At 69.8% G+C, this 55,059-nt stretch carries 55 protein-coding genes, 2 tRNA genes and 1 pseudogene (1 of these 58 only partly in view); 36 read left to right on the top strand and 22 right to left on the bottom strand.

The features are described from left to right. The 6 genes from yacG to VGL30_RS15380 form a co-directional block, all read left to right on the top strand. Positions 1-30 carry the end of a DNA gyrase inhibitor YacG gene (yacG, locus tag VGL30_RS15405; protein WP_331540894.1) on the top strand. It extends 150 nt beyond the left edge of the window, so only the last 30 of its 180 coding nucleotides appear in the window; its start codon lies beyond the left edge, outside the window; the stop codon is at positions 28-30. A gap of 86 nt (positions 31-116) precedes the next feature. Then, positions 117-192: transfer RNA gene (locus VGL30_RS15400), tRNA-Phe, on the top strand. 583 nt (positions 193-775) lie between these two features. Next, positions 776-1,660 carry a MotA/TolQ/ExbB proton channel family protein gene (locus VGL30_RS15395; protein WP_331540893.1) on the top strand — a complete coding sequence of 295 codons (885 nt, stop codon included), beginning with the start codon at positions 776-778 and terminating at the stop codon, positions 1,658-1,660. 5 nt (positions 1,661-1,665) lie between these two features. Beyond that, positions 1,666-2,121 (top strand): biopolymer transporter ExbD, encoded by a 456-nt coding sequence (locus tag VGL30_RS15390; protein WP_331540892.1) that lies wholly within the window; start codon positions 1,666-1,668, stop codon positions 2,119-2,121. Continuing rightward, entirely contained in the window at positions 2,114-2,812 is a 699-nt protein-coding gene (locus VGL30_RS15385; protein WP_414695019.1) for an energy transducer TonB, read from the top strand. The genes VGL30_RS15390 and VGL30_RS15385 overlap by 8 nt, the downstream gene beginning before the upstream one ends. Positions 2,813-2,946: 134 nt before the next feature. Continuing rightward, positions 2,947-3,023, top strand: a tRNA-His gene (locus VGL30_RS15380). Here VGL30_RS15380 and VGL30_RS15375 read toward each other — a convergent pair. Beyond that, positions 2,987-3,778, bottom strand: coding sequence for a TetR/AcrR family transcriptional regulator (locus tag VGL30_RS15375; protein ID WP_331540891.1), 792 nt, complete (start codon positions 3,776-3,778; stop codon positions 2,987-2,989). The genes VGL30_RS15380 and VGL30_RS15375 overlap by 37 nt on opposite strands. A 153-nt stretch (positions 3,779-3,931) precedes the next feature. Beyond that, positions 3,932-4,657 carry an SDR family oxidoreductase gene (locus tag VGL30_RS15370; RefSeq protein ID WP_331540890.1) on the bottom strand — a complete coding sequence of 242 codons (726 nt, stop codon included), beginning with the start codon at positions 4,655-4,657 and terminating at the stop codon, positions 3,932-3,934. Between the two features lie 337 nt (positions 4,658-4,994). Between VGL30_RS15370 and VGL30_RS15365 the strand changes: the two genes are divergently transcribed. Together VGL30_RS15365 and VGL30_RS15360 are read left to right on the top strand one after the other, a co-directional pair. Then, complete coding sequence (locus VGL30_RS15365; protein WP_331540889.1) at positions 4,995-5,765, top strand: carboxymuconolactone decarboxylase family protein; 771 nt, start codon at positions 4,995-4,997, stop codon at positions 5,763-5,765. Positions 5,766-5,839: 74 nt separating this feature from the next. Continuing rightward, on the top strand, positions 5,840-6,622 hold the full coding sequence (locus tag VGL30_RS15360; protein WP_331540888.1) for an SDR family oxidoreductase: 783 nt from the start codon (positions 5,840-5,842) through the stop codon (positions 6,620-6,622). 71 nt (positions 6,623-6,693) lie between these two features. Here VGL30_RS15360 and purU read toward each other — a convergent pair whose 3' ends face one another. Together purU and VGL30_RS15350 are read right to left on the bottom strand one after the other, a co-directional pair. Continuing rightward, on the bottom strand, positions 6,694-7,584 hold the full coding sequence (purU, locus tag VGL30_RS15355) for a formyltetrahydrofolate deformylase (protein ID WP_331540887.1): 891 nt from the start codon (positions 7,582-7,584) through the stop codon (positions 6,694-6,696). 110 nt (positions 7,585-7,694) lie between these two features. Then, on the bottom strand, positions 7,695-8,915 hold the full coding sequence (locus VGL30_RS15350; RefSeq protein WP_331540886.1) for a CoA transferase: 1,221 nt from the start codon (positions 8,913-8,915) through the stop codon (positions 7,695-7,697). A 249-nt stretch (positions 8,916-9,164) separates the two neighbouring features. Here VGL30_RS15350 and VGL30_RS15345 point away from each other — a divergent pair, with 249 nt between their 5' ends. From VGL30_RS15345 to atzF, 5 genes are all read left to right on the top strand, one after another. Further along, positions 9,165-9,623 (top strand): CopG family ribbon-helix-helix protein, encoded by a 459-nt coding sequence (locus tag VGL30_RS15345; RefSeq protein ID WP_331540885.1) that lies wholly within the window; start codon positions 9,165-9,167, stop codon positions 9,621-9,623. Then, positions 9,620-10,444, top strand: coding sequence for an urea amidolyase associated protein UAAP1 (locus VGL30_RS15340; protein WP_331540884.1), 825 nt, complete (start codon positions 9,620-9,622; stop codon positions 10,442-10,444). Before VGL30_RS15345 ends, VGL30_RS15340 begins: the two co-directional genes overlap by 4 nt. Before the next feature lie 6 nt (positions 10,445-10,450). Next, positions 10,451-11,083: an urea amidolyase associated protein UAAP2 gene (locus VGL30_RS15335; RefSeq protein ID WP_331540883.1), complete on the top strand. Its 633-nt coding sequence runs from the start codon at positions 10,451-10,453 to the stop codon at positions 11,081-11,083. 444 nt (positions 11,084-11,527) lie between these two features. Beyond that, the gene (gene uca, locus VGL30_RS15330; RefSeq protein ID WP_331540882.1) at positions 11,528-15,208 is read left to right on the top strand and encodes an urea carboxylase; all 3,681 of its coding nucleotides are present in this window, start codon (positions 11,528-11,530) and stop codon (positions 15,206-15,208) included. Continuing rightward, the gene (gene atzF, locus VGL30_RS15325; protein ID WP_331540881.1) at positions 15,208-16,977 is read left to right on the top strand and encodes an allophanate hydrolase; all 1,770 of its coding nucleotides are present in this window, start codon (positions 15,208-15,210) and stop codon (positions 16,975-16,977) included. The genes uca and atzF overlap by 1 nt, the downstream gene beginning before the upstream one ends. A 1-nt stretch (position 16,978) precedes the next feature. On the opposite strand, the gene VGL30_RS15320 is transcribed toward atzF, so the two are convergent. From VGL30_RS15320 to VGL30_RS15310, 3 genes are read right to left on the bottom strand one after another with little or no spacing between them, the layout of a single operon-like run. Continuing rightward, entirely contained in the window at positions 16,979-17,728 is a 750-nt protein-coding gene (locus VGL30_RS15320; RefSeq protein WP_331540880.1) for an ATP-binding cassette domain-containing protein, read from the bottom strand. Continuing rightward, entirely contained in the window at positions 17,728-18,549 is an 822-nt protein-coding gene (locus tag VGL30_RS15315) for an ABC transporter permease (protein WP_331540879.1), read from the bottom strand. The genes VGL30_RS15320 and VGL30_RS15315 overlap by 1 nt, the downstream gene beginning before the upstream one ends. A 36-nt stretch (positions 18,550-18,585) precedes the next feature. Next, a complete protein-coding gene (locus VGL30_RS15310; RefSeq protein ID WP_331540878.1) occupies positions 18,586-19,692 on the bottom strand; it encodes a putative urea ABC transporter substrate-binding protein in 1,107 nt (368 codons plus the stop codon). Positions 19,693-19,842: 150 nt separating this feature from the next. On the opposite strand from VGL30_RS15310, the gene VGL30_RS15305 reads away from it, so the two are divergent. Both VGL30_RS15305 and VGL30_RS15300 read left to right on the top strand, forming a co-directional pair. After that, positions 19,843-20,955 carry an isopenicillin N synthase family dioxygenase gene (locus tag VGL30_RS15305; protein WP_331540924.1) on the top strand — a complete coding sequence of 371 codons (1,113 nt, stop codon included), beginning with the start codon at positions 19,843-19,845 and terminating at the stop codon, positions 20,953-20,955. Then, positions 20,952-21,854, top strand: a complete 903-nt coding sequence (locus VGL30_RS15300) for a hypothetical protein (protein WP_331540877.1) — start codon at positions 20,952-20,954, stop codon at positions 21,852-21,854. Before VGL30_RS15305 ends, VGL30_RS15300 begins: the two co-directional genes overlap by 4 nt. 246 nt (positions 21,855-22,100) lie before the next feature. On the opposite strand, the gene VGL30_RS15295 is transcribed toward VGL30_RS15300, so the two are convergent. The 5 genes from VGL30_RS15295 to VGL30_RS15275 all read right to left on the bottom strand — a co-directional run bounded on the left by VGL30_RS15295 (position 22,101) and on the right by VGL30_RS15275 (position 27,904). Next, positions 22,101-22,532: a YidB family protein gene (locus VGL30_RS15295; protein ID WP_414695023.1), complete on the bottom strand. Its 432-nt coding sequence runs from the start codon at positions 22,530-22,532 to the stop codon at positions 22,101-22,103. 22 nt (positions 22,533-22,554) lie between these two features. Continuing rightward, positions 22,555-23,622 carry a type VI secretion system-associated FHA domain protein TagH gene (tagH, locus tag VGL30_RS15290; RefSeq protein WP_331540875.1) on the bottom strand — a complete coding sequence of 356 codons (1,068 nt, stop codon included), beginning with the start codon at positions 23,620-23,622 and terminating at the stop codon, positions 22,555-22,557. 12 nt (positions 23,623-23,634) lie between these two features. Continuing rightward, positions 23,635-25,407: a protein kinase domain-containing protein gene (locus tag VGL30_RS15285; RefSeq protein ID WP_331540874.1), complete on the bottom strand. Its 1,773-nt coding sequence runs from the start codon at positions 25,405-25,407 to the stop codon at positions 23,635-23,637. 113 nt (positions 25,408-25,520) lie between these two features. Then, positions 25,521-26,219 carry a LysM domain-containing protein gene (locus VGL30_RS15280; protein WP_331540873.1) on the bottom strand — a complete coding sequence of 233 codons (699 nt, stop codon included), beginning with the start codon at positions 26,217-26,219 and terminating at the stop codon, positions 25,521-25,523. After that, a complete protein-coding gene (locus tag VGL30_RS15275) occupies positions 26,216-27,904 on the bottom strand; it encodes a bifunctional diguanylate cyclase/phosphodiesterase (RefSeq protein ID WP_331540872.1) in 1,689 nt (562 codons plus the stop codon). The genes VGL30_RS15280 and VGL30_RS15275 overlap by 4 nt, the downstream gene beginning before the upstream one ends. 170 nt (positions 27,905-28,074) lie before the next feature. Here VGL30_RS15275 and ppc point away from each other — a divergent pair, with 170 nt between their 5' ends. The 4 genes from ppc (at position 28,075) to VGL30_RS15255 (ending at position 33,152) form a co-directional block, all read left to right on the top strand. Then, positions 28,075-30,771 (top strand): phosphoenolpyruvate carboxylase, encoded by a 2,697-nt coding sequence (gene ppc, locus VGL30_RS15270; RefSeq protein ID WP_331540871.1) that lies wholly within the window; start codon positions 28,075-28,077, stop codon positions 30,769-30,771. Positions 30,772-30,847: 76 nt separating this feature from the next. After that, positions 30,848-31,402, top strand: a complete 555-nt coding sequence (locus tag VGL30_RS15265) for an NAD(P)H-dependent oxidoreductase (protein WP_331540870.1) — start codon at positions 30,848-30,850, stop codon at positions 31,400-31,402. A gap of 123 nt (positions 31,403-31,525) precedes the next feature. Next, entirely contained in the window at positions 31,526-31,816 is a 291-nt protein-coding gene (locus tag VGL30_RS15260) for a helix-turn-helix transcriptional regulator (RefSeq protein ID WP_331540869.1), read from the top strand. Between the two features lie 127 nt (positions 31,817-31,943). Then, positions 31,944-33,152 (top strand): acyl-CoA dehydrogenase family protein, encoded by a 1,209-nt coding sequence (locus VGL30_RS15255; RefSeq protein ID WP_331540868.1) that lies wholly within the window; start codon positions 31,944-31,946, stop codon positions 33,150-33,152. Between the two features lie 24 nt (positions 33,153-33,176). Here the strand turns inward: VGL30_RS15255 and VGL30_RS15250 are convergent, their stop codons facing one another. From VGL30_RS15250 to VGL30_RS15235, 4 genes and pseudogenes are all read right to left on the bottom strand, one after another. Then, a complete protein-coding gene (locus tag VGL30_RS15250) occupies positions 33,177-33,443 on the bottom strand; it encodes a DUF72 domain-containing protein (RefSeq protein WP_331540867.1) in 267 nt (88 codons plus the stop codon). A gap of 143 nt (positions 33,444-33,586) precedes the next feature. Next, positions 33,587-33,691: pseudogene (locus tag VGL30_RS15245) on the bottom strand (DUF72 domain-containing protein); the annotation flags it as partial. A gap of 78 nt (positions 33,692-33,769) precedes the next feature. Continuing rightward, the gene (locus VGL30_RS15240; RefSeq protein WP_331540866.1) at positions 33,770-34,099 is read right to left on the bottom strand and encodes a DUF6481 family protein; all 330 of its coding nucleotides are present in this window, start codon (positions 34,097-34,099) and stop codon (positions 33,770-33,772) included. Positions 34,100-34,241: 142 nt separating this feature from the next. Continuing rightward, positions 34,242-35,882, bottom strand: coding sequence for a sensor domain-containing phosphodiesterase (locus tag VGL30_RS15235; protein ID WP_331540865.1), 1,641 nt, complete (start codon positions 35,880-35,882; stop codon positions 34,242-34,244). A gap of 90 nt (positions 35,883-35,972) precedes the next feature. Between VGL30_RS15235 and VGL30_RS15230 the strand changes: the two genes are divergently transcribed. The 4 genes from VGL30_RS15230 (at position 35,973) to VGL30_RS15215 (ending at position 38,796) form a co-directional block, all read left to right on the top strand. Continuing rightward, positions 35,973-36,296: an NUDIX domain-containing protein gene (locus VGL30_RS15230; RefSeq protein WP_331540864.1), complete on the top strand. Its 324-nt coding sequence runs from the start codon at positions 35,973-35,975 to the stop codon at positions 36,294-36,296. Positions 36,297-36,317: 21 nt separating this feature from the next. Beyond that, positions 36,318-36,497 (top strand): hypothetical protein, encoded by a 180-nt coding sequence (locus VGL30_RS15225; protein ID WP_331540863.1) that lies wholly within the window; start codon positions 36,318-36,320, stop codon positions 36,495-36,497. 480 nt (positions 36,498-36,977) lie between these two features. Continuing rightward, positions 36,978-37,529 carry a sigma-70 family RNA polymerase sigma factor gene (locus tag VGL30_RS15220; protein ID WP_331540862.1) on the top strand — a complete coding sequence of 184 codons (552 nt, stop codon included), beginning with the start codon at positions 36,978-36,980 and terminating at the stop codon, positions 37,527-37,529. 103 nt (positions 37,530-37,632) lie between these two features. Beyond that, entirely contained in the window at positions 37,633-38,796 is a 1,164-nt protein-coding gene (locus VGL30_RS15215) for an acyl-CoA dehydrogenase family protein (RefSeq protein WP_331540861.1), read from the top strand. Positions 38,797-38,807: 11 nt separating this feature from the next. On the opposite strand, the gene VGL30_RS15210 is transcribed toward VGL30_RS15215, so the two are convergent. Then, positions 38,808-38,999, bottom strand: a complete 192-nt coding sequence (locus VGL30_RS15210; RefSeq protein WP_331540860.1) for a ferredoxin — start codon at positions 38,997-38,999, stop codon at positions 38,808-38,810. Between the two features lie 113 nt (positions 39,000-39,112). Further along, the gene (locus tag VGL30_RS15205) at positions 39,113-40,600 is read right to left on the bottom strand and encodes a fatty acid--CoA ligase family protein (RefSeq protein WP_331540859.1); all 1,488 of its coding nucleotides are present in this window, start codon (positions 40,598-40,600) and stop codon (positions 39,113-39,115) included. Between the two features lie 155 nt (positions 40,601-40,755). On the opposite strand from VGL30_RS15205, the gene VGL30_RS15200 reads away from it, so the two are divergent. The 6 genes from VGL30_RS15200 (at position 40,756) to VGL30_RS15175 (ending at position 46,671) form a co-directional block, all read left to right on the top strand. Further along, the gene (locus VGL30_RS15200; RefSeq protein WP_331540858.1) at positions 40,756-41,538 is read left to right on the top strand and encodes an enoyl-CoA hydratase/isomerase family protein; all 783 of its coding nucleotides are present in this window, start codon (positions 40,756-40,758) and stop codon (positions 41,536-41,538) included. Positions 41,539-41,773: 235 nt separating this feature from the next. Next, complete coding sequence (locus VGL30_RS15195; protein ID WP_331540857.1) at positions 41,774-42,946, top strand: LLM class flavin-dependent oxidoreductase; 1,173 nt, start codon at positions 41,774-41,776, stop codon at positions 42,944-42,946. A 38-nt stretch (positions 42,947-42,984) separates the two neighbouring features. Then, entirely contained in the window at positions 42,985-43,557 is a 573-nt protein-coding gene (locus tag VGL30_RS15190) for an acyl-CoA dehydrogenase family protein (protein ID WP_331540922.1), read from the top strand. A gap of 81 nt (positions 43,558-43,638) precedes the next feature. Continuing rightward, a complete protein-coding gene (locus tag VGL30_RS15185) occupies positions 43,639-45,594 on the top strand; it encodes a hybrid sensor histidine kinase/response regulator (RefSeq protein WP_331540856.1) in 1,956 nt (651 codons plus the stop codon). A 150-nt stretch (positions 45,595-45,744) separates the two neighbouring features. Next, the gene (locus VGL30_RS15180; RefSeq protein WP_331540855.1) at positions 45,745-46,140 is read left to right on the top strand and encodes a PPOX class F420-dependent oxidoreductase; all 396 of its coding nucleotides are present in this window, start codon (positions 45,745-45,747) and stop codon (positions 46,138-46,140) included. A 168-nt stretch (positions 46,141-46,308) separates the two neighbouring features. Further along, complete coding sequence (locus VGL30_RS15175) at positions 46,309-46,671, top strand: hypothetical protein (RefSeq protein ID WP_331540854.1); 363 nt, start codon at positions 46,309-46,311, stop codon at positions 46,669-46,671. 127 nt (positions 46,672-46,798) lie between these two features. Here VGL30_RS15175 and VGL30_RS15170 read toward each other — a convergent pair whose 3' ends face one another. After that, positions 46,799-47,656 carry an iron-containing redox enzyme family protein gene (locus VGL30_RS15170; protein ID WP_331540853.1) on the bottom strand — a complete coding sequence of 286 codons (858 nt, stop codon included), beginning with the start codon at positions 47,654-47,656 and terminating at the stop codon, positions 46,799-46,801. A gap of 337 nt (positions 47,657-47,993) precedes the next feature. Here VGL30_RS15170 and VGL30_RS15165 point away from each other — a divergent pair, with 337 nt between their 5' ends. The 5 genes from VGL30_RS15165 (at position 47,994) to VGL30_RS15145 (ending at position 51,445) form a co-directional block, all read left to right on the top strand. Then, positions 47,994-49,301, top strand: a complete 1,308-nt coding sequence (locus VGL30_RS15165; protein WP_331540852.1) for a hypothetical protein — start codon at positions 47,994-47,996, stop codon at positions 49,299-49,301. A gap of 13 nt (positions 49,302-49,314) precedes the next feature. Further along, a complete protein-coding gene (locus VGL30_RS15160; protein WP_331540851.1) occupies positions 49,315-49,701 on the top strand; it encodes an SET domain-containing protein in 387 nt (128 codons plus the stop codon). Beyond that, positions 49,701-50,666, top strand: coding sequence for a methyltransferase (locus VGL30_RS15155; RefSeq protein ID WP_331540850.1), 966 nt, complete (start codon positions 49,701-49,703; stop codon positions 50,664-50,666). The genes VGL30_RS15160 and VGL30_RS15155 overlap by 1 nt, the downstream gene beginning before the upstream one ends. Beyond that, a complete protein-coding gene (locus tag VGL30_RS15150) occupies positions 50,663-50,896 on the top strand; it encodes an NAD(P)-binding protein (protein WP_331540849.1) in 234 nt (77 codons plus the stop codon). Before VGL30_RS15155 ends, VGL30_RS15150 begins: the two co-directional genes overlap by 4 nt. 366 nt (positions 50,897-51,262) lie before the next feature. Next, positions 51,263-51,445 (top strand): dodecin, encoded by a 183-nt coding sequence (locus tag VGL30_RS15145; RefSeq protein ID WP_349257089.1) that lies wholly within the window; start codon positions 51,263-51,265, stop codon positions 51,443-51,445. 100 nt (positions 51,446-51,545) lie between these two features. On the opposite strand, the gene VGL30_RS15140 is transcribed toward VGL30_RS15145, so the two are convergent. After that, positions 51,546-51,869, bottom strand: a complete 324-nt coding sequence (locus VGL30_RS15140; RefSeq protein WP_331540847.1) for a hypothetical protein — start codon at positions 51,867-51,869, stop codon at positions 51,546-51,548. Positions 51,870-52,250: 381 nt separating this feature from the next. Between VGL30_RS15140 and VGL30_RS15135 the strand changes: the two genes are divergently transcribed. Beyond that, entirely contained in the window at positions 52,251-52,406 is a 156-nt protein-coding gene (locus VGL30_RS15135; RefSeq protein ID WP_331540846.1) for a hypothetical protein, read from the top strand. A gap of 17 nt (positions 52,407-52,423) precedes the next feature. On the opposite strand, the gene VGL30_RS15130 is transcribed toward VGL30_RS15135, so the two are convergent. Together VGL30_RS15130 and VGL30_RS15125 are read right to left on the bottom strand one after the other, a co-directional pair. Then, positions 52,424-52,630: a hypothetical protein gene (locus VGL30_RS15130; protein ID WP_331540845.1), complete on the bottom strand. Its 207-nt coding sequence runs from the start codon at positions 52,628-52,630 to the stop codon at positions 52,424-52,426. 199 nt (positions 52,631-52,829) lie between these two features. After that, positions 52,830-53,492 carry an AAA family ATPase gene (locus VGL30_RS15125; RefSeq protein WP_331540844.1) on the bottom strand — a complete coding sequence of 221 codons (663 nt, stop codon included), beginning with the start codon at positions 53,490-53,492 and terminating at the stop codon, positions 52,830-52,832. A 423-nt stretch (positions 53,493-53,915) separates the two neighbouring features. On the opposite strand from VGL30_RS15125, the gene recA reads away from it, so the two are divergent. Continuing rightward, positions 53,916-54,983 carry a recombinase RecA gene (recA, locus tag VGL30_RS15120; protein WP_331540843.1) on the top strand — a complete coding sequence of 356 codons (1,068 nt, stop codon included), beginning with the start codon at positions 53,916-53,918 and terminating at the stop codon, positions 54,981-54,983. Positions 54,984-55,059 lie beyond the last annotated feature (76 nt).

Here is a 55,059-nt window from a genome sequence, read left to right as displayed (position 1 = left end):
TTCGGCGCGGAATCCGACGACGACGCCTGAGGCGCCGCACCGCGCATTCCGCTTCCCCCTTGCTGGACTTCGGCCGGACGCTTCTCTATAGACCGGCTCCCGCGCATGCGGCCGGCGCCTGGGTAGCTCAGTTGGTAGAGCAGCGGATTGAAAATCCGCGTGTCGGTGGTTCGAATCCGCCCCCAGGCACCACCCCTCTTTCTCCATCTTTCCCAGGCTGACCGTCTGTTCGAGACGCTTGGTCATGTCCAGTGGCTGCGCTTAATCATACATCCTTGGCGTGTAGGTCATCTCTCAACGAAACTACGCCGTGCGTCGGAGGGGTTCTCGGAGGGGCTTGTCTCAATTGTCATGATTGACGAGCCCATGTTGCAGCGCAGCAGAAAACAAAGCGCGGCATGCGGCGCGCAGAGAGGGGCGCGACGCATTCCTATTGTGCGATGCAGTGAAACGACGCGCAGCTACGCCTGACGGCTTCCGTCACGTCCGGATCACCCCTTGACGCCTTAACGAGGGGTTGCCAAACGTCGGGCGCCGCACGCGTCAATCCGCGGCAGGACCCCGCCTCCGGAGGGAACGCGGGGTCGCTTAGCGCCTACGAACGCTGGTCCCCAGATCGGGAGACAGGTGGGCGGGTCGGGCGCAGCGACAGCGGCTCTGGCGGCCCGAGTCGGGAGACCGACCGGGTCGACGGGCGTGTTTAACTAGGGTGGAGACGCTCTCGCGCGACGACCCTTCGGTCCAAACGTGCTAGACCAACAGGAACTGGCGACAGATGCTCGACAAGAAACGGACGACCCCTTTCCTCGCTCTCATCGGCGCGATCGCGTTGATGACGGGCGCTCCGGCGTTTGCACAGGCTCCAGCCGCGCCCGCCGATGCGGCGGCCGCCCCGGCCGCCGCCGCCCCGCCCGCCGCCGACGCCGCCGCGCCGGCCGGGCCGGAAGCCGCCCCGCCGCAGATGGCTCACGCCGGCAAGATGGGCATCTCGACGATGTTCCTCGACGCCAAGCCGGTCGTGAAGGTGGTGATGATCGGCCTGGTGCTGGCCTCGATCTTCTCCTGGACCCTGCTGATCACCAAGCTGCTCGAGTTCGGCGCGCTGAACCGCGCGTCCGACGCCTTCATCGAGGCCTTCCGCGGCGCCAAGTCGATTAGCGACATGGGCCGGATCGCCACGTCCGAGGAGTTCGAGGGCAACCCGCTGGCCGACATGGCCGCCGCCGCCGCCCAGGAGGTCGAGATCTCCCGCCAGGCGGGCCTCGACATCGGCGGCGAGCACCGCGACTCCACCATCCACCGGGCCCAGGCGGCCGTGAACGCGGTGCAGGCCTCGCTCGCCAAGCGCCTGTCCAACGGCATGCAGTTCCTGGCCTCCGTCGGTTCCAACGGCCCGTTCATCGGTCTGTTCGGCACCGTCTACGGGATCATGGACTCCTTCATCGGCATCGCGAACACCAACACCACCAACCTGGCCGTCGTGGCGCCCGGCATCGCCGAGGCTCTGCTGGCCACCGGTCTGGGCCTGTTCGCCGCCATCCCGTCGGTTATCTTCTACAACTACTTCCAGACCCGCATCTCGGCCTACGGCTCGCGGACGGAAGGCTTTGTGGCTGAGTTGACGAACGCCATCTCCCGGCAGCTCGACAAAGGGGCCTAACCCACATGGCCGCCAAGCTCTCAGGCTCTGGGGGTGGCAAGTACGCGGTGGAGGCGAACAGCGAGATCAATGTGACGCCCTTCGTGGACGTCATGCTGGTCCTCCTGATCATCTTCATGGTCGCGGCGCCGCTGGCCAGCGTGACCGTCAAGGTCCAGCTGCCCGCCGCCGTCGCCAAACCGGGCACCAACCCGCCGAAGCCGGTCTACATTTCGATCCAGCCCAACGGCAGCCTGTTCATCGGGGACTTCCCGACGGACCTGTCCTCCCTCGGCGACGATCTTCGCAAGAACCTCGGCGGGAAGCGCAATCCCACCAAGGAGCGCATCTTCATCCGCGCCGACACCGAGGTCCTCTACGGGGACTTCATGGGCGTGATGAACATGCTGCAGGACAACGGGTTCTACAGCGTGGCGCTGGTCGGCGAAGACAAGAAGGGCGGGGGTGGCAAGCGTGGCTGAAGACGTAACCCACCCCGCGCATAACCCCTTCGACATGCCGGTCAAACGGCGGAACAAGGGCATCACGATCGCGATCATCGTCTCGATCATCGTGCACGCGGCCCTGGCGCTCTACCTGTGGAAGGCCAAGTTCGAGGCCAACTACAAGGAGTATTCGGACGACGTCACGAACGTGGCCATGATCAAGCCGGTTCCGCCGCCTCCGCCTCCGCCTCCGCCGCCGCCGCCGCCGAACACTCCGCCGCCGCCGCCGCCCAAGCTGCAGCCGCGGCCGCCGGCCGCGGTGATCGACACGCCGACGATTCCGCCCCTGCCGGTCCCGCCGGTGGAAAAGCGGATCGAGGAGCCGAGGCCGCCGGCGCCGCCGCCGCCCGAACCGCCGCGTCCGTCGGTGATCACCAACCCCGACTGGCTGCGCAAGCCCAGCGGCGAGGACATCGAGCGTTATTATCCGGAGCGCGCGCAACGGATGGAGGTGGAAGGCCGGGCGACGATCAACTGCACGGTCAACGCCAAGGGCGGTCTCGACAACTGCTCGGTGATGTCGGAGGACCCTGCGGATCAGGACTTCGGAACCGCCGCGCTGCGCATGAGCAAGCTCTTCAAGATGAAGCCCATGACCCGGGACGGCGCGCCGGTCTCCGGGGGCACGGTGCGGATTCCGATCCGCTTCCAGCTGCCGAAGGGCTGACGCCCGCGGTCCTCCGCGAAATCGAGCCCCGGCGGCCCAGGCCTCCGGGGCTTTTTTTTCGAGCCCGCGCGGCTACGCCCGCGCCGCCCTTGATCGCCGGGCGGCGGGCGACTAGAACCACGGCCTCGCGATAGGCCGCCTTAGCTCAGTTGGTTAGAGCGCTAGATTGTGGATCTAGAGGTCCTCGGTTCGAGCCCGAGAGGTGGTACCATCGCGCAAGAGGCTGGTCGCCGGCGTTTCCGCCGCGGGGCTTGCGCCTTCGCGGCGTCCGGGAGACGTCCCGCGCGCCGGCAAGCTTCGGAGGTCGCCGAGCAGGCTGGGCCTGACCGCGCCCTCCGGTGCGCCGTTGGTCTTCGATTTGTTGACGTACGCCGTCAACTCCGCCTGGCCCAGTTCAGTCACCAGGGGGCTGAGCACCGCCTCCAATATGGCGGCGGCTCCGCCCGTGGCGTCGGGACCGAACAGCAGGCCGTACACCACGGGCTCGTAACCGCCGCCGGCCAGGATGAGGTAGGCGAACGCCTGAGGATCGCCGCGGCGCAACAGGCCCGCGTCCATGCACCGCTGCACTTCGTCGACGATCGCCCCCAGGTGCTTCGTTTGTTGGGTCGGATTCCACATGATGGTCCGACTATCGATCATGTCGACGCCGACAGAGCGCCAGAAGTTATGCATCGTCGGCGTGGAAAGCCCCGAGATTCTCTCCGACAAAAAGTCCATCAGGTGAAAGAGGGTCGGCGGTCCCGAGTTCTGTGCAAGGTTCGGCCACGCCCGCCGCGAATACTGCAGCATCGCCGCCCGGTGCAGGCCCTTCTTCGTCTCGAAGGCCTCATAGATCGTTGCGGAGGAACAGCGCGAGCGGGCCGCGATCTCTGCGATCTGCACCTTCTCGAACGCCTTTTCGGAAAACATCTGCGCGGCGACCTGCACCGCCCGCGCAATCGATTCGATCTTCTTGTTGGACATCGGGCCGATCCGAACCCTTCCAAGGCTGTCGCGGCGCAAACGCCTCGCCCGCGGTTCGGACCTACCGTAGGAGCGGCGTCTTTTCCCAGCAAGGAGACGGAAAGGAATCCGGGGCGTTCGGCGAACCGGCGACGGCCCCCGGGTCGGTCAAAATCAGCCGGCGCTGATCCCGGCGTCCATGTGCACGCAGCCGCCATGGAAAGCCCCGCTTTGCTCGGACGCCAGCAAGGCGATCATCTCGGCGACGTCATCGACGGATACGCGGCCGCGCAGCCCCGAATATCTCTGGATGAGGCCGACATCGAGGTCGCCCTTGAAGCCGCCGATTTCGGCCCCCATTCCGGTCTCCATTCCGCCCGGCGCGACCGCCGAGACGCGAAGCGACGTCTTGGCGTATTCCATGGCCAGGGACTTGGTCAGGCTGACCAGCGCCGCCTTGCTGGCGGCGTAGGCGGCCAGATAGGCCTCGCCGATGAAGGCTGCGGCCGACGCCACATTGACGATGGCGCCGTTCGTCGCCAGCAGATGCGGGATCGCCGCCTGGGAGAGAAAGAAGGGCGCCGAGAAGTTGACCGCCAAGGTCGTGTGAAGCTGCGCGGCCGTCACCTGCGTGAACGGGCTGAAGCTGAGGACGCCGGCGATGTTGCACAGGGCGTCGAGGCGTCCGAACCGGGCGATCGCGCGGTCCACCGCCAGGATGCAATTTTCCGGGCGCGCGAGATCCGTCGCCACCGGTTCCACGGCGCACCCCAACGATCTGGCGTCGTTCGCCGTAGCGTCGAGGGCGGCCGCGTTGAGGTCGACGATACAGAGATCCGCGCCCAGCGCCGCAAGCTTCAGCGCAACGGCCCGCGCCAGGCCGGAGGCGGCCCCGGTCACCAGAACCGCCTTTCCAGCGAACTCCAACCGGCTCAGCATTTTCCCCCTTTCACGACCGTCGAAGGGCCGCGCCTGACGGTCTGGCCGATCCGGCCAAGACAATCGAAATGTACCGTGAATCAGTTGGCGGGCATCCCGAAAAAAAACCGCCGTTTCATTTTTGCTGTCGGTCCGCAGCGGCTTGCCGACCTACGATCGATCCGCGCAGGCATGGGCGGCTTATGGCAGTCTGTGCGGGCCCGCGGGGCTTCACGAGTTCTGGCGATTGAAAAACCTCGGGATGAACCTGCGATTATAACAGCCAGCAACGCGTCCACTGAAATATTGGGAAGTTGATATGGGTTATCGCGAAGACCGAAGCGCACTGGGCGATAAGACCCTGGAGCAGATGTTCGGCGCCGGGCCGACGGCACGGTCGACGCCGTTGCTCAACTCCAAGCGCGACTTCGTCGGCGCCGAGGTCTGGACGCGTCCGGGGCTGACGCTGCAGGAACGCTGGCTGATCACCCTGACTTGCGTGGCCCAGGCGTCCAACGCCGCCGAAAACGACAGGTATGTCCACGGCGCCTTGCGCTCCAAGGCCCTGACCCTGCAGGAAATGCGCGAGTTCGTGCTGCACTTCGCGGTCTACTGCGGCTGGTCGAAGGCCGAACTGCTCGACGAGGCGGTGTCCCGCGCCGCCGACGCCCTGGGGCTCGAGGAGCCGGCCGAGCCGCCGGCGTTGTCCCTGGAACCGGCCGAGCGCCAGGCGCGGGGGGTGGCCTGCTGGCTGTCGGTGATGACCTTCCCGCCGTCGCCGCCCAATGAGCCCTACACCTCGGCCGGCATCCTGAACTTCGTCTTCGGCGAGATGTGGGACCGCCCGGGGCTCGGCCGGAAGGCGCGGCGCTTCGTGACCATGGCCGCGGTCGGACTGAACGACGCCAACTCTCCGATCATGGCGCATGTCTATGCGTCGTTGAAGTCGGGCGACGTGAGCCTTGCGGAGATGGAGGAATTCATCCTGCAATTCGCCCTCTATGCGGGATGGCCGAAGGCGTCCGAGATGCAGGGCTGCACGCGGCAGGTGGCCAAGCGCATGGCCGAGGGCGCCTCGCTTTTTGGCTGATGTGACGATCCAGGCCGCGCGCGACCGAGGCGGCGAAGGCGGTCCAGCCGATTCGTGCAAAATAGGAGAGCAGCATGTTTTCACTCGACGCGTTCAGGTTGGACGGCAAGGTGGCGATCGTCACCGGCGCCGGCGCGCGAAACAACAGTATCGGCGAGGCCTACGCCAAGGGCCTCGCGGCGGCCGGGGCTTCGGTGGTGGTGGCCGACCTCGACGCCGGCGGCGCCGAACGGATCGCCCAGGAAATCATCAGCGCGGGCGGCCAGGCGAAAGGCGTCCGTGCGGACATCACCGATCCGGCTTCGGTCGGGGCGATGGCCGCCCTGGCGCGCACGGCCTTCGGCGGCGTCGACATTCTGGTGAACAACGCCGCGCTGATGGTCGACGTGAAGTGGGCGCCCCCAACCAGGACGCCCATCGAGCAGTGGAACCACATCATGGCCGTGAACGTCACCGGGGCGCTTATCTGCGCCCAGGCCGTCGCGCCGATGATGCGCGAACGCGGCGGTGGCAAGATCATCAACCAGGTGTCCGCCGGCGCCTTTCCGGCCAACAGCGTCTACGGGGTCAGCAAGCTCGCGCTCGTCGGCCTGACCACGGCGCTAGCGGCGGAACTCGGACGCGACAACGTCAATGTGAACGCTATCGCGCCGGGCATGACGGCCAGTGACGCGGGGTCGTCCATGACGCCGGATGAATCGCCGTTGGCCAAGTTCTTGAGCGGGGTCTGCGCCCTGCGTGCGCGCGGCCAGCCGGATGAGCTGGTGGGAGCGCTCCTGCTGCTATGCTCGCCGGCCGGCGCCTGGATCACCGGACAGGTGCTGCACATAGACGGGGGCTGGGTCGTCCGGCCGTAGCCGACGCCGCCGAGACGCGGTTCACCCTGCGGATACCGGCGAGCCAAACGCCGGGCGAAGGGGGCGGGGCATTAGTGGAAGATCACCGTCCTTGAGCCGTTGAGCAGCACGCGGTGCTCGCCGTGCCACTTGACCGCCCGGGCGAGGACCAGCGCCTCCAGGTCGCGGCCGACGGCGATATAGTCGTCGACGGACAGCGCATGGGTCACGCGGTCGACCGCCTGTTCGATGATCGGGCCCTCGTCCAGGTCCTGGGTCACGTAGTGGGCGGTGGCGCCGATCAGCTTCACGCCGCGCTTATGTGCGGCGTGGTAGGGCCTGGCGCCCACGAAGCTCGGCAGGAAGGAGTGGTGGATGTTGATGATGCCGCCCGGCCGGCGGGCGCAGAACTCCACCGACAGAATCTGCATGTAGCGGGCCAGCACGATCAGCTCGACCCCCAGGCCGGTGGCCAGTGCCTCGATCTGGGCCTCCTGCGCCTGTTTGGTCTCCGGCGTCACCGGCAGGTGGTGAAAGGCCAGGCCATGGCCCTCGACCAGGGTGCGGAAATCCTCGTGGTTGGAGACCACCGCCTTCACGTCGATGGGCAGGGCGCCGGAGCGCCAGCGGAACAGGAGGTCGTTCAGGCAGTGGCCGAACCTGGAGACCATCAGGATCGCCGGGGTCTTGCGGCGGGTGTCGTGGAACCTGGCGTCCATGCCGAAGACCTCGGCCACCTCGCCGAAGGCTTGCGCCAGCTCGGCCAGGGTGCGGCCCTGCGTGGAGTGGAAGCCGGTGCGCAGGAAGAAACGGCCGTTGGCCGGGTCGCCGTACTGGGCGCTTTCGACGATGTTGCAACCGTGGGCCATCAGGAAGCGCGAGACCTCGGCCACGATGCCGATGCGGTCCGGGCAGGAGAGGCTGAGGATCAGCGGCGCGGAGGTGGCGTCGGCGGGGGACTGCGGGGAGATGTCGACCGGCATGGATTTGCAGCTTCATAAAGTCGTACAACCCGCGCGGAATCGCACGGGAATCGTCGAGGAACCGTGAAACCCGCGGCGAATTCACCGCGCGGCGGGCCGGCGCCGCAGGATCAGGCGCCGGGACCGGCCACCACGCCGGCGTCGTGCAGCCTGCCCACCTCGCCCGAGGACAGCCCCAGCACCTCCAACAGCACCTCGTCGGTGTGCTGGCCGATCCGCGGGGCCGGGCGGGGGCTCAGGCGGGCGTCCTGCGGGATCGTGCCGGCGGCGCCGGGGACGAGGTAGCGGCGGCCGCTGGGCTGCACGATCTCCTCGAACACCGGGTTGCCGCGGTAGAGGCGCGGATCCTCGACGGCGGCGCTGAGCGGCTGGTAGATCCCCCAGCAGACCCCCTGCGCGTCGAAGGTCGGGATCATCTCGGCGAGGTCGCGTGCGGCGAAGGCCGTATCGAACAGGGGGAACAGCCGGTCGCGATGCTCGAACCTGAGGCCTTCGTCGTCGGCGAAGGACGCGCCGACCTCGGCCTCCACCGCCGCCACCGCGTCGCCGATGCCCAGGGTCTGCAACAGGCCGCGCCACTGCCGGGCGGTGATCGCCACCAGCATGATCCGCTTGCCGTCGCGGGTGACGAAGTCGCGGCCGAAGGCGCCGTAGAGGGCGTTGCCCATCCGCGGCCGGTCGGGCGCGCCGCCCATCACGTCGCCCACCATGCCCAGGTTGGCCAGGCTGGCGGCGGCGATGTCGGAGAGGGGCAAACGCACCTCGCGCCCGCGGCCGTCCATCCGCCGGGCGATCAGGGCGGAGGTCAGCGCGAAGGCCCCGTAGGCCCCGGTGAGCAGGTCCCAGGCCGGCAGCATGTGGTTGACCGGGCGCGGGTCGTCGGGATGGCCGGTCATCTCCGGCACCCCCACGGCGCAGTTGACGGTGTAGTCGAGCGCGGGCTTGCCGTCGGCCCAGCCCATGACCCGCACGCAGATCACGTCCTCACGGATCTTGCGGAGCGCCTCGTAGGAGAGGAAGCCCTCGGCCGGGAAGTTGGTGACGAACAGCCCGCCGTTCTCGCCCGGCGCGGCCGCCAGCCGCACCGCCAGCGCCCGGCCCTCGGGGCTGGACAAGTTGATGGCCACGGACTTCTTCGACTTGTTCAGCCCCTCCCAGTAGAGGCTGTCGCCGCTCTCCGTCAGCGGCCAGCGGTTGAAGTCCGGGCCGCCGCCGATGTTGTCGAAGCGGATCACCTCCGCGCCCATCTGCGCGAGGTAGAGCCCGCAACTCGGCCCCGCCACGAAGGCGGCGCCTTCCACCACCCTCAGGCCCTTCAACAGGTCGTACATCCGACGCCTCCACGTTCGCGCGGGTCTTATGGCTGAAGGGGCGGCGGCGGGCCAGAGGGGCGCTTTCGCGTAGAGACGACGATGCGCCTTTCCCCCCTGTCCCGAAGAGGACAGGGGGGAAAGGGTTGATGCGAACGCCATAGGCGCCGGATCGGCCGGGCGCCTATCGGGACGGCGCCCTTGAGATTGGCGGCGGGCTTCACGTATTACGAATTGCAGAATTCGTAATACTGACCAAGGGTCGCCCGCATGTCGATCGACACACTTCCGCAACTGGCCCGCCTGAGCGTCAGTCTGCCGGCCGAGCTGCTGGCGCAGCTCGACGCCATGGTGGCCGAGCGCAGCCTGCCCAGCCGTTCGCAGATGATCGCCGAGCTGATCCGCCACGAGCTGGCGGAGCACCATGAGGGGCGGGAAGGCGCGGTGCTGGCCGGGGCCATCACCCTGATCTACCGCGCCGATTCAGGGCGTGTGCGCCAGGCGCTGGCCCAGGCGCAGCAGGCGTACCTCAAGGAGGTGATCTCCTCGCAGCACGTGTTCCTGGAGGACGACCAGTCGCTGGAGGTGATGCTGGTGCAGGGGCCGTCGGAGCGGCTGCAGGCGCTGTGCGACGAGCTGCGGCGCATCCGCGGGGTGCAGCAGATCAAGCTGGTCACCACCACGGCGCTGCTGCCGCCGCTGCACGCGCACGGCGAGGAGGCCCGATGAGCGCCACCGCCGATCCCAGGAGCGCCCAGGCCCATGCGCGGGCGATGGGCGGCGCCCGCGTCGAGACCATGCCGATCCTGCCGCCGGCCGAGGCGCCGTATTGGCCGGACGGGGTGGCGGCCGAGGCCATGCTGTGGGCCGAGACCATCGCGCCGGGCGGCTATGCCGCCAAACGGCTGGGCCGCGGGGCGCGCATCCAGCTGACCGACGTGGCCGGCGACGCCTGCGTCTCCATGCTGGCGTTCAACGCCGAGCAGCCGACGGAGCGGCTGAACATCGCCGACACCCTGAAGGTGCAGTGGAACGCCTACCTGGGCGCGGGCAAGCTGCTGCTCTCCGACATGGGCCGGGTGATGTTCTCGATCATCGAGGACGGGGCGGGGACGCACGACGCCTTCTGCGGCGCGTCGAACGCCGCGTCGAACGCGCGGCGCTACGGCGACGGCGACAACTGGGGGGCGCATCCCAACGCCCGCGACCGCTTCATGCTGGCGCTGGCCAAGTTCGGCCTTGGGCGCAAGGACATCCACCCTTGCGTCAACTGGTTCAAGGGGATCCGGGTGGATGATGCCGGCGGGCTGGCGCTGCAGGCCGGCCCCTTCGCGCCCGGGCGGACGCTGGTGCTTCGGGCGGAGATGGACCTGCTGCTCGCCTTCGCCGACTGCCCGCACGTGCTGGATCCACGGGCGGCCTACACGGTGACCCCGGTGCGGATCGCCGCCTGGCGGGGGCCGGTGACGCACGAGAACGATCCGGTCCGCAATGCGACGCCGGAGGGCCTGCGCGCCTTCCTGAACGTCGAAGACCTCTACCGGCGCTGAGGGGCCATGACCGATCAAGTCCTGGCCGATCTGGCCGGCGAAATCCTGCATGACGAGGTGGTGGCCGCCCGCGCCCCCTGGGACCACGTGCTACGCCGCGGCCAGACGCTGCGCATCGTCGACCTGCAGGGCAACCAGGCGGTGGACTTCCTGCTCTACGCCCTGGCCGACGACGCCGAGCGCTATTCGGCGCAGGACACCATCGCCGCACAGGGGAACATCTTCCTGCGGACCGGCGCGGTGCTGCTCTCCAACGAGGGCCGGCCGATGGCGACGGTGACCGCCACCAACGTCGCCTACCATGACACCATCGGCGGGGCCTGCTCCTGCGAGAGCAACACCCTGCGCTACGGCCACCACACCAAGTCGCAGCACGCCTGCGTCGAGAACTTCCTGCAGGCCAACGCCCGGCATGGCCGCGGCAAGCGGGACATGGTCTCCAACATCAACTGGTTCATGAACGTGCCGGTGGAGGCGGACGGGACGCTGGGCATCGTCGACGGCATCTCCTCGCCGGGCCTCTACGTCGACCTGCGGGCCGAGATGGACGTGGTGGCGGTGGTCTCCAACTGCCCGCAGATCAACAACCCCTGCAACGGCTTCGACCCGACGCCGGTGCGGATGATCGTGGCGGGGTAGGGGGATGTACAACGTTCCCGATCCTTCTCCCCTTGCGGGAGAAGGTGGCCTCCGAAAGAGGTCGGATGAGGGGTCCCTCAGACCTCACCGGTTCGCGACCGTGTTCGACGCGGAGAGGGCGTTCGACCCCCCATCCGTCGGCTTCGCCGCCGCCTTCTCCCGCAAGGGGAGAAGGCGCGCTCAATTGTTCTTGTTATGTTCTTGTTGCATGGCGCCGCTTGGGCTACGCTTGGCAGGCGGGCAGCCGCCCCCGACGGAGCCCTGTGAACTGCTTGCGGCGCAACACCCGTTAAGCACTTCGAGGATCGACCAAGATCTTGATTCAAAACCCATTTCATCGAACCTCGAAGTGCTGTTTAAGACCCCGGGAAAGCGCTTGTCACGTACAGGGCATTTAGCGGATCAACCGCCCCGATCCGCTCTGCGCAAAGCGGGCTCCTGGTGATGTTCTCCAAGGTTCTGATCGCCAACCGGGGCGCCATCGCCTGCCGGATCATCCGCACGCTCCGGCGGATGGGCGTGGGGTCGGTGGCGGTGTTTTCCGACGCCGACGCCGGCTCGCTGCACGTGAGCCAGGCCGACGAGGCCGTGCGGATCGGCCCGGCGCCGGCCGCTGAAAGCTACCTGGACGTCGATGCGATCCTGGCCGCCGCCAAGGCGACGGGAGCCCAGGCCATCCATCCGGGCTACGGTTTCCTCAGCGAGAACGCCGGCTTCGCCGAGCGCTGCGCCGCAGCGGGGATCGCCTTCATCGGGCCGACGCCGGAGAACATGCGCGCCTTCGGGCTGAAGCACACCGCCCGCGACCTGGCCAAATCGTACGGCGTCCCCTTGGCGCCCGGCACCGACCTGCTGGCCGACGCGCAGGCCGCCCTGGCGGCGGCGGAGGATATCGGGTTTCCAGTGATCCTGAAGGCCTCGGCCGGCGGCGGCGGCATCGGCATGCGGATCTGCGAGGACGCGTCGGCGGTGGCCGAGGCGTTCGCGGCGGTGACGCGGCTGGCCGGCGCCAATTTCGCGGATACGGGCGTGTTCCTCGAGCGCTACCTGCGGCGCGCGCGGCACATCGAGGTGCAGCTGTTCGGCGACGGGGCGGGCCGGGTGCTCGCGCTGGGCGAGCGGGACTGTTCGCTGCAGCGGCGCAACCAGAAGGTCATCGAGGAGACGCCGGCGCCGCACCTGCCGGCCGCCACCCGCGAGGCGATGATCGCCGCGGCCGTGCGGCTGGGGGAGGGCGCGCGCTACCGCTCGGCCGGGACGGTGGAGTTCCTCTACGACGCCGAGCGGGGCGACTTCTTCTTCCTGGAGGTCAACACCCGCCTGCAGGTGGAGCATGGGGTGACCGAGCAGGTCACCGGCGTCGACCTGGTGGAATGGATGGTCCGCGGGGCGGCCGGCGACTACGGCTTTCTGGATGAGCCGCGGGCGCCGCCCAAGGGCGCTTCGATCCAGGCGCGGCTCTACGCCGAGGACCCGGACCAGGACTACCGGCCGAGCTCGGGGGTGTTGACGCAGGTGCGGTTCCCGGAGGACGCGCGGGCCGACGCCTGGGTGGCGGACGGCTCGGAGGTCAGCGCCTTCTATGACCCGCTGCTGGCCAAGCTGATCGTCACCGCGCCGGACCGGGCGACGGCGGTCCGCGCGCTGCAGGTCGCGCTGGACGCGACGCGGCTAGCGGGCCTGGAGACCAACCTGGGCTGGCTGCGGCAGGTGGCGCGCAGCGAGGCGTTCGTCTCGGGGCAGGTCTCCACCGGCGCGCTCGCCGGGATCGCCTACACGCCCCGGACGGTGCGGGTGCTGTCGGGCGGGCCGGCGACCACGGTGCAGGCCTATCCCGGGCGGCTGGGCTACTGGAACGTGGGCGTGCCGCCGTCGGGCCCGATGGACGCCCTGGCCTTTCGGCTGGCGGCGCGGCTCCTGGGCGACGCGGAGGACGTGGCGGGGCTGGAGATCACCGCCCTCGGTCCCAGCCTGCTGTTCAACGCTGCGGCGACCGCCTGCCTGGCGGGAGCGGCGGTGGAGGCCGCGCTGGACGGCGTTCCGGTCGAACCCTATGCGCCCTTCGCGGTGGCGGCGGGCCAGACGCTGAAGATCGGGCGGGTGAAGGGGGCGGGCCTGCGGGCCTACCTGCTGGTGCAGGGCGGATTCGAGATCCCCGACTTCATGGGCTCCAGGGCGAGCTTCACCCTGGGCGGCTTCGGCGGCCATGCCGGGCGGACGCTGGCGGCGGGCGACGTGCTGCACCTGGCGGGAACGGCGGGCGCCCCGGCCCCGGCGCTGGCGGAGAATCTGCGGCCGGCGCTGGCCAAGGCCTGGACGGTGCGGGTGCTCACCGGTCCGCACGGAGCGCCGGACTTCTTCACGGCCGACGACATGGCCATGGTGGCGGGATCCGACTGGCAGGTGCACTACAACTCCAACCGCACCGGCGTGCGGCTGATCGGGCCGAAGCCGCAGTGGGCGCGACGCGACGGGGGCGAGGCGGGGCTGCACCCGTCCAACATCCACGACAACGCCTATGCGGTGGGGGCGGTGGACTTCACCGGCGACATGCCGATCATCCTGGGGCCGGACGGTCCGTCGCTCGGCGGTTTCGTCTGCCCGTTCGTGGTGGTCCAGGCCGACCTCTGGAAGCTGGGCCAGCTCGCGCCCGGCGACACCCTGCGGTTTTCGGTGGTCACCGACGCCCAGGCGGTGGCGGCCGAGCGGGCGCAGGACGCGTTTATCGCAGGCGTCGCCGCTGCAGATCCTGCCCCTGAGGGGGAGGGCGACCCGGGGGTTTCGACCCCCTCAGTCGGCTTCGCCGCCGGCTCCCCCTGGGGGGGAGCGTCTACGCCCGACGCGTCCAGCGCCTTCAGCCCGATCCTCGGGACCATCGAACCCCAGGGCCACCGCCCCCGCGTCGTCTACCGCCGCCAAGGCGACCGGCATCTGCTCGTCGAATACGGCCCCATCGTGCTGGACCTGGAACTCCGGCTCAGGGTCCACGCCCTGATGCTGGAGCTGCAGGATTTGGCGCTCCCGGGGGTGATCGACATCACGCCGGGGATCCGGTCGTTGCAGGTGCACTTCGACAGCCGGGTGCTGCCGCAAGGCCGCCTTCTGCACGCGCTGGCCGAGGCCGAGGACCGGCTGGGCGGGCTGGACGACTTCGAGATCCCGTCGCGGGTCGTCCACCTGCCGCTCTCCTGGCGCGACCCGGCGATCTACGAGACCATCGGCAAGTACATGGCCTCGGTGCGGGACGACGCGCCCTGGTGTCCGGACAACATCGAGTTCATCCGCCGGATCAACGGCCTGGCGTCGGCCGACGAGGTGCAGAGGATCGTCTTCGACGCCCGCTACCTGGTGATGGGGTTGGGCGACGTCTACCTGGGCGCGCCGGTGGCCACGCCCATCGATCCGCGCCACCGGCTGGTGACCACCAAGTACAACCCGGCCCGCACCTGGACGCCGCCCAACGTGGTGGGGATCGGCGGGGCCTATATGTGCATCTACGGAATGGAGGGGCCGGGCGGCTACCAGCTGTTCGGCCGGACCATCCAGGTGTGGAATTCCTGGCGGCGGACGCGGGCGTTCCGGGACGGCAAGCCGTGGCTGCTGCGCTTCTTCGACCAGATCCGGTTCTTCCCGGTCAGCCATGAGGAGCTGACGGCGTGGCGTCTCGACTTCCCGCTGGGCCGCCGCGAGATCGCCATCGAGGAAGGGACGTTCCGCCTGTCCGACCACCGGGCTTTCCTGGCCGCCGCCGCCCCGGGGATCGCCGCCTTCGAGGCGACGCGCGGGGCGGCCTTCGCGGCCGAGCGGGCGGACTGGGAGGCCAGGGGCGAGTTCGCCCGGGCCGAGGCCCTGGCCGACAGCGTCGAGGTGGGCGCCGGTTCGGCCGTGGTCGAGGCGCCGGAAGGCTGCGACCTCGTGGAAGCGCCGCTGGGGGGCAGCGTCTGGAAGATGCTGGTGCAGCCGGGAGACCGGGTTGAAAAAGGAGCGGTGATCGCCGTGATCGAAGCCATGAAGACCGAATGCGACGTGCCGAGCCCGGCGGCGGGGGTCGTCCGCCAGGTCTACGCCGCCGAGAAGCAGGCCATCGCGCCCGGCGCCCCGATGATCGCCCTGGAGCCTGCCTGATGGGCGCGGCGTCGAAGACCGCCGCCGCCGTGGGCTCGGCCTCGCGCACGGCCGAGGCCGCCGCCGCCGAGGCGTTGGCGAACATCGCCGCCTACGACGCCGTGCAGCCGCAAGCCTGGATCTGCCGGCCGGACCCGGCGGCGGTGTTGGCGCAGGCTCGGGCGGTGGACGCCCGGGTCGCGGCGGGCGAGCGCCTGCCGCTGGCCGGCGCGACCTTCGCGGTGAAGGACAACATCGACGTGGCGGGGCAGCCGACCACCGCGGCCTGCCCGGCCTTCGCCTATACGCCGCCGGTTTCGGCCGAGGTGGTGGCGCGGCTGCAGGCGGCCGGCGCGGTGTTCATGGGCAAAACCAACCTCGACCAGTTCGCCACCGGGCTCGTCGGCACGCGCAGCCCCTATGGCGCGCCGGGCTGCGTGTTCAACCGCACCTACATCAGCGGCGGCTCGAGCTCCGGCTCGGCTGTGGCGGTAGGGGCGGGACTGGTGGACTTCGCCCTGGGCACCGATACGGCCGGCTCGGGGCGGGTGCCGGCGGCGTTTAACGGACTGACCGGCTTCAAGCCGACCAAGGGGCGCTGGAGCACGCGCGGGCTGACGCCGGCCTGCCGCTCGCTGGACTGCATCACTGTGCTGGCGACGGACGCCGCCGACGCGGCCCTGGTGGATGCGGTGGCGGCCGGCTTCGATCCTCAGGACAGCTATTCGCGGCGCCTGGGCCCGGCGGCGGACTATGGCGTGGCGTTCCGCTTTGGCGTGCCGCGGGCCTATCAGCTACAGTTCTTCGGCGACCTGGAGGCCGAGGCGCTGTTCGCCGCAGCCGTTCAGCGCGTCGTGGCCATGGGCGGGACGCCGGTCGAGGTCGACGTCGCGCCCCTGCTGGACGCGGCCAAGCTGCTCTACAGCGGACCCTGGGTGGCCGAGCGGACCGCGGCGGCCGAGGCGCTGCTGCACGCCGATCCGAATGCGATCCACCCGGTGGTCCGCGCCATCCTGCAGGGCGGGGTCGGGGTGACCGGGGTGGAGGCCTTCCGCGGGCTCTATGCGCTGGCCGGCTACGCCCGGGCGGCGGAGGCGCTGTGGGCGGCCGCGGACGTGCTGCTGCTGCCCACCGCGCCCACCATCTACCGGATCCGCGAGCTGATGGCCGAGCCGTTCGCCCTGAACGCCAACCTCGGCCTCTACACCAATTTCGTGAACCTGCTGGACATGAGCGCGGTGGCCGTGCCCGCCGGCTTCCGCGCCAACGCCACCGGCTTCGGCGTCACCCTGATGGGGCCGGCCTGGGCCGACGAGGCCCTGCTGGACCTCGCCCGCCGCTATGAGGAGATCCGCCCGATGCCCGAGACCCCGCCGCTCGACCTGGCCGGCAAGCCGCAGACCGTGAAGCTGGCGGTGGTGGGCGCGCACCTGGCGGGGATGCCGCTGCACTGGCAGCTGACCTCGCGGGACGCGCAGCTGGCGGCGTCCACGCGCACGGCGGCGGCCTACCGGCTCTACGCCATGGCCGACGCCACGCCGCCGAAGCCCGCCCTGATCCATGTGGGCGAGGGCGGCGGGGCCATCGAGCTGGAGGTCTACGAACTCACCGTCGAGGCGTTCGGCAGCCTGGTGGCCGAGGTGCCGCCGCCGCTGGCCATCGGTACGGTGACCCTGGAGGACGGTAGCCAGGTCAAGGGCTTCGTCGCCGAACCTCGCGCAATCGACGGCGCCGAGGATGTCACCAAACACGGAGGATGGCGGGCCTATATCGCTTCGCGGGGGACGTAATCTATGCGCTGACCGCCATCGCGGCCCGCTGCTTGTCGTCCAGGGGAAAGTCGTAGACCGCCGTCGAGCCGTAGCGGTGCGGCGCCTGGGGGTCGCGGCGGCGCTTGTCGAAGGCCAGCACGCGGGTGCCGAGCTTGAAGGCCTCCTTGATGTCGTGGGTGACCATGAGGATGGTCAGGCCGTGCTCGCGCCACAGCTCGCTGATCAGCACATGCATGTCGAGGCGTACGCCCGGGTCGAGGGCGCCGAACGGCTCGTCGAGCAGCAGGATGCGGGGGCGGCGGATCAGCGCCTGGGCGATGGCCAGGCGCTGCTGCATGCCGCCGGACAGTTCGCGGGGGTAGACGCAGAGCGCGTCGCCCAGGCCGACGTGGGCCAGCAGGGCGGCGGCCTCTTCCCGCGCGGCGCGGCGGGCGGCGCCGAACAGGCGGCCGATGACCGGGGCGCGGGCGCACTCCAGGCCGAAGACCACGTTCTGTAGGGCGCTCATGTGCGGGAAGACCGAATAGCGCTGGAAGACCACGCCGCGGTCGGGGCCCGGCTCGGCCCGCAGCGGCTCGCCGTCCAGGCGGATCGACCCGCGGCTGGGCGCTTCCTGGCCCAGCGCCAGCCGCAGGAAGGTGCTCTTGCCGGCGCCCGAAGGGCCGACGATGGAGACGAAGGCGCCCTCCTCGATCCCGAGGTCGACCTTCTCGAGCACGATTTTGTCGCCGTATTCCACCCAGACGCCCTGGAACTCGAGGACGGCCATCAGCTCTTGCCTCCCGGATGCGCCCAGGGGAACGCCGCACGGCTGAGGGCGACCAGCGCGAAGTCCATGGCCACGGCCAGCAGCGAGATCCAGACGACGTAGGGCAGGATCACGTCCATGGCCAGGTAGCGGCGGACCAGGAAGATCCGGTAGCCCAGGCCCACGTCGGAGGCGATGGCCTCGGCGGAGATCAGGTAGACCCAGGCGGGACAGAGGGAGAGGCGCAGGCTCTCGATCAGCCGCGGCAGGGCCTGGGGCAGGGCGACCCGCAGCGTGACCAGCCAGGTGGAGGCGCCCAGCGTCTGGGCCTTGACGATCTGCTCCTCGGGGATGGCGGCGACATAGGCGGCCAGGTCGCGGACCATCACCGGCGTCACGCCCACGAAGATCAATACGATCTTCGCGGTCTCGCCCAGGCCGAAGGTGATGAACAGGATCGGCAGCAGCGCGATCGGCGGCGCCACCGAGATCGCCGCCACCAGCGGCCCCAGCCCCGCCCGCGCCAGGGGCAGGAGGCCGATGCCCAGGCCCAGCAACAGGGTGGCGCCGGTGGCGAGCGCCATGCCGACGCCCAGGCGCCGCAGGCTGGCCTTGGTGTCGGCGGCGAGCGGGATCTCGCCGGTGCGCGGATCCTTCTCGAACGCCATGGTGTGCACGGCCGCAGCCATGGCCGCGGGCGTCGGCAGGATGCGGTCGCCGGGGTTCTCCGCATGCCGCGCCGCCGAGGCCGTCAGATAGACCAGCAGCACCGCGGCCAGCGGCAGGAAGCCCAGGAGCAGGCGTCCGCCCCCGCGAGGCCTGACGTTCAGCAGACGGGGCATGGGCGGACGACCTGACGGGTTACGCGATCGGCGAGACTAGAGCGTTCCTGCGGCGGCGGCGTCCACGAACGTAGGGTCGAACCTCAGCTTCACATTGGTGGTGGAGCCCAGCGACTTGCCGCCCGGGAATTGGATGCCGATGTCGTCCACCGACTTGGCCCCCTGGCCGAACAGGCCGGCGGCGAAGGAGAACTTGCGCACCTTGTCGTTGCCGGCGATCAGCTCGGGACTGGCGGTGAAGGCCGCGGCGTCCTTGGGCGTATAGTAGAGGTGGGTGGTCTTCAGCTGCGCCTCGTAGCCGGCCAGGTCGGTGCCGGAAAGCTTGGCCATCGCCTCGCGCGCCGCCTTGCCCTGGGCGTCGTTCTTCTGCATCACCGCCAGGGTCTCGTACCAGGCGCCGGTCAGCGCCTTGGCGACGTTGGGGTTCGACTTGGCCAGGTCGGTCGAGATGACCAGCATGTCGAGGATCTCGCCCGGGATCTTGGTGGAGTTGAAGACCTCCGTCGCGCCGGGCTGCTTCTTGATTTCGGAAAGCTGCGGGTTCCAGGCGACGACGGCGTTGGTCGCCGGCGCCCCGAAGGCGGCGACGATGTCGGCGTCGGAGGTGTTGACCACCTTCACGTCGCTCATCTTCAGGCCGGCGCTCTCCAGGCCGCGGGCCAGCAGGTAGTGGGAGACGGAGTTCTCCACCAGGTTCACCGAGCGGCCCTTGATGTCGGCCATGCTCTTCCCGTTCTTAAGTACGACGCCGTCGTTGCCGTCGGAGTAGTCGCCGATCATCACCACCGTGGCGTCCTTGCCCGCTGCGGCGGGGATGGTGAGCGCGTCCATGTTGGTGGAGGTGACGCCGTCGATCTTGCCGGCGGTGAACTGGTTGAGGGATTCGACGTAGTCGTTGATCTGCACCAGCTTGATCTTCACGCCGTACTTGTCGGCCCACTTCTTGAGGATACCCGACTGGTCGGCGTAGGGCCAGGGCATCCAGCCGGCATAGATCGTCCAGCCGATCGTGTATTCCTTGGCGGCGGGCGCCGCCGCCGGCGCGGCGGCCTTCTGCTCCGCCTTCGGACCACAGGCCGCCAGGGCCAGGCTGCACGCCGTCACCGCGCCTGCGATGCGAATTCCCTCGAGCCACGACTTCACGGGACACCCCCTCTTTCCTGTGGGACCAGCCGGGCGGGGCTGGCGTTCTTCATTATTACAAACCGGTGAGTTCGTAATAATCCAGGCCGTCAACGCCCGGCTCCGGAAGACGCCGCCGGGCGCCGGGTTTTTCGGCATGCCGGGGCCTGGCTGTACACGGCGGCGTCATCCGCGCCGCCGGGCGCGGCGATCTCCCATGGTCCCGCTGGTATTACGGATCTTCAAGTTCGTAATACCGAAGCGCCCTGCAAACAGCCTGGAGGAGAGCCCGCCCTGCCCCGCCGTTTCGACGCCCTGCCGGTCATCGACATCGCTGGCTTGGCGGCGGCCGATCCCGCGGCGCGCCGCAAGGTGGCCGCAGAACTCCGGGCCGCGGCGGCCGAGGTGGGATTCTTCTATGTGCGCGGCCACGGCGTGGCGCCGGCGCTGGAGGAGGGCCTGCTGAGTGCGGCGCGGGCGTTCTTCGACCAGCCGCCGGCCCGCAAGCTGGCGAGCTACATCGGCCGCTCGACGAACCACAGCGGCTATGTCCCCGAGGGCGAGGAGGTGTTCGAGGACGGCAAGATCGACCGCAAGGAGGCCTATGACGTGGGCCTGGACGCGCCGGAGGGCGGCGTGGCGATGCTGGGGCCGAACCTCTGGCCGGACCTGCCGGGCTTCCGCGCGCCGGTGGCGGCCTATTACGCAGCGATGGCCGGGCTGGCGCGGCGGCTGTTCCGCGGCTTCGCCCTGGCGCTGGACCTGGAGGAGGACCACTTCGAGCCGCACCTGACCCGGCCGCCCAGCCAGCTGCGGCTGATCCACTACCCCTTCGACGCCCACGCGGCGGACGCCCGGGGAATCGGCGCGCACACCGACTATGAGTTCTTCACGATCCTCAGGCCCACCGCGCCCGGCCTGGAGGTGATGAACGGGGCGGGCGCCTGGATCGACGCGCCGCCGCTGCCGGACGCCTTCATCATCAACATCGGCGACATGCTGGAGGCCTGGACCAACGGGACCTTCACGGCCACCAGCCACCGGGTGCGCAAGGTGGCCGCCCAGCGCTACAGCTTCCCGTTCTTCGCCACCTGCGACTACCACACGGTGGTGGCGCCGCACCCGCGGTTCGTCAGCGGTGTGCGGCCGGCGCGCTATCCGCCGCTGGTCTCCGGCGACCACCTCTACGCCCAGACCGTGCGGACCTTCGCCTACCTGAAGGCCCGGCGGGGGGAGGCGGCGGCGCCCGCCTTCGGCCAGGCGGCCAAGCAGGTCCAGGGATGACGCTGGAGGAGCTGGCGCGGACGGCGCCTTTCGCCCGGCCGCCGGCGGTTCCGGCCTGGTCGCTGGGCTGCTTCCACCGGCGCAGCATCACCTATGCGACCGGGGCGGAGGACATGGCCACCCGGGTGATCTGGGTGCAGAGCCACGGCCTCACCGGCGACCTGCGGCTGCCGGCGGCGCGGCCGGACGTGGGCCATCGCCGCGGCTTGGCCGACTGCACGGCCGACGAGCTGGCGGCCTTGGCGCAGGGCGAGGGCGGGGTGGCCGACACCGGCCTGTGCGACGGCCGCATGACCTGGAGCAACTGGGCGGCCTTCCAGCCTTACGACAAGTGGCCGGAGCCGGGGGAGCTGCGCCGCGTGGGCCCGGCGCTGATCGAGTTTGCGCCCAGCGGGATCTATGTGGAGGACTGGCGCCTGCAGCCCGGCTCGGCGGGCCTGCGCGTCGGTCTGCGGCTGGTGTCGGAGACGCCGCCGGGCGGGCCGGAGGCGCCGCGCGACGGGGGCCTGGTGATCGCCGGCGAACACGCGATCTTCGCCCTGGCGCGCCGCGCCGCCCTGCCGGCGCAGGCGCCGGTCCACCGGCAGCTCGCCGTCGACCCGTCGCTGGCCGCGGCGGCGTTCGACGCCCGGGCGCTTTACGCCCGGAGGGGGGTCGGGGGCGGATGGCGCGTGGCGCTGAGCGTCGACCCGTTCGCGGAGGGCGCGTTCCTGGACCTGGGCGGCTTCCGCGCGTCGGGGCCGGGCGAGCTGTTGCAGAGCCTGGAGGACGGAACCGCGCGCCGCTGGCGGATCGACACCCTGCTGGCCGACCAGCCGGCGGAGCCTGCGACGGGCGCGGACGAGGTGGCGCTGGCCTGGCTCGCGGGGGAGGGCGATACGCTGCCGCCGGCGCGCTGAACCGACGGCGGTCCCAGGCGTTGCCTGTGGCGCCTCACAGGACATGAAGCCCCCGCCATGAGCATCTTCGGCGACATCCTGGACAAGATCTTCCACCACAAGGCCGCCGCACCGGCGGCGAAGGCCGGCCCCGCGCTCGCCGCCTCCGCGGCCGCGTGGCCAAGCTGGCGGCCAACGGCGGCAAGGTCCCGGCGAGCTTGCAATAGGGAGACGCAGCCTTCCCGCCCAGGCGGGGAGGCCTGTCGCCTACTTGAACTTGTCGAGCAGGCCCTCGAGAGCGCCAAGCGCGCCGGTCGGGACCTCGCCGTTGGGCGTGAGGTGGTCGACGACCTGAGGCAGGAGCTGGGCCAGGTGGCCGGCGGCGGTCTGGGGGTCGACGCCGAGCTTCTGGGCGAACGCTGCGACCGTGCTGTTGGAGAGCACCGCCTGGATCTGCTCGGCCGAGACCGGCAGGTTGGCGCCCTTGGAGACCCAGGACTGCGCCACCGCGCCCAGGCCCTCGGCCTCGAAACTCTTCAACAGGCCGTTCAGCCCGTCGTCGTGTGCGCCCAGCATCTGAGTGATAGCGTCCAGCGGGCCTGCGCCGCCGCCCGCCGCCTTCATCAAGCCGTCGAGAATGCCCATTCCGGCCTCCGATCGCGCCGGCCAGCGGAGCGCCGGGCCGGCGAGGGGAGACAGTTTCTCCCGCGGCGCGCCGCGGTCAAGCCGGCCCTTGCGTTAATTCCCCCAAGCTGTCCAATTCGTCCAGCCGGCGTTCGTAGGCTTGGGCGAAGGCGCGGTTGAGCACGCTGTCCGGCTCGCCCTGCGCCTGCTGGCGGAAGGCCCCGTGCAGTTTGACGTATTCGGCCCAGTTGACCTTGGCCCGCAGCATGTAGGACTGGCGCTCCAGGGCGGCTTCCACCGCCTCGGGGCTCAGTCCGTCAAGGGTGGCGCCGATGGCCGCGCGCATGCCGGCCAGCATGCAGAGCAGGTGCTTCTTCAGGTCGCCGAACGAGGCGGTCACCGCGGCGGGGCCGGTCAGGAACCCTGTCTCGCGGCCGCGCAGCAGGTCCACCGCCACCCGCTGGGGCGCGGCCCATTTGAAGGGGTTGTTGCCCTCGGCGTGCACCCGGGTGCGCTCCATGCGGTACCCGCTCTTGGCGCTGGTCCGCTCCTGCATCAGGTCGCCCAGGCCCAGCACCATCTGCCGGTAGACCTCGCCCAGGCGCTGCATCACCACCGCCGGATCCTCGCCGGCGAAGGCCGAGGCGTCGAGCTTGGCCCCCGCGCAGAAGGCGTCCAGCAGCGAGCCGTCGCTGGGCGGCGCGGCCGCGGGCGGGGCGTCGGCCCAGTCGAAAGGGATCGCCAGGCTTTCGGCGCCGATCGCGCTGTCGTCGAGGATCGGACGGTGGAACGGGGCGTCGAAAGGGCTGTCGTCGTCGGCGGGAGGCGGGGCGAAGCTGTGGCCTTCCTCGACGACGATGACGAAGTCGCCGAGCTGGATGGTGTCGCCGGCCGAGAGCAAGGTCTGGGCCTGAGGGGCCAGGCGGCGGCGTTCCGCGCCCAGGTAGACCCCGTTGGCGCTGGTGTCGCGCAGGCTGATCGCCCCGTCCTTCAGGACCACGACGCAGTGCTGGCGAGAAAGGGTCCGCGCCGGGTCGGAGATCGCCCAGTCGGCGCCGGCGTCGCGGCCGATCGCCAGCTCCCCTTCGTCGAGGTCGCGGGCCTCGAGCTGCCGGGAAGGATCGGCTTGGTGAAAGAGGCGTAGGGTGTACATCAGCAACGCCATGCTACGGTTGAGTTAGAGACTAGGAACGCCCCCGATCACGGTCAGATCCAGGTCGATCTGCTGAAGCTGGGTCTGCTCCAGGTCGATGGCCGGGGCCTGGGCCGCGAGCGACAGGACGGGCTGGCCCGCGACGATCAGCGGCCGGTCGCGCCGCTCCATGCCGGCGACCTCCAGGCGTTCCTGAATTTCGGAATTCAACTGATTGAAGGCATTGAAGAGTTCTCCGAACTCATCGTTCCGGTCGTGCGAGATGCGGAACTCGAAGTCGCCGGCCGCCGCGTCGTTGATCGCGCGCTTCAGGCGGCGGAGGGGATCGGCCAGCAGGCGGGCCAGCGCATAGCTCGCGGCCGCCACGACGCCGAGCGTCACCAGGCCGAGGCCGGCCAGCAGGATGCGCGACCTGGCCATGGCCGACTGCACCGGCCCCTGGCTGACGCGCACGTCCACCTGGCCGAAGTCGTGGCCGGCGTAGATGATCGGGCGCACGAAGCGGAAGCCGTCGGTCTCGCCTGCGGCCTGGACGGCGGTGACGGTGAGGCCGGCGCTGCGCCGCACCATGGGCTCGGCGGCCTGCGGCCGATAGGTCCGGCCGATGCGATCGAGGCGGCTGGCCGCCCGGACCACGCCGTCGCTGTCGACGACGGTGATCTCCTGGATGTTCGGGTCGGCGGCGGCGGACGTGATGAAGGCCTGGGCCGGCAGCCAGTCGCGCTGGCCGGCGGGCAGGGCGGCGTTCTCGGCCGCGCTCAGCGCCGCGTTGCTGGCCACGAAGGTGGCGATCGCCGAGCCGGAGGTCACGGCCATCTGGCGCAACGCCTCGTCCTGGCGCTTCAGCACCGCGCCGGTCGAGACGATCAGCACGAAGAGGGTCACCGAGGCCATCAGGAGGGTCAGACGGGCCGGCAGCGGCAGGTTGCGGCGCTGGCGGTGGCCTTCCCTGGCCACGGCGGCGTAGACGCCTTCCTCCCGGCGCAGGGCCTCGACGAGCTGAGCGCCGTCGGCGAAGCGGCGCTCGGGCCGCTTGCAGATAAGTTTCTCCACCACGAATTGCAGGCCGCGGGGAGTCTGGGGGGCGAGCTCGCCGATCGGCTCGGGATCCTGCTGGGTGATCTGCAGGGCCAGGGTCATCGCGCTTGCGCCGTTGAACGCCTTCTTGCCGGTGAGGAGCTCGTAGAGCACCACGCCGACCGAGAACAGGTCCGAGCGGCCGTCGATCTCCCGGCCCAGGGCCTGCTCGGGGCTCATGTAGCGGGGGGTGCCGACCACCTGGCCGATCTGGGTCTGCACCAGCTCGCCGTCGGCGGGATCGGATTGCGTCACGCGCGCAATGCCGAAGTCGAGGATCTTCAGGCTGCGGCCGTCCTTCGACAGCATGACGTTGGCCGGCTTGATGTCGCGGTGCACGACGCCGAGCGCATGGGCGTAGCGCAGGGCGTCGGCGAGTTGCAGGCCGATAGCGATGGTCTCGTCGACGGCCAGGCGCCCACAGCGGGCCATGGCGCGGTCGAGGGTCTCGCCGTCCAGCAGCTCCATGGCGATGTAGGGCGCGCCGCCTTCCTCGCCAACGTCGTAGATGGTGGCGATGTTGGGATGCGACAGGGCGCCGGCGGCCTTGGCCTCACGCAGGAAGCGGGTGGCGTACTGCCGATCCTGGCAGAGGTGCACCTTCAGGACCTTGATCGCCAGCACACGGTCGATCCCCGGGTCGTAGGCCCGGTAGACGTCGGCCGTAGCGCCTTCGCCGACGCGCGCCTGGACCTCGTATCGCCCGATCCGCTTCAGCAAGGGGTTCCTCCTGCGACCTGCGCCCGGCCGGGCGCACGGCGGTTCTGACCGCCGAAAAGGACACTAAACGGTGGAGGTTAAAGGAGAATTTGCATCGCGTGACCGCGGCGCCCTCAGGAGCGGCCGCGCACCGTGGTCTGGATGCGCGTCGCGCGGTCGAGGTCGCGGCGGATCAGGGCGTTGTCGGGGTCGAGCTCGCGGGCCTGGCGCAGGAGGGCGACGGCGCGGTCGATCTTGCCGCCGTTCATGTGCGCCAGCGCCGCGCCGCGCAGCTTGCTGGCGCGGGTCGGGTCGCGGAGGCGGGGCGCCGTGGCGGCCTGGACGGGGGCGGGCGCGCGGGCCGCTATGGCCTTTCTCGGCGTGCCGGGGACCTTCAGGAGCTGGCCGGCGGTGACGCTCTGCGGCGCCTCGACGCCGTTGTAGCGGGCGAGCGCATAGAACAGCCGTGGGTCGCCCAGCAGGCGGCCGGCGATCTGCGACAGGCTCTCGCCGGGGCGCACGCGGTAGGTGTAATTGCGCGCGCCCAGCAGGACGACGGGGTCCTTCTCGATCTGGTCGAGCAGGCTGCGGGCCGCCGCATTGCCGGGCTCGCGGGCCAGCGCCGCCTGCAGCTCGGCCCGGGCGGGCTCGCGCTGGCCGGCGCCGAGCAGGACGAGCGCCCGGTCGATCCGCTCGCGGGGATCAATCTCCGGCGCGGCGGGGGCGGGCGCGGCGGCCAGCGGCGCAGGCGGGGGCGGGGAGCTGGTGGTGGCGCAGCCCGCCAGGACGGCGGCGCAGGCGCCGAGCGCCAAGGCTGCGCGGCGGGCGTTCACGAGACCAGCCGCCGGCGGATGGAGGCGCGCTGGCGATGCACCGGCGAGGTCAGCACCGCCAGCCACTCCGGGTCGGTGACGGTGCGGGCGAAATCCTCGGCGGCCAGCGGCCGGGCGAAGAAGAAGCCCTGGAACATCGAGCAGCCCAGGGCGCGCAGGGTGTCGGCCTCCTCACGGGTCTCGACGCCCTCGGCCAGCACCAGGATGTCCAGGCCGTGGGCCAGTTCGACCAGGGCGGTGCAGATGGCGTGGCTGTCACGGCGCTGGTGCACGTCGGTGACGAACTCGCGGTCGATCTTCAGCTTCGAGAACGGCAGGTTCTTCAGGTAGCTCAGGCTGGAGTAGCCGGTGCCGAAGTCGTCGATGGCGACGCTGACGCCCAGTTCGATGAGCTCGCCGAACAGCTGTCGGGTGTGCTTGGCGTCCTCCATGGTCGCCGTCTCGGTGAGCTCCAGCTCCAGCGATTGCGGCTCCAGGCGGTGGCGCTCCAGTGTGCGGACGATCATGGTGTTCAGCGCCGGGTCGCGGAACTGGCGGGCCGAGAGGTTGACGGCCATCTTCAGGCCGCGCAGGCCCAGGTCTTCCCAGGCGCGCGCCTGGCGGCAAGCGGTGTTCAGCACCCAGAGGCCGACCTCGTCCATCATGCCGGTCTCCTCCAGCACGGGGATGAACTCGCCCGGCGAGACCAGGCCGCGCTCGGGATGGCGCCAGCGCAGCAGGGCCTCGGCGCCCACCACCCGGCCGGCGGTAAGGTCGACCACCGGCTGGAAATGCAGTAGCAGCTCCTCGCGGCTGATCGCCTGGCGCAGGCTCTGCTCCAGGGAGAAGCGGGCCCGGGCGGCGGTGGAGGATTCCGCGGAAAAGAAATTCAGCCGCCCGGCGGCGAGCTGGCCGGACTTGGGTAGGGCGGCCAGCGCGCGGGTGAGCAGGATCGGGGCGTCGGCGCCGTCGTGCGGGTGGATCGCCGCGCCCAGGCCCACGTTGGGGGTGATCTTGAAGTCGGCCGCGTCGATCTCCTGGCCCAGGACGTAGGACAGCGCCTGCAGTTCGGCCGCGGCGGTCTGCGGATCGTCGACGCCGGAGACCCAGACGGCGAAGCAGTCGCGGTCCACCTGCGCCAGCGGGCGGCCCTGGTCGACGGCGCCCTCCAGCCGTCGGGCGAAGGCGTGCAGCACCCGGTCGGCGGCGGCCTGGTCGAAGGCGGCCAGCCGGTCGTAGTCGGCGAAACGGATCACCCCCAGCACCGCGGCGCCCTGGGCGCCCGCCAGGTCTTCGGCCAGGGTGGCCAGAAAGGGCTCGCGGGTGGGCAGTCGGGTGACCGGATGGCGGTGGGTCAGGCGGAAGCTCAGGGCCTCCAGCCGGGCGGCCACGTGGCGGGCGTCGGCTATCAACTGGCCGGCCTCGTCGGCGCGGCCGCGCCCGGGTGCGTCGCTGGCCTCCGCGCACTGGCGAAGTTCGCCGGCCGCCACGCTGATCGGACGCAGCAGGTGGGCCAGGCCCGCCAGGCCCGCCGCCGCCAGGGCGGCGGCGGCGGCCAGCAGCGGCGCGCTGATCCGTCCGTCCGAGGCGCCGGCGATCAGGGCGATCGGCGCGGCTGCGCCCAGGGCGGAAACCCCCAGCAGCTTGGCGCGGTAACCGACCCACGGAAGCCGCGCCGCGGTGTTGTAGACCCAGAGCTTGCTCATTCCACGCCGCAACGATTGTGACCAAATCGTGGGCAACATGCTCCGGCGGATGCTGCGAGCAGGTGAACATTCATCCCTAACGCAAGATGACCGGGCGCCCCGGAGGCCGCCGGTTCCGCGCGCTTGCGAAACCGGATGACGTCCAGGCGCGTCTGTGGCTTCGTCCACCCGTGGCCCAGTCCCTCTCCAATGACCTGCGCGCCAGCGTCCGCTTCCTCGGTCGGGTGCTGGGCGATGTGATCAAGGCGCACGGCGGGACGGCGCTGTTCAACCAGATCGAGGAAATCCGCCAGGCCTCGGTGGCCTTCCATCGCGAGGGCTCCAGCGAGAGCGCCGCCCTGCTCGAGCGGCGGCTGATGGGGCTGGATCTGGCCGACACCGTACGGTTCGTGCACTCCTTCACCTGTTTCCTGCAGATCACCAACATCGCCGAGGATCAGATCGCGCGGCGCAACGCCCGGGAGTGCGACGTGCGTGGCGACGGCCTGACGGCCTGCCTGCATGACCTGGCGCGAGAGGGCGTGGAGCCACCGGAGGCCCTGGCCCTGCTGAACAGGGCTTTGATCGTCCCGGTGATCACCGCCCACCCCAGCGAGGTCCGCCGCAAGAGCGTGCTCGACCGCACCGGCGCGATCTCCGGCGACCTGGACGCTCTGGAGCGCGCGACGGGCGAGGCGGAGCGCGCCGCCATCCTGGCGGACCTCGCCCGGCAGGTGGCGATCTTCTGGCGCACCCGGCTGCTGCGCAGCGTGCGGCCCGGGGTCGCCGACGAGATCGAGACGGCGGTCTCCTACTTCGAGCGCAGCTTCCTGACCGAGCTGCCCAGGCTCTACACGCGCTGGCGGCGGCTGTTCGGCGGGACGGTCGAGCTGCCGAGCTTCCTGCGGATCGGCTCCTGGGTGGGCGGCGACCGCGACGGCAACCCGTTCGTCACCGCCGCCGTCCTGCGCCAGGCTTTCAGCCGCCAGGCCCGGGCGGCCTTGTCCTTCTACCTGGCCAAGGTCCACGCCCTGGGGGCGGAGCTGTCGCTCTCCGGGTCGCTGGCCGGGGTGACGCCGGCGCTGCAGGCCCTGGCGGAGGCCTCTGGCGACGCCTCGCCGTCGCGCGCCGACGAGCCGTACCGCCGGGCGCTGAGCGGCATCTACGCCCGGCTCAGCGCCAGCTATCCGCTGTTGACGGGGGAGGCGGCGCCGCGGCCGACGCACCTGCCGGCCCAGCCCTACGGGTCGCCGGCCGAGTTCCGGGCGGACCTCTCGGTGATCCGCGATGCGCTGGTGGAAATGGAGGGTTCCACCTTTGCGGAAGGGCCGCTGACCGACCTCTCGCGCGCCGCCGACGTCTTCGGCTTCCATTTGGCGACGCTGGACCTGCGGCAGAACTCGGCGGTCCATGCCCGGATGGTGGGCGAGCTCCTGGCCGGCGCCGGGGTCTGCGCCGACTACGAGGCGCTGAATGAGGACGCCCGCTGCATCCTGCTCGCGGGGGAGCTGGGACACGGGCGGCTGCTCTACTCGCCTTTCGCCCGGTACTCCGACGAGACCCAGCGGGAGCACGCGGTGCTGCAGGCCGCCGCCGACGCGCGGCGCCGCTTCGGCCCGGACGCCATCAAGGCCTACATCGTCTCCAACACCACCGCGGTCTCGGACCTCCTGGAGGTCTATGTCCTTCTGAAGGAGGTGGGCCTGTTCCGCCCCGGCTCGCCGCCGGCGGCCGACGTGCTGGCCGAGCCGCTGTTCGAGACCATCGCCGACCTGCGCGCCGCGCCCGACACCATGCAGGCCTATTTCGCCTTGCCGGTCGTCCGCGATCTGCTGGCCGCCGCGGGCCTGCAGGAGGTGATGATCGGCTATTCCGACAGCAACAAGGACGGCAGCTACCTGACCTCCACCTGGGAGCTGCACCAGGGATCGCTGGCGCTGCTGGAGGCCACGCGGGCGGCGGGCTTGAAGCTGCAGCTGTTCCACGGACGCGGCGGCGCGGTGGGGCGGGGCGGGGGCTCCAGCTTCGAAGCCCTGCTGGCCCAGCCGCCCGGCACGATCGACGGCCGCATCCGGGTGACCGAGCAGGGCGAGGTGGTGGCCAACAAGTACGCCGACCCCCACCTGGCGCGGCAAAGCCTGGAGACCCTGACCGCCGGCGTGCTGCTGGCCTCGCTGCGCAGGCCCCGGTCCGCCCAGGCCGATCCCGCCCACGCCGAGGCGATGGACGCGCTGGCCCAGGCCTCGCTCACCGCCTACCGGGGGCTGGTCTACGACACGCCGGGGTTCGCCGACTATTTCTACCAGGCGACCCCGATCGCCGAGATCGCCGATCTCAACATCGGCAGCCGGCCCACCTCGCGGCAGGCTAGCCGCAGCATCGTGGGCCTGAGGGCCATCCCCTGGGTGTTCTCCTGGTCGCAGTCGCGGGCCATGCTGCCCGGCTGGTACGGCTTCGGCACGGCGGCGGCGGACGCCGGGGTGGCGATGTCGCGGCTGAAGGAGCTCTACGAGGCCTGGCCCTTCTTCCGGACAACGCTGGCCAACATGGAGATGGTGCTGGCCAAGGGCGACATCCACATCGCCCGCCGCTACGCGGGCCTGGTGGAGGACCAGGGGCTGGCCGAGGCGATCTTCGGCCGTATCCACGATGAGTGGGACCGCACCTGCGACGCGGTGCTGGAGATCACCGGCCAGGCCCAGCTCCTGGAGCGCAACCCCGACCTGGCGGCGGTGATCCGCTCGCGGCTGCCCTACATCGACCCGCTCAACCACCTGCAGATCGAGCTGATCCGGCGCCGACGCGCCGGCGACGCCGATGATGCGGTGCGCGAAGGCGTCCATCTGACCATCAACGGCATCGCCGCCGGACTGCGGAACAGCGGGTGAGCGCGCCCGTTCCCGGTCTTCGCGGTTTCGAGAACACGCCGCCGTCCCTCGGCGTTGGCCGGATCGAGGATCCGTCATGAGCAAGCCCCGCACCGTCGCCGTCCTGGTCGGCAGCCTCCGCAAGGAGTCCTTCACCCGCAAGACGGCCAGGGCCCTGGCCAAGCTGGCGCCGGAGGGGCTGACCCTGGAGATCGTCGAGATCGGCGACCTGCCCTTCTACAACGAGGACGTCGAGGCGGATCCCCCGGCGAACTGGACGGCCTTCCGCCGGAAGATGAAGGCCGCCGATGCGGTGCTGTTCGCCACGCCGGAATACAACCGCTCCGTCCCGGGCCTGCTGAAGAACGCCATCGACGTGGGCTCGCGCCCCTACGGCTCCAGCGTGTTCGACGGCAAGCCCGGCGCGGTGGTCAGCGTCTCGCCCGGCGTGATCGGCGGTTTCGGCGCCAACCACGCCCTGCGCCAGTCGCTGGTGTTCCTGAACGTGCCCGTCCTGCAGCAGCCGGAGGCTTACGTCGGCGGCGTGGCGGCCCTGTTCGACGACAGGGGCGAACTGGTGGACGACAGATCCAAAGACTTTCTGCGGAAGTTCATCCACGCCTTCGCGGCCTGGATCGAGCGGCACGTGTGAGATCCGGCCCCGCCCCGAAACCGCCACAAGCCCATACTTTGCTGCGTTGCAGCATAAAAAGGCTCGACGTCGCGGCCTAGCTGGGCGATCTAGGGCCGGAAGGGGATTTGAGGAGCATCGACGATGATCAAGACCGGGCCGCACCTGAAACAGGCCCGCGAAGCGCTTGGCTGGTCCCCGGCCGAGCTGGCGCGGGCGTTGCGCTTGGCGGGCGGGGAATCCCAGGGCGAGAAGCGAGTCCTGGAGATGGAGTCCGGCCGCCGGCAGCTGTCCGGTCCGGTGGCCGTGGCGGTCGAATCGTTCCTACACGGCTTCAAGCCGCTGGGCTTCAAAAACGACGACGTGCTCGCCAGCATCCCGCCGCCGCGCAAGCGGCCGGCGGCGGCGGGCGCAGCGCCGGCGCGGCGCTTCTAGGCCCTGATGCGGCCGGCGGACGTCCGGCCGGCCTCGCGCGCTCACGAAATCGGGGCTTCCTGCGGCCGGGTGGTTGCCTAACCGGCGCCGCCGTGATTGACGGCGCCTGGACTTCGAGGACCCAGCCATGACCGACGCCCCCTCCGAATCCGACTCCGCCGGCGGCTATATGACGCCCGAGCGGATCATGATCCGCGACATGGCCCGCGAGTTCACCCGCGAGGTGGTGCTGCCCGTCGCCAACCGGCTGGACCCGGAGAAGGGCGACATGCCCCGGGAACTCATCGACCAGATGGGCGAACTGGGCTTCTTCGGCATCCTGATCCCCGAGGAGTTCGGCGGCCTGGGCCTGGGCGCGTTCGAATACTGCCTGGTGGCCGAGGAACTCGCCCGCGGCTGGATGAGCGTGGCCAGCATCATCGCCCGCGGCAACTCCTTCTACCGCTCCGTCCCCGGCATGGGCGAGGCGCGCCGGCGCAACATCGAGGCGATGGCCAAGGGGCGGTACCTGGGCGCGGTGGCGCTGTCCGAGCCGGGCGTCGGCTCGGATCTCTCGGGCGTCAGCTGCCGGGCCAGGCGCGACGGCGACGAGTGGGTGATCAGCGGCTCGAAGTACTGGTGCACCTTCGCCGACGGCGCCGACTACATCAGCGTGCTTTGCCGGCTGGACGCGCCGGACGTGCCCAAGGGCCGGGCCGGCGCCTTCTACGTCTCGGTGGAGAAGCCGAAGGGCGAGCTGCCCAAGGGCTGCACGGGCGCGCCGATCCCGAAGATCGGCTACTTCGGCTGGAAGACCTGGGACCTGCACTTCGACAACGTCCGCGCCCCCGTCCAGCTGGCCGAGACCGGCGCCTCGGCCGGCCAGGTGGAGTCCAACGCCTTCGCCCTCGGCCTCGCCCGCGCCCACACCGCCGCCCGCTCCATCGGCTTGGCGCAAGGCGCGCTGGAGGACGCCATGGCCTACGCCAAGGAGCGCGTGCAGTTCGGCCAGCCGATCTCCGACTTCCAGGCGATCCGCTTCAAGCTGGCCAACATGGCCACCGAGGTGCAGGCGGCGCGGCAGCTGATGTACTACGTCTGCACCGAGATCGACGCCGGTCGCGGCGGGCGGGTGGAGACCTCGATGGTCAAGCTGTTCGCCTCGGAGATGTCCGAGCGGGTGACCAGCGAGGCGCTGCAGATCCTGGGCGGCGCCGGTTACACCACCCTGCACCCGGTGGAGCGCTACTGGCGCGACGCGCGGCTGACCAAGATCTTCGAGGGCACTTCGGAGATCCAGCTCAGGATCATCGCCGACGCCCTGCTGGGCAAGCCCACCATCCGCGGGTCGAACTGAGGCGGGCTCCGGCGGTCCGGGCGCTCACCCGCCCAGCCGGGCCTGGAGATCGAGCGCGTCGCCCGCCGCCGAGCCGGCGCCGGTGTTGTCGAGGATGCACCAGCGCTCCGCCGCGGGACTGGCCGCGACCAGGGCGGCCCAGCGGTCCAGGTCGGCGGGGCCATAGGGCGAGAAATAGATCCGCGGCGCGCCGTGCAGGCGCAGGTACAGGAGTTCCGGCCAGCCGCCGGGGCGGGCCGCCGCGGGAACGCGCGCCGGGTCGGCGGCCGCCCGCGCGATGCGGTGGTCCATGAGCATATGCTCGGCCGCGTCCCCCAACCAGCTGGCGTGCCGCGGCTCGCAGGCCGCCGGGCCGGCATAGCCCCGGCGCAGTCCGCGAGCCGCCGCTCGTGCGTCATGGTGCGGCGCAGCTTCACCGCGAAGCGGAAGCCGTCGGGAACGCTGGCCGCCCAGCGCGCATAGGTCTGCGCGCGGTGCGGCCGGTAGAAGCTGGAGTTGATCTCCGCGGCGCGGAAGCGGGCCGCATGGCGCTCGAGCACGCTGGGGGCGCCCGGGAACCGGTCGGCGGCCGGGCGAGGGACCGCCCAGCCCGCGTGCCGACGCAGATCACCTGTGGCCTACTTGCGCTTCTGCTTGCGGGCGGCGTAGCGGGCGTCGCGGGCGGCCTTCTGGGCGGCGCGCAGGGCGAGGTGGCGGGCCTCTTCGGTGATGGCGTCCTCCTCGGCCTTCTTGGCGGCGGCCTCGGCGCCGGCGGCGCGCTTGGTCTCGCGCTCGGCGGCGCGCTCGGCCCGCAGGCGTTCCAGCTCCGCGGCCTTCTCGGCGCGGCGCAGGTCGATCAACGGGTCGGTGACGGCGGGCTTGGGCTTGAATTTCGCCAGCATGGCCTGCTTGGCCGCGGCGGAGGCGGTGCGTCGGTCGTTGAAGTTCAGGGTCTTCGGGTCGCTCATCTCATGTCCGGATTGGTGGCGGGCTTTCGGGGCCGCTAGACCCCGGGACATCTAGCGAATAACCGCGCGTCCTCAAGTCCGGTTGCGCCGGACGAAGTGCTTTATTGTGCGGAAACCGGCGCCCGGTTCCGGTCGGCCCGGACTAACCCCAGCCTTCGACCGGCCCCTTGCGGCGGGCCGCCACGCGCGGCGGCATGTCCTGCGCCCGGGCGGTCGGCGGGCCCGGCTGTTCGGCGGGCGGACCGTAGAGCCAGCCCTGCGCGAAATCGACGCCGGCCCGGCGGACGGCCTCCTCCACCTGCGCCGTCTCCACCATCTCGGCCAGGGTCTTCACCCCCAGCTCGGCGCACATGGTCACTAGGTGGCGGATGAAGGTGCTCTCGCGGCCGCCGTGCTGCAGCTCGCGGATGTAGCGTCCGTCGATCTTCACCACGTCGAGGCTGAGCTGCTGCAGATAGGCTAGCGAGGCCGCCCCGGCTCCGAAGTCGTCGAGGCAGATCTGGCAGCCCTCCGCCCGCAGGGCCTGCAGGTGGCGGTCGGCCAGCGGCAGGTCGTCGATGGCGGCGCTTTCGGTCAGCTCGAAGATCAGCCGGTTGCGGATCTTCGGGTGGGCGGCAATCAGGGCGCGCACCTTCTCGACGAACTGGAAGCTGCCGATGGTGCGTCCGGAGACGTTCACGGCGAGCCTGAGCGCGGGGTCGGCGTCCAGGCGCTGGACCGTGCGCTCGACGATGGCCAGGTCCAGGGGCTCGATCAGGTCGAGCTCCTCGGCCATGCGGATCAGGGGGAAGGGGCTGGAGTTGTCGCCGAAGCGCACCAGCACCTCGTGGTGGTGCAGCGCGCCGCCGGCCTTCAGGTCGACCACCGGCTGGTAGACCAGGCGGAAGTTGCGTTCGGCCACGGCGTCGCTGAGCGCGCCGACGTCCATCAGGGTGCGGCGCATCGAGCGCGAGACCGCCTCGCCCAGGGACAGGGAGGAGACCTCCGAGACGCCGTCGCGGATGAAGCTGTCCAGGGAAAAGCGCAGCGCCCGGATCACCTGGCTGGCGGAGGCTTCGGCCGACAGCGCCACGGTGGCGGCGGCTGGGCGCACCTGGTGCTGCGGATCCAGCGACAGGAGCTGCAGCATGCGCTGGGCCAGCGCCTCGCCCGGTTCCCCCGCCCGCCGGCGCACCAGGGCGTAGCGGTCGGCGCCGAGGTTGGCGGCGGCGCGGCCGCCGTGCGAATGGGCGCGCAGCACGCCCGAGATCCGCTGCTCGGCGTCGCGGGCCGCATCGGGGCTCATGCCCTTGCGCGCCGCGGCGAGGCCGGACATTTCGACCATCGCCAGTTCCAGTTCCACGCCGGTGGCCCTGGCGGTCTCGAACAGGGCGACGGCGGCGGCTTCGAAGGCGGCCTTGTCGTGCAGACGGCCCATGCCGCCTGTCGGCGTCCGCGCCGCCCGGCTGAGGGCGCAGGAGATCGCGCCGCCGTTCTGGGGAAGCTGGCAGGCTGAGAGCGAGACCGCGCGCTTCATCCCATCGCCGGCAGGCGCGAGGCTCACCACCACCGGGCCGCCGCGCAGGCCGCCGCGCAGGCCGTCGAACAGCGCCTGCAGCATGGGCCGGTCGGCCGGATCGACGAAATCGCGCCAGGGCCGGCCCACCAGCTTGGTCTCGGATGAGCCCGACAGCGCCTCGCTGGCGCCGACGGCGAAGGCGATCCGGCCCTCCGCATCGATCTCCACGAGGAGGTCGGCGCTGGCGAACGCGAAGCCCAGAAGGCGATGGGAGCCGAGCGTCAAGGCGCGTTCCTTTGCATGGCGGCTCGCAAATATGACAGCCTCCGCTTAATTGTCGGTTGCCGGTGCGGAAGCGGCTGACTGGAGGTTGGAATGCGCAGGCGGCTCACCGCCCGGGTGCTGCTGTTTGACCCGCTGGACCGCATCCTCCTGATGCGCGGCCGGTTCGAAGGCGCGCCGGACGCGGAGCGGTTCTGGTTCACCGTGGGCGGCGGCGTGGAGCCGGGGGAGAGCCTGATGCAGGCGGCCGCCCGGGAAATCGCCGAGGAGACCGGCCTGGCTGACGTGGTGCTGGGCCCGGTGGTGTGGCTGCGCGAGGCGGTGATGCCGGACATGGACACCCAGAAGCCGCTGCTCTGCCAGGAGAGCTACGTGGTCGCCCGTTCGGCCGGCGGGGCGCCCAGCCGCGGGGGGTAGCGGCCGCTGGAGCAGCGGCTGGTGGACGACATACGCTGGTGGACCCTGGCCGAGATCGCCGCCAGCCGGGAGGCCATCTATCCGGAAGGCCTGGCTGACCTGTTGCCGGAAATCCTCACCGGACGATTTCCAGCGCCGCCCAGGGTGATCGGCGCACCGTCCGGCCGCTCGACCGATCCCTCCGAAGCGCTGGCCCCGTAGCGTTCGCCGCCCGGCCGCTCGCCGATTTGCCGCTGGATCGCCAGGCTTGGTTGAGGGCGTGATCCTATGGACTCACGCGGTCGTTGACGGTGGTGTGACATGCGAAATCAAGCGCTTGGGGCCAGCAGTTGCTGACGTACTATTAGGGCTTTGGTTCGAGGTTAAAGGTCCCGGACCGTTCATCTCCCATTCATGCGCCTTGGAAACCACTTCGTAGCAGAAGGTGGAACAAGTTGTGTCATGTTGATACTATCAGATTCGGTTCCGAATGTCGGTTTAACGACTATGCAAGCTCCAAACGCGCGCATTTCCGCCGCATTTGGCGCTTGAGTACATCGCCTTAAAGATCTATTAGGCATATAGTGAGGTTTGACCCCGCTGGGGTTGTTGGATTTCGCAAGTGGTCGTGCGGGGGCGGCGCTTATTTCCAGGATTGGCGCGTGCGCGAGATCTGCGTGCGCCAAGGGGTTGGAGGTCGGGATGTCGGACCCATTCAGGGATCAGGTGGTTGCGCTCATTCCGCCGTTGCGGGGGTACGCGATCACCCTCACCCGCTCCAGCACGGATGCCGACGATCTGGTGCAGGATGCGCTGGTGCGCGCGTGGCAGTTCCGGGCCGGGTTCCGGGCCGGGACCAACCTGAAGGCCTGGCTGTACAAGATCCTTCGCAACACCTTCTACACCCAGTCGGAGAAGCGCCGGAAAACCGTCGAGGACGTCGACGGACGATTGGCGGCCCAGTTGGTCTGCAATCCGGACCAGGAATGGCGCCTGGTGTACGAGGAGCTTCTGGTGGCGCTGGGCCGCCTGAGCCAGGACACCCGCGACGCCTTGCTGCTGGTGGTGGCGGCTGGCCTGACCTACGAGGCGGCGGCGGACGTGGCGGGGTGCGCCGTCGGCACCATGAAGAGCCGCGTGAACCGCGCCCGCGAGCGATTGGCGCAGCTGATGGATTTTGATCTCGCGGCGGCGCCGCGAGACGCGCATAGCCAACCTGCGCCTCGCACCTTGGACCACGCGGCGTTTGTTTGACGCCTGGCGTCGGCCCGCCCGCCCGCTCGCGCCGCCTGGCGGCCTGGCTTGAAGCGCCAGGGTCAAACCTGTAGCTCTTTCGCCGGATTCAGAAGGGGCGACGATGTTCGGTTTCACTCCAGACCAGCAGGCGATCCGCGAGGCGGTGCAGAAGATCTGCGCGGCCTACGACGACGAGTTCTGGCGCAGGACCGACGAGAGCGGCGATTTCCCGGAGGCCTTCGTGGCCGACATGGCGGCCGGCGGCTGGCTGGGCGTGGCCCTGCCGGAGGACGTGGGCGGCGCGGGCCTGGGACTCACCGAGGCGGCAATCATGATGCAGGCCGTGACCGAGTCCGGCGCCGGCTATTCCGGGGCCTCGGCCATTCACCTGAACATCTTTGGCCCCATGCCGCTCGCCCGCTTCGGCACGAGCGAGCAGCGCCAGCAGCATCTGCCGCGGATCATTTCCGGCGAGGACAAGATGTGCTTCGGGGTCACCGAGCCCAACTCCGGCCTCGACACCGCCAGCCTGGAGACCAAGGCTGAGCGCACCAGCGCCGGATACCGCCTGAACGGCCGCAAGATCTGGACCAGCGGCGCCCAGCGGGCCAACAAGATCCTGATCATCGCCCGCACCACGCCGAAGGACCAGGTGGCCAAGCCGCACCAGGGCCTGTCGCTGTTCTACACCGACCTCGACCGCAGCAAGGTCGAGGTGCGGCGGATCCCCAAGATGGGCCGCAAGGCGGTGGATTCGAACACCGTCTTCATCGACAACCTGGACATTCCCGCCGATGACCTGGTGGGTGAGGAAGGCAAGGGTTTCAGCTACCTGCTGCACGGCCTCAATCCCGAGCGGGTGCTGTTCGCCGCCGAGTCCGTGGGCCTGGGACGCATCGCCCTGGCCAAGGCCGCCCGGTACGCCCGCGAGCGGGTGGTGTTCGGCCGGCCCATCGGCCAGAACCAGGGCATCCAGCACCCGCTGGCCCGCTGCTGGGCGGAGCTGGAGGCGGCCAACCTGATGGCGTTCAACGCCGCGGCCATGTACGACGCTGGCGAGGACTGCGGGGCGCAGGCCAACGCCGCCAAGTACCTGGGCGCCGAGGCGAGCTTCAACGCCTGCGAGACCGCCATCCTCACCCACGGCGGCATGGGCTACGCCAAGGAGTACGATGTCGAGCGCTACTTCCGCGAATCGATGATCGCCCGCATCGCCCCGGTGAGCCGCGAGATGATCTTCAACTTCATCGCCGAGAAGGTTCTGGGCCTGCCGAAGAGCTACTGAGGCGGGCGGCGCTATTCTTCGAGCTTGAGGACGCGTTCCGGACAGGCGTTCACCGCGCGGCGCGCCAGGGACTCCTGGCCCTCGGGCACCGGCCATTCCGGCCGGTCGTTGTAGCCGTCGGAGTTCAGGGTGAAGAGCTCGGGCGCCACCGCCACACAACGCGCGTGGCCCATGCACCTAGCCACATCCACAAGCACTTTCATACGGGCTTCCATACAGTTGCAGTTGTCGGGCGCATTCAGGCGCGTGGCGGTCCGGGGCGCAAGGCGAAACTACATGCGTTCGGTTTTATCCCGCAAGAGCCGCACGCAGTCTCTTAAGCCCGGCCGAACAGCGCCCTCACGTCGGGGGCGGAGACCTTCATGGAGAGGGTGCGGGGCAGGGCCGGCACGATCCTGATCGCGGTGGGGAGCTGGTAGGCCAGCAACCGGTCGCGGGCGAAGGCCATGAGTTCGTCGGGCGTAGGCGTCTCGGCGCCGGCCTTCAGCTCCACCGCGGCGACGGGCGTCTCGCCCAGGCGCGGGTCGGCCAGGCCCACCACGACGGCGTCGGCCACCGCCGGGTGCCGGCGCAGCGCTTCGGCGACCACCTCCGGCACGATCTTGAAACCGCCGCGGTTGATGGCGTCGTCGGCCCGCCCGTGCAGGAACAGGAAGCCGTCCTTGTCCAGGCTGGCCATGTCCGTGGTGCGGATCCAGTGGGGGCCCAGCCGGTCGACCCTGGCCTCCAGCAGGCCCACTTCGCCGGCCGGCAGCGGCTGGAAGCTGTCGCGGTCCACCACCCGCAGCGCCACCTTCGGGCTCGCCCGGCCGACGCTGCCGCGCTTGGCCGCCCCGAGCGCGCGGTAGAGGTCCAGCGTCCAGTTGGCCACCACCCCGCCGAACTCGGTGGCCCCGAACGCGGGGGTCACCGGCACGCCGTACATCGCCTCGAACTGCTCCTGCAGCTCCGGCTCTATCCGCGCCCCGCCCACCGCCAGCACCGTCAGGCTGGAGAGAGCCTCGCGCGGGACCTGGGCCTCCACCACCATCCGCACCGCCGCCGGCGGCAGGGCCGAGCGCACCGGGCGGTAGGTCCTGACCGCCTCGACCCAGCTCTCCACCGTGAACTTCTCCAGCAGCACGATGGGCTGGCCGGCGGCCAGCGCCGGGCAGAGGTAGCTGACCCCCGCCACGTTGCCGATCGGGTGCAGCATCAGGAGCGGCGTCTGGCGCTGCGCCGTGCCGACGTACACCAGGCCTGCGTCCGCCGTGGCCGACTCCACCGTGGCCCAGGAAAGCGGCAGCCGCTTGGGCGCGCCGGTGGTGCCGCTGGAGAGCAGCTCGAAGGCCACTTCCGCCGCCACGCTGCGGTGCGGACCTGCCCCCGCCCGCTCCAGCCCGTCGACGACGCGCACCGGCGTGTCGGGATCGTCCGCCAGGGCGAGGCCCAGCGATCCGGTCTCCGCGGCGGCCGCGCGCAGCTCGGCGGTCCAGTCCTGCGGGTCGGCCAGGATCGCTGCGGCGTTCAGCCTGCGCACGTCGGCGGCCATGCCGACCGGGGTCTGGGCGGTGTAGATCATGCTGGTGGTGCGGCGGGCGGCGATCTGGCCCGCGAAGGCCGCCACCTGCGCCGGGCGGTTGCGGGCCGCCAACCCCACGGGCGCGCCCGCCGCTACGCCCCCGGCCGCCAGCGCCGCCTCCAGCTGGTCGGCGACCTGCTTGACCCACGCCCACGACCGCCAGGTTCCGGCGAACGCCACCGCCGGCGCCTCGCCGCCCGTCTCGAGGGTGGCGCGCACCCGGTCGCTCAATCCCTCGCCCATGGCCGCGCCTTTCTGGTCGCCGCCCGCCGCGGCCGGGCGCAGGCAATCAAAATCGCTTCCGCCCGTCAAACCGGCAGGCGCCTCCCGACCGGGGCGCATTGCCAGTCCGCCGGCGGCGCAGCTAGTTACGGCGTCACAGCCGAAAGGATCGACCGATGAGCGAAGGCACGCCGCTGATCGAGGAGCGCGACGGCAAGGTGGCGATCCTCACGCTCAACAACCCGACCAAGCTCAACGCCCTGTCGCAGGAAATCCGCGACCGCCTGCTGGTGGTGGTGCCCGAGCTGGTGCGCGATCCCGGGGTGGGGGCGATCCTGATCACCGGCGCCGGCCGCGGCTTCTCCTCCGGCGGCGACTTCTCGAAGTCCAGCGCCGCGCGCTCGGCGGTGGCGACCCGGGAGGCCTTCCGCTCCGCCCACATCTGGATCCGCGAGCTGGTGGCCTCCGAAACCATGGTGGTCACCGCCGTCAACGGCCCGGCCGCCGGCGCGGGCTTCGGCCTGGCCATGCTGGGCGACTATGTGATCGCCTCGCAGGCGGCCTTCTTCCGCTCCGGCTTCCCCACCGCCGGGGTCGCGCCCGACTACGGCCTGGGCTGGACCCTGCCCAGGGCGGTGGGGTCCGTGCGCGCCCGCGAGATCCTGATGGGCAACCGCAAGATCGACGCCGCCGAGGCCGGGCGCATCGGCATGGTCACCCGCGTCGTCCCGCCCGAAAGGCTGATGGAGGAGGCGCTGGCCGCCGCCCATGCCCTGGCCGGCGCGCCCTACGCCATGGGCATGGCCAAGCGAATGGTCCGCCGCGCCTTCGAGACCACCCTGGAAGCCTACCTCGACGAGGAGGCCTTCTCCCAGGCCGTCGCCTTCGCCTCCGAGGACTTCATCGAGGGCGCCCTGGCCTTCCAGGAAAAGCGCCCGCCGGCCTTCCGCAAAATCTGACCGCCGTCCCCCGCAACCACTTGGGGGAGAGCTACGGTTTGCGCGCTGCTTGAATTTATACCCTGTCGACGCGCATCCCGTCTTATCCGTCTATATGTAAATCGCCCAGTCGGCGTCTGGAATATTGGCTTTCTATTTCGGGGTATTTATGCCGGATGACGGAAAGCTTCGGAATTCGTTCCGAGGCGCCGGGACCGCGGCGGCGAGACGCCGTCTTGCTGTGAGGAGAGATGCGATGGAGCTGGGTCTACTGTACGAGATCGATGTTCCGCAGCCATGGGCCGGAGAGCATCCCTGGGGCCAGCGCACCGCCGAACGCGCCGCCTATCGCGAGTGCATCGAGCAGATCGTGCTCGCCGACAGGATGGCCTTCGACACCGTCTGGTGCGTGGAGCACCATTTCCGCGAGAACCGCTCCCACATGCCCTGCAACGAGGCGGTGCTGGCGGCGCTTTCGCAGATCACCAAGGACATCAAGCTGGGCTTCGGCGTCACCCTGGCGCCGCACGAGTTCATCCATCCGGCGCGCCTGGCCGAGAAGGTGGCCACGGTCGACCTGCTCTCCCTGGGCCGCGTGCAGTGGGGCGTCGGCCGCTCGACCCCCATGGAGCAGGCCGCCTTCAAGGTCGACCGCGACCGCAGCCGGGAGAAGATGCGGGCTGCGGCGCGCAGCGTCGTCGGCATGTGGGCGACCGACTACTACGAGGAGCACTCGGAGTTCCTCGACTTCCCCCGGCGGATGGTGACGCCCAAGCCCTACCAGTTCCCGCATCCGCCGGTCTGGATGGCCGCCACCAACGCCGGCTCCGCCGAGCAGGCCGGCCGCGACGGCCTGGGCCTGTTGTGCTTCGCGATCATGCAGCCGCTCGACAAGCTGAAGGAGGTGATCGACGTCTACCGCGAGGCCCAGAAGTCCGCCCGGCCGCTGACCGGCGTGCACACCAACAAGGTGGGGGTCTACACCCTGGTGCACTGCACGGAATCCCGCACCAAGTTCGAGCAGAACCGCCTCTGGGACTCCATGTGGTGGTGGTACAAGGGCCTGGCCGAGTTCACCCTCAAGTGGGAGCTGGCCGAGATGGCCAAGGCCGACCAGGATCGCGTCTTCCCGCTGATGGAGAAGCAGGCGAGGGGCGAGTTCGACATCACCCACTTCGACCGCGAGGACATGGTGATCGTCGGCACGCCGGAAGAATGCCTGAAGAAGTTCCTGCATTACGAGGAGGCCGGCGTCGATCAGGTGCTCTGCTACATCAACTTCGGCTACCTGCCGCACGAGGCGGTGCTGAAGTCCATCGAGCTCCTGGGAACCTACGTCATCCCCGAACTGAAGAAGCGCGGCGCCTGCCGCATGGCGGACGGACTGGAGGCGTCGATCCGCAGCGCGGAGGCGCGGGCGGCGGAGTAGGGGACTGCTGAGCTTGATATCCTGACGGCTCCGGGGACATTGCCCCGGAAGGTGGTGGGGGAGCGCCGCTCGCGTCCAGGCCCGCGGCGGTCCTGGCCGGGGCTGAAGCCGGCGACCTCTTCGATCGCGGCGTCGTCCTGTGCGCGGCGATGCTCGCCGCGACCGCCGAGGCCAGCCGTGACACCTCGGTGGACTACGCCAAGATCCGCCGGCAGTTCGGCACGGCCATCGGCGCGTTCCAGGCGGTGAAGCACAAGTGCTCCGACATGGCCGTGCGCTGCGAGGCCGCCACCTCCCTGACGTTCTACGCCGCCCTCAGCGTCCGCGACCGGCTGCAGAGCGCGGCCTTCGACGCCTCGGCGGCGAAGGTCCTCGCCGCCGAGGCGGCGATGGAGCACGCCTCGGTGTGCGTCCAGGTGCATGGCGGCATGGGGGTCACCGCGCAGATGACGCCGCACCTCTATGTGAAGCGCGCGCGCGTGCTCGATCAGCTCTTCCGCTCGCGCCGCTGGCGCCTGGCCCGCGTCCTGGCCTCGCCCACGCCCCGAGGCCGGCGGCGGTCCGGGGGCTGCGTCACGCCGTCGCACCGTTCCTGCGGAAGCGATCCTTAATCCGAGCGTAAGCGGCGACCGGGATGATGTACGCTCGGAGGAAACCGCATGGCTCAGGGCGCACGAGGATCGCGGCGCAGGATGCACGGGGGCGCGGCCGCCGGCCCGTCCCGCGTGCCGGCGGCGCTGCTGCAGGCGGCCATCGACCGGGACCCCGACGCGGTCGCGGTCCTCGACCGCTCGCTGCGTTTCGTCGCCGTCAACGCCGCCTGGAGGTCGGCTACGGGTTTCGGCGAGGAAGCGCTCGGCCTTACGTTGCACGACGTGTTCGGCCTCCCTTCCGAGGCGATGAAAATGGCGCTCGCCCCGGCGCTCGCCGGACGCGAGGTGGTCAAGACCTTCAAGGTCGCCCACGACGGACCGCTTCGCCAGACCACCATCACGCCCTGGCGCGACGAGACCGGGGCGATCGGCGGGGTCATCACCCGGGACCAGGTCGACGACGGCCGGCAGCGGTTCGACGGCCGCGATCGGCGCCTCAGGGTGGCCATGGAGATGGCGAAGCTGTCCGCCTATGAAATCGATTTCCGGACGGGCGCGATCACCTACGAGCCGTCGATGGCGGGTGGGGCCCCGGGCGGCCTGTACTGCTACGACGACGCGGTGGGGTTGCTGCCCGAGGCGCAGCACGCGGCGCAACGCGAGGCCTGGGCCACGCATCTGGCCACCGGCGAACCGATGCTCACGGAATATTCCCGCGTGAGGGCCGGCGGCGGACTGTCCTGGCACAGGAACCTCACCGAAGCTGTCCGCGGCCTCGACGGCGAGGTGGTGGGCATGGTCGGCGTGACCCAGATCATCGACGACCAGAAGAAGGCCGAGTTGGCCCTGGTGGCCGAGAAGGAGGCGGCGCAGGCGGCCCATCGCGCCAAGAGCGAGTTCCTGGCCAACATGAGCCACGAAATCCGCACCCCCCTCACCAGCGTCATCGGTTTCGCCGACCTTCTGCGAAAGCTGGACGGCCTGCCGCCGGACGCCCAGATCTATGTCCGGCGCATCGCCGCCGCCGGTCATTCGCTGCTGTCGGTGATCAACGACATCCTCGACTTCTCCAAGCTGGAGTCCGGCCAGGTCGAGCTCGATCCGCACCCCTTCGATCCCGCCGAGTGCGTCGGGGCCGTGGTCGATCTGCTGGCGGCCCAGGCGGCGGGCAAGGGCATAGCGCTCGCTCTCGACGTGGAGGCCGACCTGCCGGCGTGCCTTGACGCGGACAGCTCGCGGATCCGGCAGGTGCTGGTCAACCTGGTCGGTAATGCGGTCAAGTTCACCGCCGCGGGGCGGGTCGCCGTCGCCGTCCGCTATGACGGCGAAGCGCCCGGCCAGCTCCGGATCGCCGTCACCGACACGGGTCCCGGCGTGGCCGAGGACGTGCGCGATCGCCTGTTCCAGCGCTTCTCCCAGGTCGACGGCTCGGTCAGCCGCCGGCATGGCGGCTCGGGCCTCGGACTGGCGATTTGCAAGAGCCTGGTCGAGCTGATGGGCGGAACCCTGGGGGTCGAGAGCGAGCCGGGCAGGGGCTCGACCTTCTGGTTCGCCGTACCCGCGGCCCCGGCCGCGCCCCCCGTCGAGCCAGAGGCGGCGTCGGAGGGCGACGCGGCTGGGTCCCGCCCGGTCCATATCCTGCTCGTCGACGACGTCTCGGTGAACCGCGAGTTGGTCCGCGCGATGCTGGCGCCGTTCGGCCACAGCTTCGAGGAGGCCGACAACGGCGCCGACGCGGTGAAGGCCGCGATGCGGTCGCGCTTCGACCTGATCTTGATGGACATGCAGATGCCGGGCATGGACGGCGCCGCCGCCACCCGCGCCATCCGCGCCGCCGCCGAGGTCAACCGCGGCACGCCGATCCTGGCGTTCAGCGCCAACGTCCTGGCGGAGCACACCGCCGCCGCCCGGGAGGCGGGCATGGACGACCACATCGGCAAGCCGATCCGGCCTGCCGAGCTGCTCGCCAAGGTGGCGATGTGGACGTCGCCCGCCGGCGCGCCTCAGGGCGGCGTGGAGGCCGGATCGCGCGCCCGACGCGCTCCGAACCCTTGAACGCGCGCCCCTTCGGGCCGGACGCCGCGCCCTCGCGGAGCGCTTCCGACCCCCCGGGCCTTGCCCCTTCGCAGTCGCTCCCCACCTAACCATCGGATGCCGCAGGCCACGCGCGGTGCGAAGCGCCCGTCGCATCGAGGAAGATGACCGATGGCGTCGATCCAGGACTATGCTGACCTGCTTCAGGAGAAGAAGGCGTTCGCGCATCTGGCGACGACAATGCCGGACGGCGCGCCCCAGGTGACGCCCGTGTGGGTCGACTATCGCGACGGCCGGGTTCTGGTGAACACGGCGAAGGGCCGGGTCAAGGCCCGCAACATGCAGTTGGGCTCGCCGGTCGCCCTGTCGATCACCGATCCGGACAACCCGTATCGCTACGTGCAGGTGCGAGGCGTGGTGTCCCGTGTCCATGACGAGGGCGCCGACGCGCATATCGACTCCCTGGCCAGGAAATACCTGGGCGCGGACAAATACCCCTACCATCAGCCGGGGGAGCAGCGGGTCATCTACGAGATCGAGCCGCGAGCGGTCCAGGGAACGTCGTAAGCCGCCTCGATCCGGGGTTCCGTCGACCCCAAAGCCGACATCGTCCGCCACGTGCGACCGGCGCCGCCGCCGCGCGTCAAGCCCGATCTTCGACCAACACCAAATGAACACAGGTATTAAGGATACAAATGTTCTCCCGTGAGTTGTACATCGGGAGGGCTAAACATTATGTTGAATTCCGGGGTTCTATTTATCGATGACAATTTCATCTGCAACACGGAAACTTGCTATTTTCTGCGAGAGAGCGGCTTAAATACCGTATCTGTTTACTGCGCATCTGCCGCGTTCGAAGTCATCAACAGGCACGAGAGACTTTCTGCGCTGGTGACCGACATCGATCTCGGTCCGGGGGTGGACGGCTTTGATGTCGCTCGCCACGCGCGCGCCGGCTACCCCGACCTGTCCGTGGTCTACATCCAGCGCCGCATGGCGGCGTCAGGCCACCGAAAGTGTCGCAGCCTCCCAATTCATCAGCAAGCCATTCCATCCCCGCCAGATCGTGGAGGCGCTGGATCGCGCAACGCGTCTTGAAGTGGCGTAAGGCGTTTTGGAATTTCTGTTTGCTTGCGGGCCTGGCGGGTTTTGGATGCGCCGCCTGCATCGCATTCGGCGCGCGGCTGTAGCCCGCCCGCTCATCCGGCCGGTTTGCCGCCTGCGCCTACTCGGCCGCATGCAGGAAGGATGTAGCCGCACGCGCCCAAAGATATGCGCGGTAGGCTTCGAAGCACTGCTCCCCACAGAGCAGACGCATCAGCGCGCCCTCGGCGAGGAACCGGGCGCACTCCGGCCGTTCCACCACCAGCGGCATGAGCGCCTCGGCGTTCCAGGCGCGGGAATGCTCCACGTCCAGGTTGGCGTGCAGCTTGAAATACTTGCGCTGCTCGGCCGGAACGCCGAGCCGTTCGAGGCCCGCGGCCACGGCCGCCACACGCGTGGGGGCCGTCAGCTCAACCACGCCCAGCGCGCCCACCGAGTGGTAGGCGTAGCGGCGTTGGGTCGCAAAGGCGGTCATGGTGTTGGCGAGCGCGAGTGAGGGCCATTGCGTGGCGCCGATGGACGGTTGCAGGCCCAGGCCGTTGACGGTGCGCTCCAGCATGGGCCCATGCATGCCCGCCTCGGCGCCCCGGCCCATCTCGTCCCAGTAGTTGCGCGCCAGCTCGAGCTTGGCTTGCGTCGGCAGCTTGACCTGGGTCATCGCCACCAGGTCGTCGAAACCCGCCTCGCCGGCGGCTTCCTGCGTCAGGAACCAGCGCATGCCATCCAACCCGGCGCTGGTCTCCAGCCAGGCGAACAGCGGGTCCCACTGGCCGGGGCCGGAATACTTCAGGTCCTCGAACCATGTGATGAACGCTGCAGCCTCGGTAGGAATCTTCTTCACCAGCGGAGCGACCTGAAGGCGAAACGCCTCGATGAAGGCCGCCTCCAACCTGATCATGCCGGCGTTCTCCGCCAGCTCGGACGCCCAGTCCTCGGCCGGCGGATTCACCGCCAGGCGGCGGCGGTTCCAGCGCGCCAAGCGCCGGTGCAGCGCTTCCGCGTCAGGGCATATGGAGCTGAATTCCCCAATCTCGGAGAGATCTGGATAATTGATACGCACGCAAACGACCTCCAACGGGAGTCACAGCGTGCGGGCCGGGGCAGGGTTCCCAGCGTAAAGCTGCACTTGCCGCAGGGCATGGAGGCGGCCGCCTTGGTGGTCGCCGGCGGGACGACTTCCCTGGCGCTTCGCCAACTGGTGAGCGCGAAGACCGCAGGCAAGCTGGAAATACCGGCGTGACAGGCAACGCTTGGCTTGGCTTCGCGTTCGCCAGACCGGCCTCCCCGCAGCACGGAAGCCATTCAGGGATATGAACTTGCGTTTTCTCGGCGTGGGCGAAACCGGCGACCTGGGCGACCTCTACCTGAGCCTTCTCAGGGAAGGCCACGACGTGCGGGTCGCCGTGAGCGAGCCGGCCGCGCAAGGGACCCTCGCAGGTCTCTGCCCGACCGTGGAGGACTGGCGGTCCGAACTCGAATGGGTGCGCCAAGCCGGCGCCGACGGCGTCATCCTGTTCGAGGCGGTGAGCGAGGGCCTCGGCGCCCTGCAGGATCAGTTGCGGCGCCAGGGCTTCAACGTCATCGGCGGGAGCGCGTACGGCGATCGTCTGGAGAACGACCGGCTGTACGGCCAGCAGGTGCTCGCCGAACTGGGCTTCCCGCAGGGCCATGTCTGGAGGTTCAAGCAGGCCGACGCCGCGGAGGCGTTCATCGCCGGGCGCCCTGGCCGCTATGTTCTGAAATACGACGGCGCGAAACATTCGTCCGGCGACAACTATGTCGGCCAGGACGCAGACGGCCGCGACGTCGCGGCCATGCTGCGATCGAGGCGCGCGCAGGGCGCGCCGGCGGACACCTTCATCCTGATGGAGTTCATCGACGGCGTCGAAATGGGCGTCGGCGCCTACTTCGACGGGGCGCGGTTCCTCAGGCCTGCGTGCCTCGACTGGGAGCACAAGCGCTTTTTCGCCGGCGATCTCGGAGAGCTGACCGGCGAGATGGGGACGGTGGTCACCTATGAGCGCACGCAGCGCTTCTTCGAGCTGACGCTCGCCAGGATGGAAAGCCGCCTGCGCGAGCACGGTCACGTCGGCTACGTGAACCTCAATACGATCGTCAACGAGGATGGAATCTGGCCCATCGAGTTCACCAGCCGCTTCGGGTATCCGGGCTTTGCGATCCTCGCGCCGTTGCAGGACCCCGGCTGGGGCGACCTCCTCCGGACGATGGTCGAGGGCGGTGCGTCGAGCCTTCCTGTGCGCCCGGGTTTCTGCGTCGGGGTGGTGCTGACGACGCCCCCGTTCCCCTACACGCGGAAGCAGGTCATGGAGCCGGTGGGCCTCCCGGTGCTGATCGAGCCTCAGGTCGACCCCCGCCATATCCACTTCGGGGAGGTCGGGCTCGACGCGTCAGGTCAGCTGGTGACCAGCGGGATCTATGGCTGGACGCTTGTCGTCACCGGTGAAGGAATGACGATCGCGGCCGCCCAGGCGGAAGCCTATGGCCACGCCAGGCGTGTTCTCATTCCCAACGCCCGTTACCGCCTCGACATCGGCGATCGCCTGATCGCCGGCGACTATGCGCGGGTGGAGCGCCTGGGGCTTCTCGACAGCGCGCAAGCTTAGGGATCCGCCAGCCATGATGATGGTCGAGACCGTGCTTCGCCCCAGCCTGATCCACGGGCTTGGCGTATTCCTGGCGGAGCCGGCGGCGCGTGGCCAGCTGATCTGGCGCTTCGACTCACGGGTTGATCGCGTCTACACGCCGCACGAGGTCGAGAGCCTTCCCGCTCACGTGCAACGCTACCTGCGGACCTACTCCACCTGGCACGCGCAAAGCGGGCTCTATGTGCTCTGCGGCGACAACGGACGGTACTTCAACCATTCGGAGACGCCGTCGACCGTCTCCAACGCCATCTCCTTCGGCGAAGACCACGCGGCGCGCGATCTGGCCGTCGGGGAGGAACTGACCTCGGACTACACGACTATCTGCGATGACGTGCGGGTCAACGGAAACGGGTTCTGATGGACGTCTCGGTCGCCTTGGACTTGGGACGGCTGGACGAGCGCGCTTCGAACGTCCTCGGCCGTCTGCTCGAAATCCTGAAAGCCCGGCGTTACGCCTTCATCACGCCGACGCCTGAGACCCATGCCCGGGTGCTCGCCAGGCCGGAACGCCACCGCGCGGGCGACGTACATGACGTGCTGGGCTGGAATCTTCCGTTCGGACCTGAGCTGCTCGATTCGGAGCTGTTGACGCTGCTGCGCGAGGCCGGCGTCCTGGTCGAAGCGACGGACGGCCTGCGCTGCACGGTGCGTGTCGCGTCTCTCGGCGACGAGCTTTATCTGCATTCCGGCTTTCCGCCCCAGGTGGAGTCGGTGTTCTTCGGCCCCGACACCTATCGCTTCGCGAGATTTCTCTGCGACAAGCTCGACGCCGACCGGAGCATCGCCGTGCTTGTCGATCTGGGTACGGGCGCCGGCGCCGGAGCGGTTGTGGCCGCGCAGCGGGTCTCGCCGGCGCAGGTCATCCTGACCGACGTCAATCCGCGGTCACTGGCGGTCGCGAGGATCAACCTGGCCTGTGCTGGGGTTCGGGCCGATTTCCGGTGTGGCCACGTGCTGGAGCCGGTGACGGAACCGGCGGACCTGATCATCGCCAATCCGCCTTTTATCGCCGGCGACAACGGAAGGATCTATTCCGACGGCGGGGACCTGGATGGCGCGCGCGCTTCGCTCGACTGGGCGACGGCGGGGTCCGCGCAACTGACGTCCGGCGGGCGCATGCTGCTTTACACCGGCGTTGGGATCATCGCCGGCGTCGATCCTTTGTTGAACGCGCTGCGGGAACGCCTCGACGCAGGCCGGTTTGAGCTGAGCTACGAGGAAATCGATCCGGACATCTTCGGCGAGAGTCTCGACCTGGAGGCCTATCGCGACGTCGACCGGATTGCCGCGGTCGGCGCGGTCATCACCCGGCGGACATCTTGAAGCGCGCCGACGCCATCGTCATCGGCGCCGGGCCCGCGGGCCTGATCGCGGCCACATATCTCGCCCGCTTCCGCCGCTCGGTCGTCGTGTTGGACGGCGGACCGTCGAAGGACGTGAGGACCTACGTCACTGCCCGGAACGTGGCTCCTGTGAGACAAGGCCGGCCTATCGCGGTGGGACGAGCCGCAAACGGCGACAACACTGTCATCGCTCGGTGTAGCGAATGCTGAGAGGACAGCACCTGCGCCCGCGTGGAGGTGTCGCATGCTTGGACGTTGGAGCAACCATCCACAGGCTCCAGCGTATAGGTTTAGCTGCGCGTCCAGACCACCGTGGCCCTGCAGCCCCTCGCGAGAGGGCGCCCCGGCCGTACGCCTACGGCTGGGGCTGTGGGGGCTGTAGCCCGAGCCGGAAGGGCTACCGCGCAGGCTCAAGGCCGAACCGAACGCGCCGGGCCTGGCCACCCCTCCGCGCGCCGCATCAGTGTCCCTGGTGCTTCATGCGGCTGACGGAGTCGTGGTCCGCCCTGAGCGACGGATAGGCCTCCTGGAGCAATGACCGCGCCTTGAGCGGAAGAGCCTCACAGCGTCTCGGAGCTGGTGGGCCCCTCGGAGACTTCCGTCGAGGACGCGATTCGTGTCGCCATCGCACGAGTTGCCGGGACAAAGCGTAATGTCCGCTGGTTCGAAGTTCCGGGGCCCCGCGGGCAGGTGGAAGACGGCCGGGTCGCCCACTTCCAGGTGACCCTGAAGGTGGGCTTCACCCTCGACGAAAAGTAGATTCACTTCAGCAGGCGCGCCACGTCGGCGTCAAAGCCGCCCGGCGGGGGGGCGCGGTCCAGGCGCGCGGGCCGCCGCCACCGGCGACGGCCCATCTGACCTAATGCGTTTTTGCGGCGGCGTCCGCAGCGGCGTCGGCCTTGCGCGCGGCGACGCCCGCTGCGGCGGCGGTGCTGTTCGCCGCTTTGTCCGCCGCCGCGGCGGTGTCGGCCGCAGCGTTGTTCACGGCGGAGCCGGCGTCGGCCGCAGCGGCCTTGGTGTTTGCGGAAGCGTCGGCTGCCGCCGATGCGGCCGCATCGCCGGCGTTGTCCGCTGCTGCTGTGGCGTGGTCGCCGGCCGCCGCGGCTTCATTCTCGGTCTTCTTGGAGCAGGCGACGAGAGCCAGCGCCGCAACCGCTGCGGTGGCCAAGATCGAAAGGCGCATTTGGGATCCTCCATTGAAGGGCCGCAAACCTTCATCAATCGCCGGCCAGGGTCCAGACCTATTGGCGCGTCATCCCAGATAATGTCTCGCAGCAGGAAAGGCCGGGCCGTCGTGGTCCCCCAGACTGTTTGCCGCTTCACTGGCGGGGGAGGCCCGGTGTGAACCCGACATGAACTGGCCTGCGTAGTCTTCATTCAGGGCGGCGGGCTCACTTGTACTTCAGCCTCTCCGTTCGCTGAAAGCACCGGTGCGACCGCCATGCCCTTCCAAGCTTCCCCCGGCGTCACGACGGGTTTATGCGCCGAACACGGCTGGAGCCTAGTTGTCGTCTGCTGTCGTTGCGACGATGAGATCGTCTGGCCCAGTGATTTGTTGGCCCGCATGATGCCCCGCCTCGCCGTGCAGGACATCGCAGCCAGGCTGACGTGCGGGCGTTGCGGCGGCCCTGACGGCCGGATCTATCATCGGGCCGATTTGCCCGCCGCCGCCACGCGCCGGTTCGATGACAGCTCAGCCAAACAGACCGGCGTCGCGTGAGCCAGCCCCGACAGCAGTCAGCGAGACATGTCCATCTCGGCGAAGGAAAGAGAATAGCCTTCGGGGGGAGGCGAAGTTTCCGCCCTGGCCGAGTTGGATGTCGTAGAGGCGTCGTCATTGACGATGAGGCCCGACGCGACGACCGTGGAAATGACCGCGCCGGACGGGTTCGACAGGGTGAACGTGAAGCCATCGTCGGACTCGTGGATCGTGTCTCCCGCCACCGGCAGCCAGATCTGTTTCGTGGTCTCGCCTCCGCCGGGTGGTCGCCGGCTCCGGTGACCGCGAAATGGGCGGTCGTGGGCCCGGACGTGTCGCTGCTGCGGGTGACCGTGTAGACGAAATAGCCGGCGCCGCTGTCGCCTTCGGGTCGGTTCGGGAAGCTGCCTTGCAACGATCGCCGGACGCCGCGTCGCCGCGCGATCACGCCGGCTCGGCGTCGGTCCGCCTGGCCGCGATCCTGGTTTCAATGAAGTCCCAAAGGGCGGCCATTTCCCTTGCGGCTGCGCGGTCCGACATTTCTTCCGCCGAGCGCCCCCTCTCCAGCGCGGTCTGGTAGACCGACCTCGAACGCAGGATGACGGGCGCCACGGGAGCCTGCATGTAGTCGAGCGCCCGCAACGCCCGCTTGACCAGCGGCGCCTCGACGCTTTCCCGCGCGACCGGGGCCTGGTTCACCACCACGGTCGACGGCTTGCCCAGCCGGCGCACGATGGAGAAGGTGCGGGCCAGACCCGCGATATCGAGCAGCGTGGGACGCACGACCATCACGGCGAGGTCGGCGAGGACGATGGCTTCGCTGACGTTCTCGACGGCGCCGGCCGGCGTGTCGATGATCAACAGGTCCTTTCGCACGCCGACCGCCGCGAACTGGGCCGCCAGCAGCGTGGACCCCGACGACGTCACGCACGCGGGACCGGGCTCGTCGCGCGCGCCCAGGACATCCCGGGCGGAGTGCTGCGGGTCGATGTCGACCAGAAGGGTGTCTAGGCCGCGCAGGTGCGCCGCCAGCGCAAGGTGGGTCGCCAGCGTGGTCTTCCCGGAGCCCCCCTTCAGGGCGATGACCGCCACCGTCCGCAAGATCACCTCGCCACCGACTCCGCCGAAGCTGTTCTGGCCCTCAATTTTGTCGCGTGCGCGGCGGGACGAGATCCCGCTCGACGGCATCTCCGCGGCGCCCGGGGCGCGGCTGGAAGACACTCTTCGCCAACTCCAGCCCGATTGTTGTAACCTCGCCCACGGACGCTCCTTCGTAGTGGTGTTTCGCTTCGGCGTCCGCAGGCGTTGGTGGCCAGGATTGAGAGCCACCCTTGATGGGTGAAACGAATCTGCGACCCGTTGATAGCGCCCAAAGTGCGGCTCCTCCTGCCGGCGCCACATCTCCCGGCAAGCGGCAAAAAGAACATCTTGCGAACAGAGAACAAATCCAGTACGCATGAATCCGGCCCTGCTGGCCGATGCGAAGTCGCGGGGCAGGGCGGCGGAATCGTGGGATAGAGGACGTTTGGGATGGCTCAGTCGACATTGAAACTCGTGGCGAAAGAAGACGGCGACAAGCAGCGGGCGCTGGAAGCGGCGCTGGCGCAGATTGATCGGGCCTTCGGCAAGGGCTCGGTGATGAAGCTGGGTGAGAAGGGCAGGATCGTCGAGATCGAGTCCATCTCCACCGGCTCCCTCGGCCTCGACCTGGCGCTGGGCATCGGTGGCCTGCCCAAGGGGCGGGTGGTGGAGATCTACGGTCCGGAAAGTTCCGGCAAGACCACGCTCGCCCTGCACGTGGTGGCCGAGATCCAGAAGGCCGGCGGCACCGCCGCCTTCGTCGACGCCGAGCATGCGCTGGATCCCTCCTACGCCCACAAGCTGAGAGTGAACCTCGACGACCTGCTGGTCTCGCAGCCGGACACCGGCGAGCAGGCCCTGGAGATCACCGACACCCTGGTCCGCTCGGGCGCCGTCGACATCATCGTCATCGACTCGGTGGCGGCCCTGACGCCGCGGGCGGAAATCGAAGGCGAGATGGGCGACAGCCTGCCGGGCCTGCAGGCTCGCCTGATGAGCCAGGCGCTGCGCAAGCTGACCGCCTCGATCTCCAAGACCCACACCCTGGTGATCTTCATCAACCAGATCCGCATGAAGATCGGCGTGATGTACGGCTCGCCCGAGACGACGACGGGCGGCAACGCGCTGAAGTTCTACGCCTCGGTGCGCCTCGACATCCGCCGCACCGGCTCGGTGAAGCGGGCCGACGAGATCATCGGCAACAACGTCCGCGTGAAGGTGGTCAAGAACAAGGTCGCCCCGCCGTTCCGCGAGGTCGAGTTCGACATCATGTACGGCGAGGGCATCTCCAAGCTGGGCGAGATCATCGACCTGGGCGTCAAGGCCGGGGTCATCGAGAAGTCCGGCTCCTGGTTCTCCTACTCCAGCCAGCGCATCGGTCAGGGCCGCGACAATGTCCGCGAGTTCCTGAAGGCCAATCCCGACATCGCCGCCGATATCGAAAAGGCGGTCCGTGGCGCCAAGGCGGTGATCGAGGAAGAGCTGCTGGTCGGCGGCCCCGAAGCCGAAGACGAATAGGCCGCAGGACGAATAGGTTCCTCTGACAGGCGTCCAAAGCGCCGGGCGGGCCACCCCGCCAGCCGGCCTGCCTGAG

The organism is Phenylobacterium sp. (genome assembly GCF_036502675.1).
GTDB lineage: Bacteria > Pseudomonadota > Alphaproteobacteria > Caulobacterales > Caulobacteraceae > Phenylobacterium.
The sequence above is the reverse complement of the archived record's forward strand: the minus strand, read 5'-3'. Positions and strand labels throughout refer to the sequence as shown.

Excerpts from the sequence above, each read along its gene's own strand:
- VGL30_RS15395 (WP_331540893.1), top strand. The coding sequence starts at position 776 with ATGCTCGACAAGAAACGGACGACCCCTTTCCTCGCTCTCATCGGCGCG.
- VGL30_RS15390 (WP_331540892.1), top strand. The coding sequence starts at position 1,666 with ATGGCCGCCAAGCTCTCAGGCTCTGGGGGTGGCAAGTACGCGGTGGAG.
- VGL30_RS15375 (WP_331540891.1), bottom strand. The coding sequence starts at position 3,778 with ATGTCCAACAAGAAGATCGAATCGATTGCGCGGGCGGTGCAGGTCGCC.
- VGL30_RS15365 (WP_331540889.1), top strand. The coding sequence starts at position 4,995 with ATGGGTTATCGCGAAGACCGAAGCGCACTGGGCGATAAGACCCTGGAG.
- VGL30_RS15360 (WP_331540888.1), top strand. The coding sequence starts at position 5,840 with ATGTTTTCACTCGACGCGTTCAGGTTGGACGGCAAGGTGGCGATCGTC.
- purU (WP_331540887.1), bottom strand. The coding sequence starts at position 7,584 with ATGCCGGTCGACATCTCCCCGCAGTCCCCCGCCGACGCCACCTCCGCG.
- VGL30_RS15350 (WP_331540886.1), bottom strand. The coding sequence starts at position 8,915 with ATGTACGACCTGTTGAAGGGCCTGAGGGTGGTGGAAGGCGCCGCCTTC.
- VGL30_RS15345 (WP_331540885.1), top strand. The coding sequence starts at position 9,165 with ATGTCGATCGACACACTTCCGCAACTGGCCCGCCTGAGCGTCAGTCTG.
- VGL30_RS15340 (WP_331540884.1), top strand. The coding sequence starts at position 9,620 with ATGAGCGCCACCGCCGATCCCAGGAGCGCCCAGGCCCATGCGCGGGCG.
- VGL30_RS15335 (WP_331540883.1), top strand. The coding sequence starts at position 10,451 with ATGACCGATCAAGTCCTGGCCGATCTGGCCGGCGAAATCCTGCATGAC.
- uca (WP_331540882.1), top strand. The coding sequence starts at position 11,528 with ATGTTCTCCAAGGTTCTGATCGCCAACCGGGGCGCCATCGCCTGCCGG.
- atzF (WP_331540881.1), top strand. The coding sequence starts at position 15,208 with ATGGGCGCGGCGTCGAAGACCGCCGCCGCCGTGGGCTCGGCCTCGCGC.
- VGL30_RS15320 (WP_331540880.1), bottom strand. The coding sequence starts at position 17,728 with ATGGCCGTCCTCGAGTTCCAGGGCGTCTGGGTGGAATACGGCGACAAA.
- VGL30_RS15315 (WP_331540879.1), bottom strand. The coding sequence starts at position 18,549 with ATGCCCCGTCTGCTGAACGTCAGGCCTCGCGGGGGCGGACGCCTGCTC.
- VGL30_RS15300 (WP_331540877.1), top strand. The coding sequence starts at position 20,952 with ATGACGCTGGAGGAGCTGGCGCGGACGGCGCCTTTCGCCCGGCCGCCG.
- tagH (WP_331540875.1), bottom strand. The coding sequence starts at position 23,622 with ATGGCGTTGCTGATGTACACCCTACGCCTCTTTCACCAAGCCGATCCT.
- VGL30_RS15275 (WP_331540872.1), bottom strand. The coding sequence starts at position 27,904 with ATGAGCAAGCTCTGGGTCTACAACACCGCGGCGCGGCTTCCGTGGGTC.
- VGL30_RS15265 (WP_331540870.1), top strand. The coding sequence starts at position 30,848 with ATGAGCAAGCCCCGCACCGTCGCCGTCCTGGTCGGCAGCCTCCGCAAG.
- VGL30_RS15260 (WP_331540869.1), top strand. The coding sequence starts at position 31,526 with ATGATCAAGACCGGGCCGCACCTGAAACAGGCCCGCGAAGCGCTTGGC.
- VGL30_RS15255 (WP_331540868.1), top strand. The coding sequence starts at position 31,944 with ATGACCGACGCCCCCTCCGAATCCGACTCCGCCGGCGGCTATATGACG.
- VGL30_RS15250 (WP_331540867.1), bottom strand. The coding sequence starts at position 33,443 with ATGGACCACCGCATCGCGCGGGCGGCCGCCGACCCGGCGCGCGTTCCC.
- VGL30_RS15240 (WP_331540866.1), bottom strand. The coding sequence starts at position 34,099 with ATGAGCGACCCGAAGACCCTGAACTTCAACGACCGACGCACCGCCTCC.
- VGL30_RS15230 (WP_331540864.1), top strand. The coding sequence starts at position 35,973 with ATGCGCAGGCGGCTCACCGCCCGGGTGCTGCTGTTTGACCCGCTGGAC.
- VGL30_RS15220 (WP_331540862.1), top strand. The coding sequence starts at position 36,978 with ATGTCGGACCCATTCAGGGATCAGGTGGTTGCGCTCATTCCGCCGTTG.
- VGL30_RS15215 (WP_331540861.1), top strand. The coding sequence starts at position 37,633 with ATGTTCGGTTTCACTCCAGACCAGCAGGCGATCCGCGAGGCGGTGCAG.
- VGL30_RS15210 (WP_331540860.1), bottom strand. The coding sequence starts at position 38,999 with ATGAAAGTGCTTGTGGATGTGGCTAGGTGCATGGGCCACGCGCGTTGT.
- VGL30_RS15205 (WP_331540859.1), bottom strand. The coding sequence starts at position 40,600 with ATGGGCGAGGGATTGAGCGACCGGGTGCGCGCCACCCTCGAGACGGGC.
- VGL30_RS15200 (WP_331540858.1), top strand. The coding sequence starts at position 40,756 with ATGAGCGAAGGCACGCCGCTGATCGAGGAGCGCGACGGCAAGGTGGCG.
- VGL30_RS15195 (WP_331540857.1), top strand. The coding sequence starts at position 41,774 with ATGGAGCTGGGTCTACTGTACGAGATCGATGTTCCGCAGCCATGGGCC.
- VGL30_RS15185 (WP_331540856.1), top strand. The coding sequence starts at position 43,639 with ATGCACGGGGGCGCGGCCGCCGGCCCGTCCCGCGTGCCGGCGGCGCTG.
- VGL30_RS15180 (WP_331540855.1), top strand. The coding sequence starts at position 45,745 with ATGGCGTCGATCCAGGACTATGCTGACCTGCTTCAGGAGAAGAAGGCG.
- VGL30_RS15175 (WP_331540854.1), top strand. The coding sequence starts at position 46,309 with ATGTTGAATTCCGGGGTTCTATTTATCGATGACAATTTCATCTGCAAC.
- VGL30_RS15160 (WP_331540851.1), top strand. The coding sequence starts at position 49,315 with ATGATGATGGTCGAGACCGTGCTTCGCCCCAGCCTGATCCACGGGCTT.
- VGL30_RS15155 (WP_331540850.1), top strand. The coding sequence starts at position 49,701 with ATGGACGTCTCGGTCGCCTTGGACTTGGGACGGCTGGACGAGCGCGCT.
- VGL30_RS15140 (WP_331540847.1), bottom strand. The coding sequence starts at position 51,869 with ATGCGCCTTTCGATCTTGGCCACCGCAGCGGTTGCGGCGCTGGCTCTC.
- VGL30_RS15135 (WP_331540846.1), top strand. The coding sequence starts at position 52,251 with ATGATGCCCCGCCTCGCCGTGCAGGACATCGCAGCCAGGCTGACGTGC.
- recA (WP_331540843.1), top strand. The coding sequence starts at position 53,916 with ATGGCTCAGTCGACATTGAAACTCGTGGCGAAAGAAGACGGCGACAAG.